Origin of the sequence: Curtobacterium sp. 18060, from assembly GCF_902706105.1 — a bacterium.
In the GTDB taxonomy this organism is placed as follows: Bacteria; Actinomycetota; Actinomycetes; order Actinomycetales; family Microbacteriaceae; genus Curtobacterium.
Genome location: NZ_CACSJV010000026.1, coordinates 1 through 42,687, shown reverse-complemented (window position 1 = coordinate 42,687; position 42,687 = coordinate 1). Strand labels below are relative to the sequence as shown.

The 42,687-nt window shown below is 66.1% G+C and carries 45 protein-coding genes; 28 read left to right on the top strand and 17 right to left on the bottom strand.

The window, feature by feature from the left end:
* Window positions 1–480: 480 nt before the first annotated feature.
* Both GVL05_RS12780 and GVL05_RS12775 read right to left on the bottom strand, forming a co-directional pair.
* A complete protein-coding gene (locus tag GVL05_RS12780; protein WP_123293716.1) occupies window positions 481–2,310 on the bottom strand; it encodes a hypothetical protein in 1,830 nt (609 codons plus the stop codon).
* A complete protein-coding gene (locus GVL05_RS12775; protein WP_131921212.1) occupies window positions 2,307–3,287 on the bottom strand; it encodes a hypothetical protein in 981 nt (326 codons plus the stop codon). The genes GVL05_RS12780 and GVL05_RS12775 overlap by 4 nt, the downstream gene beginning before the upstream one ends.
* Window positions 3,288–3,660: 373 nt before the next feature.
* Here GVL05_RS12775 and GVL05_RS12770 point away from each other — a divergent pair, with 373 nt between their 5' ends.
* Window positions 3,661–4,230, top strand: a complete 570-nt coding sequence (locus GVL05_RS12770) for a helicase associated domain-containing protein (protein WP_123293718.1) — start codon at window positions 3,661–3,663, stop codon at window positions 4,228–4,230.
* A 5-nt stretch (window positions 4,231–4,235) separates the two neighbouring features.
* Here GVL05_RS12770 and GVL05_RS12765 read toward each other — a convergent pair whose 3' ends face one another.
* Window positions 4,236–5,363 carry a hypothetical protein gene (locus tag GVL05_RS12765; RefSeq protein WP_123654333.1) on the bottom strand — a complete coding sequence of 376 codons (1,128 nt, stop codon included), beginning with the start codon at window positions 5,361–5,363 and terminating at the stop codon, window positions 4,236–4,238.
* Window positions 5,364–5,577: 214 nt separating this feature from the next.
* On the opposite strand from GVL05_RS12765, the gene GVL05_RS12760 reads away from it, so the two are divergent.
* Complete coding sequence (locus GVL05_RS12760; protein WP_123654332.1) at window positions 5,578–6,069, top strand: hypothetical protein; 492 nt, start codon at window positions 5,578–5,580, stop codon at window positions 6,067–6,069.
* A gap of 619 nt (window positions 6,070–6,688) precedes the next feature.
* On the opposite strand, the gene GVL05_RS12755 is transcribed toward GVL05_RS12760, so the two are convergent.
* From GVL05_RS12755 to GVL05_RS12740, 4 genes are all read right to left on the bottom strand, one after another.
* Complete coding sequence (locus GVL05_RS12755; RefSeq protein WP_123293721.1) at window positions 6,689–7,282, bottom strand: substrate-binding domain-containing protein; 594 nt, start codon at window positions 7,280–7,282, stop codon at window positions 6,689–6,691.
* 106 nt (window positions 7,283–7,388) lie between these two features.
* The gene (locus GVL05_RS12750) at window positions 7,389–8,585 is read right to left on the bottom strand and encodes a permease (RefSeq protein ID WP_200849224.1); all 1,197 of its coding nucleotides are present in this window, start codon (window positions 8,583–8,585) and stop codon (window positions 7,389–7,391) included.
* A 52-nt stretch (window positions 8,586–8,637) separates the two neighbouring features.
* Window positions 8,638–9,237 (bottom strand): DUF305 domain-containing protein, encoded by a 600-nt coding sequence (locus GVL05_RS12745; protein WP_123293723.1) that lies wholly within the window; start codon window positions 9,235–9,237, stop codon window positions 8,638–8,640.
* 108 nt (window positions 9,238–9,345) lie between these two features.
* Complete coding sequence (locus GVL05_RS12740) at window positions 9,346–9,789, bottom strand: hypothetical protein (protein ID WP_123340876.1); 444 nt, start codon at window positions 9,787–9,789, stop codon at window positions 9,346–9,348.
* A 358-nt stretch (window positions 9,790–10,147) separates the two neighbouring features.
* On the opposite strand from GVL05_RS12740, the gene GVL05_RS12735 reads away from it, so the two are divergent.
* The 11 genes from GVL05_RS12735 (at window position 10,148) to GVL05_RS12685 (ending at window position 18,682) form a co-directional block, all read left to right on the top strand.
* Window positions 10,148–10,654: a universal stress protein gene (locus GVL05_RS12735; protein WP_123293725.1), complete on the top strand. Its 507-nt coding sequence runs from the start codon at window positions 10,148–10,150 to the stop codon at window positions 10,652–10,654.
* The gene (locus GVL05_RS12730; RefSeq protein WP_123293726.1) at window positions 10,651–11,397 is read left to right on the top strand and encodes a 2,3-diphosphoglycerate-dependent phosphoglycerate mutase; all 747 of its coding nucleotides are present in this window, start codon (window positions 10,651–10,653) and stop codon (window positions 11,395–11,397) included. The genes GVL05_RS12735 and GVL05_RS12730 overlap by 4 nt, the downstream gene beginning before the upstream one ends.
* Complete coding sequence (locus tag GVL05_RS12725; RefSeq protein ID WP_235035968.1) at window positions 11,394–11,897, top strand: CrcB family protein; 504 nt, start codon at window positions 11,394–11,396, stop codon at window positions 11,895–11,897. Before GVL05_RS12730 ends, GVL05_RS12725 begins: the two co-directional genes overlap by 4 nt.
* Entirely contained in the window at window positions 11,894–12,265 is a 372-nt protein-coding gene (locus GVL05_RS12720) for a CrcB family protein (protein ID WP_123293727.1), read from the top strand. Before GVL05_RS12725 ends, GVL05_RS12720 begins: the two co-directional genes overlap by 4 nt.
* Window positions 12,266–12,297: 32 nt before the next feature.
* Entirely contained in the window at window positions 12,298–12,783 is a 486-nt protein-coding gene (locus GVL05_RS12715; protein ID WP_123293728.1) for an inorganic diphosphatase, read from the top strand.
* A gap of 136 nt (window positions 12,784–12,919) precedes the next feature.
* Entirely contained in the window at window positions 12,920–14,263 is a 1,344-nt protein-coding gene (gene eno / locus GVL05_RS12710; protein WP_123340877.1) for a phosphopyruvate hydratase, read from the top strand.
* A 6-nt stretch (window positions 14,264–14,269) separates the two neighbouring features.
* Window positions 14,270–14,548 carry a hypothetical protein gene (locus GVL05_RS12705; RefSeq protein WP_131845087.1) on the top strand — a complete coding sequence of 93 codons (279 nt, stop codon included), beginning with the start codon at window positions 14,270–14,272 and terminating at the stop codon, window positions 14,546–14,548.
* A 166-nt stretch (window positions 14,549–14,714) separates the two neighbouring features.
* Entirely contained in the window at window positions 14,715–15,464 is a 750-nt protein-coding gene (locus GVL05_RS12700; protein WP_235035967.1) for an ABC transporter permease, read from the top strand.
* 618 nt (window positions 15,465–16,082) lie between these two features.
* Window positions 16,083–17,840, top strand: coding sequence for a cytochrome c oxidase subunit I (ctaD, locus tag GVL05_RS12695; protein ID WP_123293731.1), 1,758 nt, complete (start codon window positions 16,083–16,085; stop codon window positions 17,838–17,840).
* Between the two features lie 71 nt (window positions 17,841–17,911).
* Window positions 17,912–18,160 carry a hypothetical protein gene (locus GVL05_RS12690; RefSeq protein ID WP_123293732.1) on the top strand — a complete coding sequence of 83 codons (249 nt, stop codon included), beginning with the start codon at window positions 17,912–17,914 and terminating at the stop codon, window positions 18,158–18,160.
* A gap of 63 nt (window positions 18,161–18,223) precedes the next feature.
* The gene (locus tag GVL05_RS12685; RefSeq protein WP_159573343.1) at window positions 18,224–18,682 is read left to right on the top strand and encodes a hypothetical protein; all 459 of its coding nucleotides are present in this window, start codon (window positions 18,224–18,226) and stop codon (window positions 18,680–18,682) included.
* Between the two features lie 47 nt (window positions 18,683–18,729).
* Here GVL05_RS12685 and GVL05_RS12680 read toward each other — a convergent pair whose 3' ends face one another.
* The gene (locus GVL05_RS12680) at window positions 18,730–19,650 is read right to left on the bottom strand and encodes a LysR family transcriptional regulator (protein WP_235035966.1); all 921 of its coding nucleotides are present in this window, start codon (window positions 19,648–19,650) and stop codon (window positions 18,730–18,732) included.
* A gap of 152 nt (window positions 19,651–19,802) precedes the next feature.
* Between GVL05_RS12680 and GVL05_RS12675 the strand changes: the two genes are divergently transcribed.
* From GVL05_RS12675 to GVL05_RS12655, 5 genes are read left to right on the top strand one after another with little or no spacing between them, the layout of a single operon-like run.
* Window positions 19,803–20,867, top strand: a complete 1,065-nt coding sequence (locus GVL05_RS12675; protein ID WP_235035965.1) for a TDT family transporter — start codon at window positions 19,803–19,805, stop codon at window positions 20,865–20,867.
* Window positions 20,868–20,899: 32 nt separating this feature from the next.
* Window positions 20,900–21,496: a uracil-DNA glycosylase family protein gene (locus GVL05_RS12670; protein ID WP_159573342.1), complete on the top strand. Its 597-nt coding sequence runs from the start codon at window positions 20,900–20,902 to the stop codon at window positions 21,494–21,496.
* Window positions 21,493–22,584 carry a thiamine pyrophosphate-dependent enzyme gene (locus GVL05_RS12665; RefSeq protein WP_200849223.1) on the top strand — a complete coding sequence of 364 codons (1,092 nt, stop codon included), beginning with the start codon at window positions 21,493–21,495 and terminating at the stop codon, window positions 22,582–22,584. Before GVL05_RS12670 ends, GVL05_RS12665 begins: the two co-directional genes overlap by 4 nt.
* Window positions 22,581–23,597 carry an alpha-ketoacid dehydrogenase subunit beta gene (locus GVL05_RS12660; protein WP_123293737.1) on the top strand — a complete coding sequence of 339 codons (1,017 nt, stop codon included), beginning with the start codon at window positions 22,581–22,583 and terminating at the stop codon, window positions 23,595–23,597. The genes GVL05_RS12665 and GVL05_RS12660 overlap by 4 nt, the downstream gene beginning before the upstream one ends.
* Window positions 23,594–24,955, top strand: coding sequence for a dihydrolipoamide acetyltransferase family protein (locus tag GVL05_RS12655; RefSeq protein WP_123293738.1), 1,362 nt, complete (start codon window positions 23,594–23,596; stop codon window positions 24,953–24,955). Before GVL05_RS12660 ends, GVL05_RS12655 begins: the two co-directional genes overlap by 4 nt.
* 34 nt (window positions 24,956–24,989) lie before the next feature.
* Here GVL05_RS12655 and GVL05_RS12650 read toward each other — a convergent pair whose 3' ends face one another.
* Complete coding sequence (locus tag GVL05_RS12650; RefSeq protein WP_159573341.1) at window positions 24,990–25,685, bottom strand: potassium channel family protein; 696 nt, start codon at window positions 25,683–25,685, stop codon at window positions 24,990–24,992.
* Between the two features lie 577 nt (window positions 25,686–26,262).
* Here GVL05_RS12650 and GVL05_RS12645 point away from each other — a divergent pair.
* Genes GVL05_RS12645 through GVL05_RS12635 form a run of 3 tightly spaced genes read left to right on the top strand, consistent with a single transcriptional unit; the run spans window position 26,263 to window position 29,077 of the window.
* Complete coding sequence (locus GVL05_RS12645) at window positions 26,263–26,865, top strand: recombinase family protein (RefSeq protein WP_123293853.1); 603 nt, start codon at window positions 26,263–26,265, stop codon at window positions 26,863–26,865.
* Between the two features lie 5 nt (window positions 26,866–26,870).
* The gene (locus GVL05_RS12640; protein ID WP_123293740.1) at window positions 26,871–28,265 is read left to right on the top strand and encodes a Mu transposase C-terminal domain-containing protein; all 1,395 of its coding nucleotides are present in this window, start codon (window positions 26,871–26,873) and stop codon (window positions 28,263–28,265) included.
* Window positions 28,265–29,077, top strand: a complete 813-nt coding sequence (locus tag GVL05_RS12635; protein WP_123293741.1) for an AAA family ATPase — start codon at window positions 28,265–28,267, stop codon at window positions 29,075–29,077. Before GVL05_RS12640 ends, GVL05_RS12635 begins: the two co-directional genes overlap by 1 nt.
* 260 nt (window positions 29,078–29,337) lie before the next feature.
* On the opposite strand, the gene GVL05_RS12630 is transcribed toward GVL05_RS12635, so the two are convergent.
* The gene (locus GVL05_RS12630) at window positions 29,338–29,565 is read right to left on the bottom strand and encodes a hypothetical protein (RefSeq protein ID WP_123293742.1); all 228 of its coding nucleotides are present in this window, start codon (window positions 29,563–29,565) and stop codon (window positions 29,338–29,340) included.
* Between the two features lie 624 nt (window positions 29,566–30,189).
* Here GVL05_RS12630 and GVL05_RS12625 point away from each other — a divergent pair.
* Complete coding sequence (locus GVL05_RS12625; protein WP_123293743.1) at window positions 30,190–31,542, top strand: DUF1254 domain-containing protein; 1,353 nt, start codon at window positions 30,190–30,192, stop codon at window positions 31,540–31,542.
* 479 nt (window positions 31,543–32,021) lie between these two features.
* On the opposite strand, the gene GVL05_RS12620 is transcribed toward GVL05_RS12625, so the two are convergent.
* Window positions 32,022–32,270 (bottom strand): hypothetical protein, encoded by a 249-nt coding sequence (locus GVL05_RS12620; RefSeq protein ID WP_123293744.1) that lies wholly within the window; start codon window positions 32,268–32,270, stop codon window positions 32,022–32,024.
* Window positions 32,271–32,356: 86 nt separating this feature from the next.
* Window positions 32,357–32,710 carry a metalloregulator ArsR/SmtB family transcription factor gene (locus tag GVL05_RS12615; RefSeq protein WP_123293745.1) on the bottom strand — a complete coding sequence of 118 codons (354 nt, stop codon included), beginning with the start codon at window positions 32,708–32,710 and terminating at the stop codon, window positions 32,357–32,359.
* A gap of 116 nt (window positions 32,711–32,826) precedes the next feature.
* On the opposite strand from GVL05_RS12615, the gene GVL05_RS12610 reads away from it, so the two are divergent.
* The 6 genes from GVL05_RS12610 (at window position 32,827) to GVL05_RS12585 (ending at window position 38,443) form a co-directional block, all read left to right on the top strand.
* Complete coding sequence (locus GVL05_RS12610; RefSeq protein WP_123654329.1) at window positions 32,827–34,215, top strand: FAD-dependent oxidoreductase; 1,389 nt, start codon at window positions 32,827–32,829, stop codon at window positions 34,213–34,215.
* 5 nt (window positions 34,216–34,220) lie between these two features.
* Complete coding sequence (locus tag GVL05_RS12605) at window positions 34,221–35,618, top strand: arsenic transporter (protein ID WP_123293747.1); 1,398 nt, start codon at window positions 34,221–34,223, stop codon at window positions 35,616–35,618.
* A gap of 20 nt (window positions 35,619–35,638) precedes the next feature.
* Window positions 35,639–36,055, top strand: coding sequence for an arsenate reductase ArsC (locus GVL05_RS12600; protein ID WP_123293748.1), 417 nt, complete (start codon window positions 35,639–35,641; stop codon window positions 36,053–36,055).
* Between the two features lie 21 nt (window positions 36,056–36,076).
* Window positions 36,077–37,474 carry an FAD-dependent oxidoreductase gene (locus GVL05_RS12595; RefSeq protein ID WP_123293749.1) on the top strand — a complete coding sequence of 466 codons (1,398 nt, stop codon included), beginning with the start codon at window positions 36,077–36,079 and terminating at the stop codon, window positions 37,472–37,474.
* Window positions 37,475–37,488: 14 nt separating this feature from the next.
* Complete coding sequence (locus GVL05_RS12590; RefSeq protein WP_123293750.1) at window positions 37,489–37,884, top strand: low molecular weight phosphatase family protein; 396 nt, start codon at window positions 37,489–37,491, stop codon at window positions 37,882–37,884.
* Window positions 37,885–38,170: 286 nt separating this feature from the next.
* Window positions 38,171–38,443 (top strand): hypothetical protein, encoded by a 273-nt coding sequence (locus GVL05_RS12585; RefSeq protein ID WP_123654327.1) that lies wholly within the window; start codon window positions 38,171–38,173, stop codon window positions 38,441–38,443.
* A 658-nt stretch (window positions 38,444–39,101) separates the two neighbouring features.
* Here the strand turns inward: GVL05_RS12585 and GVL05_RS12580 are convergent.
* The 5 genes from GVL05_RS12580 to GVL05_RS12560 form a co-directional block, all read right to left on the bottom strand.
* Window positions 39,102–39,662: an HIRAN domain-containing protein gene (locus GVL05_RS12580; protein WP_159573340.1), complete on the bottom strand. Its 561-nt coding sequence runs from the start codon at window positions 39,660–39,662 to the stop codon at window positions 39,102–39,104.
* Window positions 39,663–39,739: 77 nt separating this feature from the next.
* Complete coding sequence (locus GVL05_RS12575) at window positions 39,740–40,306, bottom strand: hypothetical protein (RefSeq protein WP_159573339.1); 567 nt, start codon at window positions 40,304–40,306, stop codon at window positions 39,740–39,742.
* 16 nt (window positions 40,307–40,322) lie between these two features.
* A complete protein-coding gene (locus GVL05_RS12570) occupies window positions 40,323–41,357 on the bottom strand; it encodes a hypothetical protein (RefSeq protein ID WP_123293752.1) in 1,035 nt (344 codons plus the stop codon).
* Entirely contained in the window at window positions 41,357–41,608 is a 252-nt protein-coding gene (locus GVL05_RS12565) for a hypothetical protein (protein ID WP_123654325.1), read from the bottom strand. Before GVL05_RS12565 ends, GVL05_RS12570 begins: the two co-directional genes overlap by 1 nt.
* The gene (locus tag GVL05_RS12560) at window positions 41,605–42,483 is read right to left on the bottom strand and encodes an antitoxin VbhA family protein (RefSeq protein ID WP_123654324.1); all 879 of its coding nucleotides are present in this window, start codon (window positions 42,481–42,483) and stop codon (window positions 41,605–41,607) included. The genes GVL05_RS12565 and GVL05_RS12560 overlap by 4 nt, the downstream gene beginning before the upstream one ends.
* Window positions 42,484–42,687: the final 204 nt, after the last annotated feature.

The following is a 42,687-nucleotide window of genomic DNA, read 5'->3' as shown; positions in this document are numbered from 1 at the left end:
TCTTTTTAAACCAACATATTATAATCTTTAATATATTATTATTTTTTTTTTTCAAGCAGAAGACGGCATACGAGATTCCTCTACGTCTCGTGGGCTCGGAGATGGGTATAAGAGACAGGGATAGACCCAGCGCACGAGAGGAAGCCCGCGAGCCGAGCTGTCGATCAAGGTTGCCACAGTCGATCCAAGCCACGGCTCAACACCGTGAGATCCAGGTTCGAATCCATATTGAGCGTTATCGGGGTGATCCGAGTTTTCGGCGTTCGGTTTGAGACTTTTCGCGGCTGGGGGAGCTTGGTGCCGTGAAAACCGGATTGAGCACCCCGGGGACGAACTGCGAGACGTCGAATGCGACTGCACCCCTTGGCCCAAGGTGCTCTGTGCCAACGACAGCACCCCCTGCCCGACAAACGGGCAGGGGGTACCGCGGCCGGGGCGGCCGTCAGGAGGGTCGATGTTCAGTTCGGAGCGAGCAGTGCGCTACGCGATGAGTCTGAGTTGCTCTATCTCTGCAAGTCGGTTGAACGGGTTGCGACGATCGTGCTCTTCGACCGTGAGGCTTTCGAGGCCGGGCTCGAAGAGCGCGGCGCTCGAGCGGTTCATGCGGTTCATCCCACGGAGAGCGAGGCGGGCCTTGAGCCAGTCGATGATGCGGGAGATGTTGGCGCTCGCTGCTGCCATGGCGCCGGCCATCTCGACGATCCAGGGGCCACGCATGCGTCGCTTCATCGGAACCCCGAGCGCCTCGCGGTCCGCGTCCTTGAGACACGAATTGCCGTTCTCGACGTTGTTACGCTTGCCGAACCAGGCGCGCCACACATCGGACTTGTACTCGTACTCCTGACCGTACTTGAGGTGGTTCTGGTTCTTGTCGCCGTTCTTGTCGCTGAGAACCCCAGGGACTTTCACGGTCTTGCCCGGGATGACAACGTCGATCCAGGTGTCGGACTCTGCGTCGTAGACCTTCGGGTCGGTGAACTCCGGGTAGGAGTACTGGCGCGCGCCGGTGGCGTCGTAACCGCTACGGGGGATGAGCCGGTAGCGGGAGCGCTCCTTGCGGCGCTGACGGAGAAGCGCATGGGCTTCGTCTCGAAGTATGGAACGCTCGGCCTCGGGCTTGCTCGTGATGGTCTTGAGGTAGTCGAGGTAGGTCTTCTCGGCGTCGATGAGGGCGGCTGGCATGAACCGCAGGTGCCAGCTACCCGTGACCATGACCAGGTTGTGCCGGCCATCGGCGCTTGCGTAGAACGCTTGCTGACCGAGCTCTTCTTCCTCGTTCTTGTAGTCCATGACGACCTTGACGCCTGCTTGCGCGAGAGGGCGCTGCAAGTCCTCGGGCTTCGCTCCTGGGAAGTAGGCGCGGTCGCCGACAACGGTCTTGATGGGGTGACCGCGTTCGACGGCAGACTGGTAGAGGAACAAGCCGTGCCCTGTGAGAGCGCCAGGCTTGTGACCGCTGGTCGAGAGAAAGAGCAGGGGATAGCTCGCCTCAGTCTCGTTCGGGTCGCGGGTCATGACCGCGTACTCGAGCTCCCATCCGAACGCGTACTTATCGCCACCGTCATGGTCAGGGTCGTGGCTGCCCTGGCGGCCGTACCAACCGCAGTCGTAGTTCGTGGAGACCTTGTCGCCCGGCTTGATGTTTTTGGCACTCTTCTGCTTGCCCGAGACTTCCGCGAATGTGGCATCGATGGCAATCGCGCCCTTGAATCGCCGGCGAACTTCACGGTTGAGGAACTGGACAGATCCTTCGATCAGCTGGTTCGTGAGTTCGAGCATGCGGGCTGCGCGCTTCGCCATCTCCACCGGGTCGCGCAGCTCCGCAATGGCCGCCGCGCGTTCTGCGTCGGTCATAGTGTTGCGGCGAGGGCCGGGGTGTCGGTCGATGAGCTTCCGGAGCCGCTTGATTGCCTCCCAGATGCGGCGGTAGAGGGTGTCCTGGTGTGGGGTGAACTTCAGGATGCCGATTGCTTCACGCTGTGACGTCGTCAGGGACATCGCGACTTCCGTCATCTGCTGGATGCTGACGCTCCGCCGAGCTCGCATCGTGATGAACATCAGCATGAGCACGGAGGTCTCCGACATCAACGCCTTCCGGCCTCGGTCGGATGTCCGGTCTTCCGCTTTCCAGCGCTCGATGCGCGCTCGAATGCACGCTCTGTCGAACAGGCGGACGGTCTCGAACGTCGCCAGCTCAAGGGGGAAGGCCTGACCGATGCGGATGTATGTCGACATCTTCATGCCGAAGTCGTCCTGCATCCACCGTTCGGCGTCGTCGAAGTCGTGATGCTTCGGCTTCGGCGCGGTCATCGTGCGACCTCCGCACGGAGCTGACGACGGTAGGAAGCAGTGTCGGGCGCGGGAACGTGGGCGACGAGCTGGTCGAGGTGCTCGAACTTCGTGACACCGGCGGCGGTCATCAGGGCACGCATGTTGGTGCCGGCGATGAGGTGGGTGATGAGCCACGTGTTCCGCATGCGGGTGGTGACGGGGTCTGGCTCGTTGCCACGATCGGTGTCGTAGAGAAACGTGGTGAGCGTGCTGATGCCGTGCTTGACGCGCTTCGGGGATCCGAACACCCAGTGCTCCGGCTCGACCTCGGCGATGGAGTTGAGCAGGAGCGTTTCGAAGCGGGCCAGGAGCGGAACGGTCCGGGCTCCCGGGTTGACAGTGACGAGGACACCGCCGGCGTCAGCGAGGATGTCGCGGCGGCGGGTCTGGAGGAGCTCGTTCGCTTTGAGCCCCGCTCCAGTGCAGAGTGCGAGGACGACGCCGGCGCTGCGGCGCCGCGCCGCGGTCGACTGGCCCGTCGCCCAGCTCTCGAGGAGGTGCAGGTCTAGGTCGTCGTAGGGTGCTGCGGTGTTCTGCGGAGTCGTCGGTGCGAACTTCAGCGGCACCTCGCCGACGAGGACCTCGGACATGCGCATCAGAGAGGACCGGTATGTGCGACGCGTGGTGTCCGACCAGGTGACGTCGGTGCGGGTGATGTAGCGCCGGATGATGACGGGGTGGAACACGACGGCGGTCTTCGCCGGGTATCCGTTGACGTTAACGACCCAGTCGACGAACGGTGCCGCAATGACGATGAGTCGGTCGGCGGGCTGAGCAATGGACGCTGCCGCCTCGGCGACTGCGCTGACCACGAATTCCCGGACAACGTCCCATCGGTCCTCCGCGAACGTCGGAACGTACTTCACCGGTGTTCCTCCGCGCGTGAGGAACGACAGGAGGGCGCGCAGCATCGCGGTGATGTACTGACGCGGTGACCGGGGGATCTGGCTAGGCATGCCCGGCCTATGCAGGCGAAGTGGGATGAGCTGTGGGAACGCGTCCCAGATTTTGATCTCGCTGCCGTCCGATCCGCATGCCCGCGCGGATCTGCCGGGGTTGCCGCGCATGCGAACGGTCGCGTCACCCCGGGCGTGTCGCCGCTTGCCAGCGCATGCGGCGTCAGCGTCGGCGTCGTACGCGTGACGCTGGCCATGTGCATGCGATCCGGGCGGCTCTCTGCTTCGGGGACTCAGAAAACGTAGTGATCTTCGCGGCCGGATTGGTCCTGTTTGCGGACCCCGCTCGTCTGCGACCCGCGCGTCCTCCAAGATCACGCCCGTTCCGCGCATACCCCCTCCGAGGCCGACCGCCGGCCTCGGAGAGGACCACATGCCCACCCCGACCACGGCGCTCGCAGCGCTCCACGGCGAGTATGCCGACCACGCAGCGCAGCCAGCCCTGACGCTCACCCTCGACCAGCGGCGCGGCGTTGCGTTCTACCTGGCCGACACCGATGACGCCGTCGAGGTCGAACCTTTCGTGCGACGCTGGATCGACCGAGTGCACGACCTTGACGACTTCGTCGGCAGGCGCGGACGGATGCCCCGCGCCGACTCGACCCGTCCGCGCCCTGCCACCGCCGAGCAGAGCCTCGTCGACGCCCTCACCTACTTCCGGCAGGTCGGCGCTGCGGGTGGCTACTGCTCGTACCAGGTTCGACGACTTGAAGCGGTGCCGGGGTTCGCCTGGAACCCCCGGGACGCGCAGTGGTCCGCGATGCTCGCCGCGCACCAGCAGTTCTGGGCTGATCATCAGCGACCGCCGCGTCGTCGCGCGGCCGACCAGACGGAGGTGACGATCGGACGGTGGGTCGCCCAGCAACGAGCCCAGCACGCCCGCGGCCGCCTGCTGCCGGAACGCGAGCAGCAGCTCCGGGCGGCTCGGTTCCGTGTCCTCTGAAGGCGTTACCGAACTTCGCGGGCCTCGGCGAGGATCCGTCGACGGTGCTCGGAAGCGTTCATCGTCGGAATGTGCCGGAGGGACGTGACCAAGTGCTCGGGCTTGCGCAGTCCGCCGGCAGCCATGAGTTCGGCGGCGTGCGTGCCGGCAGCAAGGTGCGTGGTGATCCAGGTAGCGCGCATTCGCGTCGGGACTGGCTTCGGTTCGTTGCCGAAGTCGGTGTGGTTGATGAACGGTGTGACGAAGTTGTAGGTCGTTTTCTTGTTCGACCCGCCGAGTACCCATGCGTTGTCCGGCACGTCCGTGAGGGAGTCGATGAGGAGCTGCTCCCATCGTTCGAGCACGGGCACCAACCTCGGCGTTCCGCCCTGTACGTTGACGAGCGCTCCGTCACGGTCAACGTGCACGTCGCTGCGTCGAAGGTGCTGCATCTCCCACGGGTCCAGCCCAGCACCTGCACCTAGGGCAAGGACCGCGCCAGCACCTCGACGTCGCAGTGCCGTTGACTGCCCCCGCGCCCAGGACTCGAGCAGGTTCAGTTCGAGGTCGGTGTACGGGGCTGTGACGGACTGCCCGTTCAACGGCGCAAACTCGATCGGACCTTCGTGGGGGAGGACGACCTCCGAGATCCGGAGCAGGAAGGACCGGTAATCGCGGCGTGTCTTGTCCTTGAGGTTGAGGTCGTCGCGGGAGATGTACCGGCGGATCAGCACCGGGTGGAACACGTTGGCGACCTTCTGCATCCCGTTGACGTGCACGACCCAGTCGACGTATGGAGTCACCGCGACCATGAGCCGTTCAGCAAGGTACGCGCACGCGGGCGCGACGAGTGCGACAGCGTCCAGTACGAACGGCTCGATGCTGGCCCACCTGTCGGCGGGAACCGACTGGCTCCGATACTTCCGCATCGCGTGAAGGGGCTCCGGGCGAAGCTGCGCGACAAGAGTCCCCTTGTCTGCGTTCGAGCTTCTGGCCCCGAGCGTTGAGTCCCCGAGGCTGAGCGGCTCGCGTTCCCAACATTGGATGTGCGAGCAGTGCTCGACGGGACCTTGACGTGGGAACGGACGACCGAAGGCGGCGCCCATCGGTCGCCCCAGGGCGGTCGCGGACGCGACAGACTCCTGGTTCGGCATGACAAGGTGCTCGGTTGAACTCGGTGAGCGGAGCGCCGCTCGAACGGCGGCAGGGAGCGAAGGCATGCCACGGCTATGCCTGACGGCCTCACCCTGACGTAAGGAACGCCGAGAAGAAGATCGACCAGGTCTCGAGGGACGGGTGCTCGGCGCCTTTCCCGGCTGGTTCGGGCGTGCCGGCATAGCTCCAGGACTACGACTCCTGGAGGGCCCCTTGGACTACCGCACCGCCACCCGTGAAGAACGAGCCGCCGAGTTCATCGACTTCGCGACGAAGCTGCACAAAGGCCGATACGACTACGCGCACGTCGAACGCAGCTACGTCAACGGCGATACCAAGGTCACCATCATCTGCCCCGACCACGGGCCCTTCGAGCAAACCCCGCGCGAGCACCGCCGAGTCCGCGAAACGCCCTGGGGCCCGCAGCGTGGCCAGGGATGCCGGGACTGCAAGGGCTTCCGCAACGCCAACCAGGAGTTGCGCACGCAGCGTTTCATCCAATGTGCAACCAACCGGCACGGCGACAAGTACGACTACGCGAAGGTCGTCTTCATCGACCAGAAGACTTACGTCACGGTGATCTGCCCGCTCCATGGGGACTTCCAGGAACGCCCCGACAATCATGTGGCGGAGGGCTCGGTCGGCTGCAAAGACTGCCATCGCCTTGCCCGAAGGGCAGGCCGTTCGAAGACGAAGCGGAAGTAGGTCAACGGCGTGCATCCGACTTGTTGCACCACTGACGCGCTAGTCCGTTCTCGGCCGGAGCCACTTCCACCTTGAGTGAGCACGGGAGCTTCGTGGAGCTCAACACCATCACGGTGGCGTTCCACGGGATGTTCTCGCGGTTCGCCGCTACCTCGTTACTCGATCGTGTTGTCGGTCGAGTCCAGATCGTGTCTCCCTGCACCAGATCATGTCGTTTCTTGCCCCGGCGACGAGCTTCGTGACAGTGTTTAATACTCCAGCCGCGATGGTCTTGATTGTCGTCCGCCGAGCAACCGTGATTGTTCGCGGAAACGGTCGCCTGCTCACCGAGGATGTCGCGAGGACCGTTCGGCGACAGGCTCTGCGCGCAACCGCCTCGTTTGAGGGTGGGACTTTCGTCGGCGTCCTCCCCAGTTGGTCTGCCCGCCTAGGGGTCGGTCTGATCGGCGGAGGCCGTTCGTCTCGGCGGAGGGGACCGAGTCGTTCGAGGATCGGAAGTAGCAGCCGAACTGAAGCGTCGGCGAGACCGACGTTGACGGGCCGATGATGATGCGTCAAGGGTCCGAGCGTCGGGCAGCGTGCGACGTGCCGCGGGGCGAGGTCACCGCCGATGCCGCAGCTATGTGGTTGCGCCCTCTACGACCCTGATGTCGAGGTGGAGATCCGATTCCTGCATCGGCTCGCCCGTCAGCGCGGCTAGGAACCCGGCGACCGTGAGGTGGGCGGCCTCGGATGCTGGGTAGTCGATCGTCGTCAGGCGGGGCACGATGACTTGCGAGATCGGCGTGTTATCCATGCCGATCAGAGCGATATCCTGCGGAACCTGGCGGCCCCGAGTGGTTGCCGCCGACAGAAGTGCGGTCGCAACGTCATCGTTGTAACAGGCGATCCCGACGGGAGCCGACGGGAGAGCGTCCAGGGCGACCAACGCCTCATCTCGGTCCACGCCGAGGCGCACGATCGTCGGTTCAGGCAAGCCCTGGTCTCGACACTCGTCGCGAATCCCCGACTCGCGCTCGTCGCCGAAGACGTCCTGGCGTGCGTCGCGGAGGCGGGCGAAGGCGATGGTGCGATGCCCTCTCTCGACAAGGTGACGCACCTGAAGCCTGCCGATCTCTTGATTGGCTCCGCTGTCCGTGTTGATCGGGGAAGATGCGATGAACTGTACCCCTCGCGAACGCATGATCTCCTGCTCCTTGGCGGAGAAGGGCATGAAGGACAGGACGCCGCGGGGGTTCGCATGTGGCTGGGAACGCTTTGTGGCGTGATTCCGACAATGCTGTGTGGCCTAGCTTGCCCTGTCGGCGTGGCCGGTCGGGTCAGGGCTGGCTGTGCTTGGCGTTTGCCTGGTCGTGGGTATCGGGGTGGTCACTCATCATGCGGAGCATGGGCCATGAGCCGCTGCGGGTGAAGACGACGAGCAGGAACGCCGCGACGAGCAGGAACACGATGTTGAGCCAGGTGGTGTAGTTCCAGCTGATCGAGGTCGTCACGATGGTGAGGTGCCGGTTCGTGGGGATAAGGTGCAGCGGGGTGAAGAGCAGTTCGACGGCGTAGCCGGCGAGGACCATGGCGCCGTAGAAGATCCCGGTGATGCGGAGGGCTGCTTTCCAGCCGTAGTACTTCCGGTAGATGATGATGATCGGGATGATGATCAGGTCGGCGAAGATGAAGCTGATCACACCGCCGAAGCTGATCCCACCGTTCCAGAGGACCGCTGCGAGGGGGACGTTGCCGACGGAGCAGACGAAGCTCACCATCGCCAGGATCGGTCCGATGAGCGGGTCGATCAGGAACGCGAGCGTCGGGTGTCCCTCGAGGAACAGTGCTTGCAGCCACGCCTTCGGGACCCAGGCGTCGAAGGCGCCGGCGATGAGTAGGCCGATGACGATGTCGCGGATGACGGATGCCCAGTCCATGACGAAGTACTGCGACACGCTCGTGAGCCCGGGCCTCGAGAACAGTCGCCGCCAGAAGCCCTGGTCGCCCTGCACGGACATGTCCATGGCTGCGTGGCCCTCCATCGCGCCGGCGAGGCCCTTGTCGGCCTGTTCGCGGGCGGCGTCGACGATCTTCCCGCGCATCCAGAGCCGGAACCCGAGGGCGATGAGGATGATCATCAGCGGTCCGCCGACGAACTCCGCTGCGGTGAACTGCCAGCCCATGACGAACGCGAGGATCAGACCGAGCTCGACGACGAGGTTCGTGGAGGCGACCTCGAACGCCATGGCCGACGACAGGCTCGCGCCCTTGCGGAAGAGCGCCCGTGCGAGGGCGACGGCGGCGTAGGAGCAGGACGAGGACAGTGCGCCCAGGCCGGTTGCGACGCTGATCGCTCGGGGGGAGTCGTCGCGCATGAGCTTGGTGATCTGGTCGGTGCGGACGACGGCTTGGATGATGCCGGAGAGGGTGAAGCCGAGGATGAGGGGCCAGAGGATCTCCCACCCCATCGAGCCGGCTGCTACTAGGGCGTCACCGACTGCGTTGATCACGAACATATACACCTGCTTCTTCACGTCGCGGGCATATTCTGCCGCGACAGGGTGGTCACGAACGGGGAAGAACCGGTCACTTGGACGCGAGCATGTCCTTCATCTGCGTGATCTGCTCGGTCTGGCTCGACACGATTGACTTCGCCATCGCGACCGCGTCGGTGTTCTTGCCCTTGTCGACTTCGCTCCTGGCCATATCGACGGCGCCCTCGTGGTGCTGGACCATCTGCTGCAGGAACAGCTTCCCGGCGTCCTTCGCGGATGCCTGGTCAAGGTCGGTCATGTCGGAATCGGACATCATCCCGGACATGGAGTGCCCCGACCCAGGGTGCTCCGACTCCGTGGGCTCACCCCAGCCCTGCAGCCAGCTGGTGAGCTGAGTGATCTCCGGACCCTGCTCGGCCTTGATCTGCTTCGCCAGGGTGGCGACGTTGGGGTCAACACCGTCGCCCTTGGCGAGGAGCACGTCGCTCATCTCGACGGCCTGCTCGTGGTGCGGCAGCATCATCTGCGCGAACATCACGTCCTGGTCGTTGTGCGCCGACGCGGCCGATCTCGACGAGGCGGACGAGCCCGCGTCGGAGCTGCTGTTGTTGGTGGAGCAGCTCGCGAGGGTCAGGCCGAGGGTGAGCGAGGCGGCGATCGCGAGGATGCGCGTGGTCGTGGTGGTGTGCATGGAAGGTCCGTTCCCGTGTATGCGTCAATTGGTCCGGGCAGGCGGATGCCTCCCGGTTCTGGGCATGCGGGAGCCGCCCTGCGGCGGTGTGGTCCCGCAGGGGGAGGATCAGATGCGGATGATCTGCAGTGCCGTCAGTGACGGTGGTTTCGGTGCTGCGATGTGGCGCGGCAGCCGGTCAGCCAGCGCAAGCAGTCGCGACAGCAGCGCGAGGACGCCGCCGGTCCGTGCGCGCACTAGCGCCCATGCGAACAGGGCGATCGTCAGCGCGCACGCCATCCCCATCAGCGAGCACATCAGCGCGCACAGGCCGCTGTCACAGCCGGCGTCGGTGAGGACCGTCAGCACCGCGGCCGCGGGAGCGGCATGCTCCCCGTGGCGGTTTGCGACGGCATGGACGTGCTCGGTGGTGGCGGCGGGAGCTGCCATCGGGTGCTCGTGGCCGGCCATCGTGTGCATCAGGACCGTGAACCCGACCAGCAGCAGCAGCGCCAACGTCGCTACGGCCTGCAACAGCAGCCGGCGACGCGGGGAGGCGGTGGTGGTGAGCATCAGTCTTTCGATCAGGTCGGTGAGTGTCGGAGTGTCGAGCTGCAGCGTTGAGCACGTCACAGTGCAAGGTAGATTTAATGGCACTGTACCCCCTGGGGGTATGTGCTGTCTGTGGCGGCTGGGTGATTGATCAGCACAGGGGTATGCGTCGCGTGGCCGTACCGTTCAGAGGCCGTACCCCTTCCGCAGAAGCCGGAGGGACTTTCCTGTCGTGGTGCGTGGTGCGTGGTGGTGGGTGCATACTGGTGGTGTCTTCGGACCCGGTAGTGGGGCTTGCCGGACCCAACCTCGACACCTGTCGACAACAGTCCCTATCTCAGCACGGCGCGCGTCAGCGTGCCCGAGATAGGGAGAAGACATGGTCGAGGCAGACTCCGCCCGCACGATCGTTGCCGGCGTACAGTCCGGGCAGGTAGAGAGCGTTGTCGGCGTTGCCACGCTGATCGCGAAGCATTTCGGTGCGTCGGTAGTGTGTGTTGCGGTGGATCCGGCGCTGCTGAACGCAGGAACTCGTCGGGACGGTTCGGAGATCATCGAACCGATCGATCCGGACACGGCGGACACCGAACCGCAGCAGCTGCCCGACCGCGACGTCGCCGTCATCCACGATCTCGCTGCAGCACGGTCGGTCCGGGTGGAGATCCTCACTCGGGTTGGAGATCCAAGCCGGGCGTTGGCGGCGGTGGCGGAGCAACGTGACGCGGTAATGATCGTCGTCGGGTCGCAGACGGGCCGACGCCGGGTTGCGGAGTTCTTGAACGGTTCCGTCGCCGCCCGCCTGACGCACCAGCAGCACCGTCCCGTCGTGGTCGTCCCACACGCTCCGGTCGGGTTCGAGAGCGCCCTGCCGTGGGATGCGTCGTGACGGGCCGGCTGGTGCTGCTGCGCCACGGGGAAAGCACCGCGAACCGGGCCGGCACCTTCACCGGCCTCCGCGACGAACCGTTGACCGTCGAGGGTGTCCAGCAAGCCGTGACCGCGGGGCGGCTCCTGCAGGCAGCAGGCATCTTGCCGGACCAGGTGCTCACGTCGACGCTGCAACGCACCGTGCACACTGCGGAACTGGTCCTCGACACCCTCGGCATCGCCATCCCGACGGAGAAGGTCTGGCAGCTCAACGAACGCAACTACGGCGCACTCACCGGGATGACCAAGACCGATGCCCGCCGAACGCTCGGCGACGACGAATACACCCGAATCCGCAGGTCCCGGAACGGCGCACCACCGGCGATGTCCCTGCAAGTGTGGACGGCGCTGCGGTCAAGTTCCGCGCTGCGCGACCTGTCAGACGCTGCCCTCCGACGCACCGAGGCCCTCTCCGATGTCATCGATCGGGTCCGACCCGTGCTGCAGGACCGACTTCTACCGATGGTGCGGTCGGGTCGGAGCGTCCTCGTCGTCGCGCACGGCAACTCGCTCCGCGCCATGTGCGCGTGCATCGACGACCTCACGGAGCCGGAACTGCACGCACTGAACCTGCCCACGGGGCAGCCGCTGCAGTATGAGCTTACGCCGACGGGTGCTCTCGTCCCGCGTGGTGGGGCGTTCCTGGATCCGGTAGCAGCGCACCACGCCGCGGCGCTGGTCGCGGCAGAAGGCGGAACATGACCACCCGAACGGACACCCCGATGCCCGATGATCAGCTCCCCTCCGACCCGGATGTGGACGTCTCCGACCCCGCAACGGCCATGCGGCCCGTGCACCTGCGGTGGCGGTACGTCGGCCTCGTCGCGGTCGGTGGCACGGTCGGCACACTCCTGCGCGACGTGATCAGTGCGCTGCTCCCAGCAGACGGCGGGGTGAGCTGGTCGATCTTCTGGATCAACATCAGCGGAGCGCTGCTGCTCGGGGTGCTCCTGGAAGCGTTGGCGCATCGCGGTCCCGACGCGGGCCGCCGCCGTGTCCTGCGTCTGCTGCTCGGCACGGGAGTGCTCGGCGGCTTCACCACCTACAGCACCCTCGCTGAGTCCACCGCCGCACTGTTCCTCACCGGCCACGGTCTCGCCGGCACCGGGTACGCGCTACTGACCGTCATAGCCGGTGCGATCGCGACCGCGGTCGGACTGGTGGTCGCCGGCTGGTTCCGCCCCCGGACGGTGTCCGCATGAACGCCGGCATCCTCCTCGCGGTCGCGGCCGGTGGCGGCGTGGGCGCTGCCGGCCGGTTCCTCCTCGACGGGCTGATCAACACCGGCCGGGAGTTCCGGCTCCCCGTCGGCACGTTGACGATCAACATCACCGGGTCGCTGCTGCTCGGGCTCATCGTCGGCGCCGCCAGTCACCTCGGCGCAGCCCCCGTGGCGGTGCTCGGCACCGGGGTGATGGGCGGCTACACCACGTTCAGTACCGCCAACTTCGAAACGGTCCGCCTCGCCCGCAGCGGCCGGATCACCGCCGCAGCCGTCAACGGTCTCGGGATGCTCGTCCTCTCGGTCGCGGCAGCCATCGCCGGCATCCTCCTTGGCGGTCTGCTGTGACCGCCACCCCACATCCTGGAACGGGCCTTCCCATGCTGTTCGACGTCACGATCGAGGTTCCCCGCGGCAGCGGCAACAAGTACGAAGTCGACCACACCACCGGCCGGATCCGGCTCGACCGGGCCGTGTTCACCAGCATGGTGTTCCCCCAGGACTACGGCTCCATCGATGACACGCTCGGCGATGACGGCGACCCCCTCGACGCGCTCGTGCTGCTGCCCCGACCGACGTTCCCGGGCGTCGTCATCACGGTCCGGCCGATCGGGATGCTCCGCATGGTCGACGAGAACGGCGGCGACGACAAGATCCTCGCCGTCCCCGCCGGCGACGACCGGTTCGAAGACCTGCAGGACATCAGCGACGTCCCGGAGCACACCCTCATCGAGATCGAGCACTTCTTCTCCCACTACAAGGAGATCGAACACGGCAAGCACGTCACCACCAACGGGTGGGCCAACCGTCCTGCTGCCGAAGCCGTCATCCGCACCGCACAGGAAGCCCACACCCGACACCCGTGATCCACGGGCCCCTTGACCGCCGCGGGGAGGCACTGGCGCTGAGTGATCGCCAGCAGGTCGTCCCCTCCGCCTCCCCGCGGCTTTCCCTTCCATCCGCACGACCACGACGCATGACCCGACCAGAAGGAGCGTCACCATGAACGACTACATCAGCGGCATCCACCACCACGGAGCCCACCAGGGCGAGTACGTCACCCACCGCGACCACCCCGTCACCATCGACGCCGTCCACGGCACCCGCATCCTCGACTCCCGCGGCTACCCGACCGTCCGCGTCCTGCTCGAACTCGACGACGGCCGCACCGTCACCGGCGACGCCCCCGCGGGCGCATCCACCGGCGCCCACGAAGCCGTCGAGCTCCGCGACGGCGGAACAGCGTTCGGTGGCCGCGACATCACCCAGGCGCTCCACCTGATCAACACCGACATCGCGGGCCTGCTCACCGGCCGGTCCTGGTCCGCGATCGGACAGGTCGACGCCGCCCTCGCCGAACTCGACGGCACCACCGGGTACCGCCGGCTCGGCGCGAACAGCGTCGTCGCAACCTCCATCGCCGCCTCCCGGGCCCTCGCACACGCCGCGGACCTCCCACTCTGGCAGTGGATCGCCGAGATCACCGGCTCGACGCCGCGGATGCCGGTCCCGCACTTCAACGTCCTCAACGGCGGCGCGCACGCAGCGAACAAGCTGGACTTCCAGGAGTTCATGATCGCCCCCGTCAACGCCTCAACGATGGCCGACGCTGTCCGCATCGGCGCGGACGTCTACCACGCCCTCGCGGGCCTGGTACGGGACCGGTTCGGTAGCCTCGGCCTCGGCGACGAGGGCGGCTTCGCACCATCGATCGCTGCACCCGAGGAAGCGCTCGACCTGCTGGTCACCGCGATCCGCGCCGCAGGCTACGAGCCGGGCGTCGACCAGGTGGCGATCGCCCTCGATCCGGCCGCGAACGAGTTCTCCCTCGGAGACGGCTCGTACCGGATGCTCGACGACAGCCTCGACCGGGACGGGCTGGTCGACTACTACCGGCAGCTCATCGACACGTACCCGATCCGCAGCATCGAAGACGGGTTCGCTGAGGACGACCATGAGGGGTTCCGCCGCATGCAAGCGGCGCTCGGTGACCGGATCCAGACCGTCGGCGACGACCTCTACGTCACCGACCCCCAGCGCATCCGCGACGGCGGCGAGCAACACCTGACGAACGCGGCACTGATCAAGCCGAACCAGATCGGTACGGTCTCCCAGACCCTCGGTGCGATCGCCACCGCCACCAGCATCGGGATGGCCAGCATGGTCTCCCACCGTTCCGGGGAGACCACGGACACGTTCATCGCCGACCTCGTCGTCGGAACCGGTACTGGGCAGATCAAGTCGGGCGCACCCGCCCGCGGGGAACGGGTCGCAAAGTACAACCGGCTCACCGAAATCGCCGAGCAGCACCCGGGACTGCCCTACGGCTTGATCGGGCAGCGGTGAGCGACAATGCAGCGCATCGTGAAATGGTCTCCAGTGGAGACGCATCAGTACGGGTGGGACCGAAGCGCACCAGCAGATGACTGGATGGCATCCGATGTTGACGCGCACCATGTGGAGTGGTTCGACGTAGACGTGAACCATCTTGTGCAGGTCCCGGCGCTGCAGCAGGCGCTCACGCGCGATGGTCAGATCGGTACGATCCGGGAGATGACGCACGAGATGCGTGATGGGCAACGCATCTTCATCTTTCTCGTCGACTTTGGCAGACAGGGCGGTGACCAATAGTCGGCATGCTCCCGGCGATCCGGCGGACCGAATCAACGATGCTCAGGCGGGCGGTCCTGCCCGAGGGCAAGGGGACGCGCGCCTTGGCCGGACACACCTTCTTTTCTTCCCGATCTGGGTACGCCTGCAACCTGAGCGCGTGGCGGCCGCCGGTGGAAGGAGCGAGTTGATCAATTCCGATGAAGCCGTCCGCACTCTCGTCGGCGTGGTCACTCTCGTCGGTGTTACGGCGGCGGTGTTGCTGGCAGTGCGCGCACCCTCACCGTGGGCTCCAGCATTCGCAGTTGGGCGGGGGGTGTTGCAGTTGGCTGCGATCAGCGTGCTGCTGACAGGGATCATCCGCTCGCCGGCGCTGATCACCATCGCGCTCTTGGTGATGTTCACGGTCGCGGCCATTACCTCAGCTCGACGGCTCGGCACGCTCCGCGCTCGCATTGTCCCAGTCGCGACGTGCATGGCTGCAGGAATCATGGTCGCCGGCGTACTCGTCTTCGGAACCGGGGCCATCGCGCTCACCCCGCGATACGTTCTCGCGATCGGAGGCATCGTGATCGGGAACACAATGACGATCTCGACCTTATCCGGAAGGCGATTCGTCGAACTCGTCGATGACCGATGGGACGAAGTCGAAGGGTGGCTCGCCCTTGGAGCGCAGCCACGGCAGGCCACCGTCGACCAGGTCCGCCGAGCGATCGGCGCAGCATTGGTGCCAACAGTGGACCAGACGAAAACGACCGGGCTGGTCACGCTTCCCGGAGCGTTCGTCGGCGCGGTCTTCGGTGGGGTTTCGCCCATCGAGGCCGGACGATTCCAGATCGTCGTCCTCGCCGTCATCATCGGCGCTGGCAGCATCGTGGCCACCGCACTCACCGCCTGGCTCGCTCCCGTTGCAACCCGCCCCACGCGACCACGCTGACACCCGGAAATCCCGCGCGGCACCGGCAGCCGGCACAGAGGAAACTCAGTCCGCCGCCGCCCCTTCCTCCCGACGCAGGTTCGCTCGAGTGAACCCCGGCCCGGTTCCGCCGAGCTGACACCACGACACGGACCAGTGCACCGTGCCGACCAGTGCACCGTGCCGATGATGCTCGGTGGCATGGAAGTCGCCCGCTGCGCGTCGCAACCGCCGCCGCACACAACACGCCGTTGTGTGGTCACAACCGAATCTCCGTTGCCGACCGCCCGAGCGGCGAGGAAGATCGGCAGGAACGCTTCCACGAACAGGAGAGCCATGCTGATGCGCCCCAATCAACGTTCGGGTGGACCGCTCAACGGAACGGCTCGCAGCCGGTGTTACGTCGCGACGGATGCATTCGACATGCACGACCAGGCAGTCGCCGACGTCGTCACCGAAGCTGAGCAGGTGGTGCAGTCACATGCCACGACCCGGGTGCGTCACCGCCAGCCTGCTAGCGCTGCTGGGCTCATGCCAGCCCCAGTGCGTGCCTGATCGCTGCCGTCCTATTCGTGTGACCCCAGCGAGCCGGCAGAATTCGCCCAACCAGTCTCTGCACTGCATGTCGAAAGGCAGCTCATGACCGCCACAACCCCGCGCACCACCGACACCGGGGTGCCCGTGTTCGATGCGCCCCGGACCGGCGCAAAAGGAAACATCATTGTCCGGTGGATCACCTCCACCGACCACAAAGTCATCGGCTACCTATACATGATGACCTCATTCATGTTCTTCCTCCTCGCCGGCGTCATGGCCCTCGTGATCCGCGCGCAACTGTTCGAACCGGGCCTCCAAATCGTGGCGACAAAGGAGCAGTACAACCAACTGTTCACCATGCACGGCACGATCATGCTGCTGCTGTTCGCGACACCGTTGTTCTCGGGTTTTGCGAACGCGATCATGCCGCTGCACCTCGGCGCGCCGGATGTCGCGTTTCCCCGACTGAACGCCTTTTCGTACTGGATCTACCTGTTCGGCGGCCTCATCACTGTGGGCGGTTTCCTGACTCCGCAGGGTGCAGCATCGTTCGGGTGGACCGCGTACGCGCCACTGTCGGACACGACCTTCACGCCAGGCCTCGGTGGCACCCTGTGGGTGTTCGGGCTCATCCTCGTCGGATTCGCATCAATCCTCGGGTCGGTCAACTTCATCACCACCATCATCTGCATGCGTGCCCCCGGCATGACGATGTTCCGCATGTCGATCTTCTCCTGGACCGTCCTGGTAACTGCGCTGCTGGTACTGATCGCGTTCCCGGTATTGGCCGCTGCCCTCTTCGGCCTCGGCCTCGACCGTGTCTTCGACGCGCAGATCTTCAATCCCGCCAACGGTGGAGCGCTGCTGTGGCAGCACATGTTCTGGTTCTTCGGGCACCCCGAGGTGTACATCATCGCGTTGCCGTTCTTCGGCATCATCTCCGAGATCATGCCCGTGTTCAGCCGAAAGCCGATTTTCGGCTACAAGACACTGATTTACGCCACCATCTCTATCGGAGCCTTGTCGGTGACCGTGTGGGCACACCACATGTACGTCACCGGCAGCGTCCTGCTGCCGTTCTTCTCACTGATGACGATGCTGATCGCAGTCCCGACCGGGGTGAAGATCTTCAACTGGATCGGCACCATGTGGCGCGGCTCGGTGACATTCGAAACACCGATGCTCTGGGCTGTCGGGTTTCTCATTACCTTCACCTTTGGTGGCCTTACCGGCGTGATCCTGTCGTCTCCGCCGTTGGACTTCCACCTCTCCGACAGCTACTTCGTCGTCGCCCACTTCCACTACGTCGTGTTCGGCACCGTCGTGTTTGCAATGTTCGGCGGTTTCTACTTCTGGTGGCCGAAGTGGACCGGGAAGATGCTCAACGAACGGCTCGGCAAGATCCACTTCTGGTTACTGTTCCTCGGGTTCCACACCACGTTCCTCGTGCAGCACTGGCTCGGCGTGATCGGCATGCCCCGCCGTTACGCGACCTACTTGCCGCAGGACGGGTTCACCTGGCTGAACCAGGTCTCCACGATCGGGTCGATACTGCTCGGGATCTCATTCCTGCCATTCCTGTTCAATATCTACATCACGGCTCGGAAGGCACCCAAGGTGCAGGTCAATGACCCATGGGGGTACGGTCGCTCCCTCGAGTGGGCAACCCAGTGTCCGGTGCCGCGACACAACTTCACCTCGATCCCCAGGATCCGGTCGGAGTCCCCGGCGTTCGACCTGAATCACCCTGAGGCTGGCATCCCGATCGGGCGCGGCCCATTCACAGATGCTCCGGATGGCCCCGTGGTGCATGGCAATTCTGTCAAGCAGGTTGGCGACGAGAACGGGCAGACGTTCTGATGCAACGGACGAGTCGGTCTCGCAGACGATTCAGTGCCAACGACGCGGAACGTGATCGGAGCGTGTCGCGGATGTCGATGAGCATGCGGGAAGCTGCGCAGATCTCGGCCAATGCCCGCAACGGACTGTTGGACCTGTCCGATCCGACGATCCGCCGTCTGGTCGGCGATGCGCACCAGATCACCGTCCGGGCGAGCGTGTGGGGCGACGCACCAGATGGGCAACCCCGCCGGCAGAAGCGGCTGCTGCTCACCGGCGTCTCCCTCGTCGTCTTGATCGCTGCCGCAGCACTGTTCGTTCCGCTGCTGCATGCCGTTTGATCCGTCCCCGACACCCGCCGCCACATAAGGGAGCACCAATGACCCCCCCACACCATCGCCAGCGTGTACCGCGACGTGGTGCATCAGTGGAGCACGCAGTACGCCGGCCGGCGATCGATCATCGCGGTCGATGGTGATTCCGTCGACGCCGTGCACGCGGTTGCGACGGCGCTCGGTGACGCGGTCACTGCAGCTGGCTACGCCGTGCAACACGAGACGATCACTTCGGTCATCACCGCGATGGGAGCACGAGCGGATGTGGCGATTCCCTTCCGCAGCGACCCGGTAGGAGCGGACGTGCTCATCGTGACCGGATGGGGACTGTTGCAAGTGCCCGCTCGAGGGCTCTGGGACTGGACGATCTGGGCCAGTACCGGCATTGTCCGCGCGCCCATCCGTGATGTCGGAGCCGCGCAGGCGTTCACGCAACGAGACGAACCGCGATCCGCAGCGAACGCCATCATCGACGTTTCCAACCCCAACACACCATTCCGTGAATGGAACGACGCGTGCGCAATATGACAACCCCGCGAAGCCGTGGCCGCCAGCTCCGGTTCGCCAGCAGACGACTACACCGGGTGGGTTGCGGTGTGCAGGAACGCCGCGGTCGCGGCTGATGGCGGCGTCGACCAGATCGCGGTAAACCGCCGAAGCGGTGATGGGCCATCGACCGGGACCCGCACGAGGACCCCAGCGTCGACATCCGCACGTACCGAACGGACACTCATCACCGCCGGCGCCACGCCTGAGCGAACGTTCGCGCGAATCACCGCGGTGGTATCAAGCTGCGCCGCCGGTTCCACCATCGTCAACCCCTGGTCACGCAACCACCCTTCCACGACAGCGCGCGTGCCCGATCCCTGCTCGCGCACCAGCAGCGGTGTCGCGGCGACATCCGCCGCCGTCACAGACGCCGCTGACGCCCATGGATGCTCTGCCGCAACGACCACCGTGAGCTCATCGTCCGCAACCGGCATCGCATGAAGATCCACCGGCGTGTGTGGCCCCTCAACGAACCCGATGTCAGCGGCGCCGGTGCGGACGTACCCGATCACGTCGGTGCTGTTCCCCGCCAACATGCGCACACTGATCTCCGGCGCCGCACGACGGGAGCGCAACAACCACTCCGGCAACATCAACTCCGCGATCGTTTGCGACGCGGCAACCGTGATCGTGCCCGATGGCAGCCGCAGTGCATGCACACCTGCCTCCAATCGTGCTGCCGCATCCAACACCGGTGCGGCAAGCTCCATCACCGTCGCCCCAGCATCGGTGAGCCACGAACCCGACGAGGAACGCACCACCAGCTGCACCCCGACCATCCGCTCCGCCGCCGCAATCCGCGCTGACACCGCCTGTTGAGTGATGCCCAACTGGCTCGCAGCCATCGACAACGAGCCCGACTCCGAGACACGCTGCAGCACGTCCAACGTGTCGAGATCCAGCTTCCGGTCCGTCACACGACGTTTCACAAACCATGATTGTGCCACCCCGAAACAGTTCGTGGTTCCACCCCGCCCGAGGTCGGGGTCAGACTGCCTGCATGACCACCCAGACCGCACCGGCACCCAGCACGACCAAGCGGCACGGTGCCCCAAAGCGGCGCACGGTGTTCCGAGAGCTCGATCGGCCAGGGCATATCGTGTCGAACCTGACTCCGAACTGGTTCGCATCCATCATGGGCACCGGCATCGTCGCCGTCGCCGCTGCATCACTCCCGCTGCAGTTCCCAGGGCTGCGCACTGGCGCGACGGTGGTGTGGGCAATCGCTGCGATCCTGCTCATCGCCCTCACCATCGCGACGGTCCTGCATTGGGTGCGCTACCGGGACACCGCGGCGAAGCACCACCTGCACCCGGTCATCTCGCACTTCTACGGCGCCCCGCCAATGGCGTTTCTCACCGTCGGTGCAGGCACGATCCTGCTCGGCAAGGACTGGATCGGCCTCCCCGCCGCCGTCACCATCGACTGGGTCCTCTGGACCATCGGCACCATCGGAGGACTGCTCACGGCAGTGCTCGTGCCGTACCTGGCGTTCACCCGCCACGAGAACAAACCCGACTCCGCGTTCGGCGGTTGGCTGATGCCGATCGTCCCGCCGATGGTGTCCGCCTCCACCGGAGCGCTCCTCCTGTCCTACGCCCCCGCCGGACAGGCACGGGAGACGCTGCTGTGGGCCTGCTACGGCTTCTTCGGCCTCAGCCTCATCACGTCCCTGGTCGTGATCACCCTGATCTGGAACCGTCTCGCGCAGCACAAGGTCGGCGCCGCCGGCATGGTCCCGACTCTGTGGATCGTCCTCGGGCCGGTCGGGCAGTCGATCACCGCCGTGAACCTCCTCGCCTCGAACGCCCCCACCGTTGTCGATGCGAGTACCGCGCATGCCCTGCTGGTCGTGGCGCTGGTGTACGGGTTCGCGATGCTCGGCTTCGCGCTGCTGTGGACCGTCATCGCCCTCGCCATCACCATCCGCACCGCGAAGCAGCACCTCCCGTTCAGCCTGACCTGGTGGTCGTTCACGTTCCCCGTCGGCACCTGCGTCACCGGCCTGAACGGCCTGGCCCTGCACTCCGGACTCACCGTCGTCGCTGGCCTCGCCGTCCTGTACTACGCCGGCCTCGTCGCCGCGTGGATCACTGTTGCCGTCCGCACCTTCCACGGCTCCGTCATCCGCGGCACCCTCCTCGCGCCCCCGAAGCCAGCTTGATGCGGCGATCACCACGTGATGCTGCCGCCGCTGTGCGCGACACCGGTCGGACGTTCGCACCGGCGGATGTTCGGTCGCTGAACGGGTTGGCGGAGATGTGGCGGCTCGCACCGGATGGGACCAGGCGATTCGTGCCGGGCTTCGACGCTCACTCCGGTGGGGTCGAATCCCAGGTCCTGGTGCTGATGGAATCGCCCGGTCCCGCCACGATCGCGGTCGGCGCGGGTGCGATCTGCAGCGAGGACAATCCCGGCCCGACAGTGGCTGCGTTCAGGCGCGCGCGTGCGGAATCTGGGCTGCCGCGTACGGCGTACCTGCGGTGGAATATCGTGCCGTGGGAACTCGCGAGAAGACCCACGCGAGCAGATCTGGTGGAAAGCATCCCCGCGCTGTCGACGCTCCTTGCCTCGCTTCCGCAACTGGCCGCGATCGTCACCTTCGGAGCCACGGCGCTGGACGGCGTCATGCGGTACCTCACCATGACAGACGCCCCGACTGTGCTACCGGTGATCGCCGCGCCACACCCCTCACCGGCCAACGGTCGGCACCGGGCCGAACAACACCTCCGCGCCGTGAATGCGTTACGGGTCGGATGGGCAATTGCGCAAAGGAGCAGCAGACCGTTATGACCTCCCGCACAACGCCGACGCAAGAGCCCGACAACATCCCCGAAGAGCAACAAGCTGAGCTGCTGTCCTTGATGCTCCGAGTGCGGCGGTTCGAGGAACGCGCCGCCCGCGCCTACACGCAAGCCCTGATCGGTGGATACTGCCACCTGAATCTCGGCGAGGAGGCTGCGGTCGCCGGGATCACGACCGCGATGCAGCCGATGGATTACCTGTTCACCAACTACCGGGAGCACGGGTACGCGATCGGCCGCGGAATCGACCCGAACCGGGTGATGGCGGAGTTGTACGGCCGCGTCGACGGGGTTTCCAGTGGTTGGGGCGGCTCCATGCACATGTTCGACCTCACCGCGAGGCTCCTCGGCGGCTATGGGATCGTCGGCGGGCAAATCCCGCTCGCCACCGGGGCAGCCCTCGCGATCGACTACCGCGGCGGCGACGAGGTCGTGGTGTGCACGCTCGGAGACGGGACGACGAACATCGGCGCGTTCCACGAGTCGTTGAACCTCGCCGCGCTGTGGCATCTGCCGATCGTGTACGTCATCATCAACAACCAGCTCGGGATGGGCACGACCGTCGAACACGCCTCCGCGGAACCGAAACTGTACAAGCGCGCTGCCTCCTACCGGATGGCCGCCGAACGCGCCGACGGGCTGCACCCGGTCACCGTGCAGCAAGCGATGACCCGCGCACTCGCGTCAGCGCGTCGAAATGAGCCGTTCCTGCTGGAACTCACCACCGAACGCTTGAAAGGCCATTCGGTGGTGGACCCGGCGAAGTACCGCACCGACAGCGAAACGGAAGCGCTCCGCGAGCACGACCCGGTCGCCGCCTACCGGGCGGCGCTGATCGCCGCAGAGATCATCGACGACGATGCCGCCGCCGCCATGGACGCCGCCGCCATCGCTGCAGCCACCGCGGCAGCGGACTACGCCGCGAACAGCGCCCACCCGGACCCCAGCACCCTGTTCGACTACACCTACGCCACACCGGTCCCGAACGACACGCGCCGGCTCCCTGCACAGCCGCTGTTCCCACCGCCCACTGACACGAACTATCCCGCCACGACAAGTCAGGAGCAGACCCGATGACTGTGATGAGCTACCGGGACGCGCTCCGGATGACGCTCCGCGAGGAACTCCTCGCGGACGAGAACGTGCTCCTGCTCGGCGAAGAGATCGGGATATTCGAAGGGTCGTACAAAATCACTCAGGGGCTGCTCGAGGAGTTCGGGCCACGCCGTGTCCGCGACACCCCAATCGCGGAAGAAGGGTTCACCGGTGCCGCGATCGGTGCCGCGATGCTCGGACTGCGACCGGTGGTGGAGATCATGACCATCAACTTCTCCCTCCTCGCACTCGATCAGATCGTCAACCACGCCGCGAAGATCTACGGCATGTTCGGCGGGCAGAGCCGCGTACCGCTAGTGATCCGCACACCAGGTGGCGGCGGTCAACAGCTCGGTGCAACGCACTCGCAGAACGTGGAGCTGTACTACGCGTTCGTACCCGGTATGAAAGTCGTCGCACCGTCCACCCCAGCGGACGCACGTACGCTCCTGCGTGCGTCGATCCGGGACGACGACCCGGTGCTGTTCCTCGAGAACCTCGCCCTCTACAACATCAAGGACGACGTACCCGATGACGTCGACGACGTCGAAATTGGTCGCGCCGCTGTCAGCCGCGTCGGGTCTGACGTCACGCTCATCGGCTACTCACGCACCGCGCACCTGGCGCGGCAAGCAGCAACACGGCTCGCCGAGGACGGCATCGACGCCGAAGTCATCGACCTGCGAAGCCTCCGCCCACTCGATCGCGAGACCGTGATCCGTTCCGTGCGGAAGACCCACGCCGCGGTCGTCCTTGAAGACGACTGGCTCACTTACGGCATCGGCGCGGAGCTTGCCGCGTCGATCTCCGACGGCGCCTTCGACGACCTCGACGCACCAGTCCGCCGCGTCGCGATGGCCGAAGTTCCCCTGCCATACGCCAAGCCCCTCGAAACGGTGGCCCTTCCCGCGCTCGAGGACGCGATTACCGCCGTCCACGAAACCCTCCACGCGGTCGGCTGGCGCGCCTCCGACCGGAACGGAACGTCCCGATGATCCAGATCACCATGCCGCGGCTGTCGGACACGATGGAAGAAGGCGCCATCTCCGCCTGGCACAAGCACCCCGGCGACATCGTCGAAGTCGGCGACATCCTCGTCGAGATCGAAACCGACAAAGCCACCATGGAATACGAAGCCTACGACGCTGGCACCTTGACGGAGATCCTCGTTCCCGAAGGAGAGAACGTTGCGATAGGGACTCCCATCGCGACGCTCGACGACGGTTCCGGCCCCGCGCTCAGCCCGGCGGATGGCCAACGCGCGGACTCGCCCGCCGATGAGCACACATCGCCGACCACTCCAACGTTCGTCCCCGCTCCCGCGTTCGACACATCATCCGAGCACGACCACCCCGCACGCACATCGGAAGATCCCCCCGTGGAGCCGCAACAGCGTGAACGCTCCGAAGGCATACCCGCGCCGGCAGAGCACATCGCGTTCGCGTCCCCACTGGCACGCAAACTCGCTCGCGAACACCACGTCGACATCGCCACCGTTCACGGATCGGGCCCCGGCGGCCGCCTTGTCAGGGCTGATGTCGAAGCCATCATCGACGCGGACCAGAGTGCTGCAGCTTTAGAGCACGATGTCCCGTCGACGGCAACGCTCCCCGTGCCTGGCAGCGCCTCCACACACCATCAGCAAGACACCGACGCGGACGTGACGACGCCGATGACCGGGACGCGGAAGGTGATCGCTCGCCGACTCACCGAGAGCGCCCGCACCATTCCGCACTTCACCGTCACCGCCGTCGCCGACGCTGACGCCCTCATTGATCTGCGCACCATGGTGAACGCATCACGGATCAGACAAGACACCGCGAAAGTCAGCCTCAACGACTTCATCGTCAAGGCCGCAGCCCTCGCCCTGGCCGCGCACCCGGCCATCAACGTCTCCTACCAAGACGACCCGGATCCTGCGATCACGCAGCACACTGCAGTGAACATCGGGATCGCGATGGCCGCGCCGGCCGGCCTCGTTGTCCCGGTCATGACACATGCCGACACCAGAAGCGTCAGCAGCATCAGCGCCGCCAGCCGATCCTTCAGCGCCCGTGCGGCGGATCGGAAACTGCAACCCGCCGACATGACCGGCGGCACGTTCACCGTCAGTAACCTCGGCATGTTCGGCGCGGAGTCCTTCACCGCCATCATCAACCCGCCCGAAAGCGCAATCCTCGCCGTTGGAGCAGCGACGGCGGACGCTGCCGTACACGACGGCAACCTCGTCGTCCGCCACAGGATCCGCCTCACGCTCTCCGCAGACCATCGCGTCATCGACGGCGCCCTCGCCGCTCAATACCTACAGACGCTCACCAGCCTCCTTGAAGACCCGATCTCACTCTTACTATGACGCCACGGAACGATCTGGACACCGTGGCAGGGAATCATTCACCCGACGGCGGTCGACGTTGCTGCAGCTCCTCCGGCAGCGACCGGATCTCGGCAGACAGTTCACGTAGTTCACGCCGGGTCGCGATCTGTGCTTCGTCGTCACGTCGACCGACCTGATCAATGATCCAGCTCGCGATTGTCGCGGTAACTACACCCAGCAGCGCGATGCCACTGATCATCACTCCCGCGGCGATCAACCGACCTGTCTCGGTCACCGGGGTCAGATCACCGTACCCAACGGTCGTGATCGTGACCAACGCCCACCACAGCGCATCCCCGAATGACACAATCGTCGCGCCGTCGGCATGCCGTTCCACATCGAGGATCGCTAACGCGGACACGAACACCAGCAAAGCTGTCGTCACAATCACGTACACGATCACTCGCCCGCGAACGGCAGCCCCGGTGCTCCGCTGCAGGACTCGGAACAGCTGCGCGAGCCGCAACAGCCGTAAAGGCCTCAGGAACGGCAACGCAAGAGCGGCCAGGTCCACCAGATGGTGCACGAACCACCGACCACGATGACGCGCCAACAGGAGCGTCAGGAGGTAGTCCACCACGAACATCGCCCACGTGACGTTGATCACAACATCCGACACGAACGCGCTGCGGCCGTGATGATCGGCGAGCACCTCCACCGCATACGCAGCAAGAAACGCTCCCGCCGCGATCGCAAGCGGCCACCGCATTACCCGTTCCCACCGCTGCTGTGTCCACCTCACATGTGCACGATATTGCCCCTCGCCTCAGCCAGCACCTACCGAAGACCTCCCCGCGACCACGTCGACCCCCGCTCCGAGCGGGCCGCCCGAAACCGGACTCCTGGGACGCCAGATCCTGCGCCTAACCCTCACCTCGCGGGAACCACCGATTCCCGTCCGACCCGACGACATCGGGCGCGGCCGTCGCTCACTTGCCGGACTGCTCGAGATGCTCCCCGAACTCCGCGCCGTGGTCGCCAGCGGCGGTATGGCCATCGACAGCGTCATGCGACACCTCACCCTCCACGCTTGCGCCCGCGTCATCCCCGTCCTGGCAACGCCACACCCGTCACCGGCAAACGGACGCCATCGTTGAGAGCACCACCCGCAGCGGCTCCCTGCAAAGCCCGGATCTAGCTATGTGCCGATAACGAACCATTCCGCTACAACTGTCCGAACCGACGCTCCGGCAATATGCGAGACGGCGTGTCTTGTAGCGGAACTCAGTCCCGGAATCTACGTGTCGCCTCTACCCCTCCTGGTCGAGTTTCGCTACGTTCTCTTCATGGGGCACCTCCTCGGGTACGCGCGTGTATCCACCACCGACCAGGACGCGTCATTGCAGGTCGATGCGCTGAACGCTGCCGGCTGCTTCCGCGTATTCGTCGACACCATGTCTGGGTCACTCGAGCACCGACCAGAACTCGACAAGCTCCTCGACCAGATCCGCCCCGGCGACACACTCGTCGTCTGGCGTCTCGACCGACTCGGGCGCTCGATCCGGCACCTCATCGACCAGCTGCACGGCCTCGCGGACCGTGGTGTCGGATTCCGGTCGCTGCAGGAGACCATTGACACCACCTCGCCCGGCGGCCGCCTCGTCTTCCACGTGTTCGCGGCCCTGGCGGAGTTCGAACGGGACCTCATCAAGGAGCGCACCAATGCCGGCCTTGCTGCGGCTCGCGCCCGTGGCCGCACCGGCGGGCGTCCACCGCGGCTGTCCTCTGACCAAGTCCGAACGGCGCGCCGGTTGTACGAGCAGCAGGACATGACCGTCGCGCAGATCGGAGACGTCCTCGGAGTCAGCAGGACGACCATTTACCGCACGCTCGCGAAGCACACCGAGGTCATGACCGCTCGACGCACCAAGCCCTCCCCGTCGATGTAGCGACCGTGGACGCGGACGAGCGGTGGCGAATCCTTCGACTGCATGTCGATGACGCGATTCCGCTTGCCGAGCTCGTCCGCACAACGGGTGTGCCGCGTCGGACCCTGACGCGGTGGCTCGCCCGCTACCGAACAGGCGGCTACGACGCGCTCTCCGACAGTGTTCGCCTGGATCGTGGGGTCAGGCGCACATCGCCGGATCTCGTGGCTCTGGTTGAGGCACTGGCCCTGACCCGGCCACGACCTTCGATCGCCACCATCCACCGGCGCCTGGTCGAGCGCTGCGCTGGCCGCGACGCCGATGCACCGTCGTACTCGACCGTGCAGAACATCGTGCGCGCTCTCGACCCAGGGATGGTGACCCTGGCGCTCGACGGGCCTGCATCGTACCGGGATAAACACGAGCTGCTCCTCCGGCGTCGAGCGGACCAGCCGAACGCGGTCTGGCAGGCCGATCACACGATGCTCGACATCCTGATTGTCGGCCCGGACGGGAGGCCGGCTCGTCCTTGGCTGACCGTCATCCTCGACGACTACTCCCGAGCGGTGTGCGGGTATCTGGTGTTCCTCGGTGCGCCATCGGCGGCGAACACCGCGCTCGCTCTCCGGCAGGCGATCTGGCACAAGGTCCAACCCGATTGGCCCATCTGCGGCATCCCCAACGTGCTCTACGTCGACCACGGGTCCGACTTCACCAGCCACCGACTCAGTGCAACCGCCGGATCACTGCACCTTCGGATCGTGCACTCCGCAGTCGGTCGACCGCAAGGCCGCGGAAAGATTGAGCGGTTCTTTGGCACCGTCAACACGGAACTGCTCACCGGCCTGCCCGGCCACCTGACGACGAAGACGCCCGCTCCGTCACCAGTCCTCGACCTCGCTGGCCTCGATGCGGCTGTCGTGGCGTTCATCGGCCGCTACAACACTCGCATTCACCGGGAAACGAAACAGTCCCCGGTGGACGCATGGATCGCTGGCGGCTGGCTGGCCCGCATGCCCGACTCCCTCGAACAGCTCGACGGATTTCTCCTGACCGTGCCGGCGTCCCGGATCGTGCAACGCGACGGCATCCGCTTCCAGGGCCTTCGCTACACGTCACCAACACTGGCACCGTTCGTCGGGGCGACAGTGACGATCCGCTACGACCCACGAGACATCACCGAGATCCGCGTGTTCCACCGCAACATCTACCTCTGCACCGCAGTCAACCCGGAACACCAGAGCGAAACCGTCTCCCTCAAACAGATCCAGGCCGCGAGAAACGCGCACCGCCGAGCGCTCCGCGGACAGATCCAAGAACGCATCGCTGTCGTCGAACATCCGCCAGCGCAGGAGCCACCGTCCGAGCCCGTATCTCAGCAGCGCCGACGGAGGCTCCGTACCTACGAGGAGGACCAGTGATGCCCAACCAGTTCGTCGTCACCAAGGAACACCGTCGATTCACGGAGTTCGCCGACGCCGTTCGCAAGCAACAGACCATCGGAATCTGTTTCGGCGCCGCCGGCGTCGGCAAGACGCTCTCGGCCCGCCGCTACGCACACTGGGACCTCATCGGACCCTTCATCAAGCAATGGGGTCCTCGATCCGAAAGCGACCTCAAGGTCTACGCCGCTGCCCACCGAGCGCGCACCGTCTTCTACACGCCGCAGGTCGCTGCTTCCCTGCGGTCCCTTCGCGACCAGCTCGACTACGACCTACGCCACACGAACATCCTCGTCGAGGAACACCTCCGACTCATCGGTCACACCGTCAGCTACCGCCACGGTCAACCACCGTCCCAGCTCGAGCTCGTCATCGTCGACGAAGCGGAACGGCTTACCGCCACCGCGATCGAGTGGCTCCGCGATCAGTACGACCGCACAGGCACAGCGCTGATCTTGATCGGGATGCCCGGCATCGAGAAGCAATTCGCGCACTACCCGCAGCTCTACAGCCGTCTCGGCTTCGCACACCAGTACCGCCCACTCGGCCACGACGAGCTGCTGTTCGTCCTCGAACGCCAGTGGCGAAAGCTCGGCCACACCCTCGACCCTGACGACTTCACCGACGCCCAAGCCGTCGCCGCCATCGAACGGATCACCCGCGGTAACTTCCGCCTCCTTGAACGACTCCTCCCGCAGATCCAACGCGTGCTCCGCATCAACGAACTCGACGTCATCACCAACGACGTCATCGAAGCCGCCCGCAGCACTCTTGTCATTGGCGTCAGCTAACAAGCCAAAGAACGATGCCCGAACCGGGCCATGAGGCGCTGCCGCTCACAACGAGGACCCATGAAGAGAACGTAGCGAAACTCGTTGGACGGGGTAGTAGCGGGACGTAGATTCCGGGACTGGGTTTCGCTACAAGACACGCCGCTGTCGCCGATGTCTCACCGCGACCTCGGCCCGCTGTAGCGGAATCGGAGGTTTTTGATACGTCCGGCAGACAGAGCTCTCCTGACCGAATGAGGGACGGCTTTTTGAGCCGGCGGTTACTTCTGCCCTCGGCGTGCTCGACGCAGGTCTGCGACGATGCGAGCGCGCTCGGGATCCTTGGCCAGCGTGCGGTCGTCGATGACATCGATGACGTGCTGGATCAGTGCGACGACCTGCTTGGGCAGGACGACACTGAGCACGCCACCGACGACGGCGATGACGCCGGTCAGGGCAGCGGTACCACCGGAGGCCGTCAGCATGTCCACCGTGTCGGTGATGGGCATGATGCCTCCTTCGGGGTTGGCCAGATGTGGCCAGAACCCACCCGGCTTCGGGTGGGGGCATGAGGGCGCCGACGCGCAGCGAGGTGCGGCGGCGGATAGCAGGAGCGTCGAGCGCTTCCCACGGATGCCCTACTCAGATCAGGGCATGAAAAAAGCCGGTCCCGAGAGGGCCGGCCAGAGGCAGGGTCGTGCTGTCTTCAGTGTCAGCGTACAGAGCGGATGCGACACCCGGGAGATTCCGGGCAGACGCGTGCCGAGCGGGTCTCACAGTAGCGGAGCGGCCGGGCATGAAAAAAGCCGATCCAGAGGACCGGCTGTGGGCGCGCACTATGAACGCACGACGATGCTGACACATCTGACGGGCATTCGGCAAGAACTTCGTGGACAGTCGCCGCGCTTACCGCGGTCTCCGCCTACTGTCGCTGTCACGGTGGCGGTCAGGTGCCGCGCCGAGGGGGTGGGGCTTCTAAAGGCGAGCTTCGCCCCCGCCTTCTGCGCTGGCCGGCGCCCCAGGAGAGTGGTGATCTGCACCGCACTCCCTGCGACCAGCTGGGCGGCCGCCGCACGGAAGACCACCTGTTTCGGGTGGCGACCTCGGCGGGCTCGGCGGATGGACTCAGCGGCATGGCCGAATCGAACGATCCCCTGACAGGCGACATCGACGTGCAGCTCGTCACGAACGCGTACATCTACGGGTTCCCCTTGGTGTTCAACCTGCTCCAGGTGCTGCGGTTCACGACGGACGGCATCGGCGCAGTACCGGCCGCTGCGTTCAACACATTCAGTCACGGACGCACCCTTGCCGGCCCCGATGACACCTTCGTGACGATCAACAACGACACGCTCTACTCGATGGCTCAAGTCGACCTCAGCAGCGGGCCGGTGACGTTGCACGTGCCCGACACGGCAGGGCGGTACTACGTGCTGCAGTTCGTCGATGCCTGGACGAACAACTTCGCCTACGTCGGACACCGCGCCACCGGCACCGCCGCAGGCGACTACCTGCTCGTGCCACCGGACTGGGACGGCGAACCTGACGATGACGACACGGTCATCAGGTTCCCGACCACGGTTGCCTCCATCGTCGGACGGTGGGCAGTCGACGGCGACACCGACCTCCCGACGGTGCACGCGCTCCAAGACGCGACGACGTTGACTCCCCGCACGCCTGATGCTGCACCACACGGGCTGGCCGTTCCCGACCCGGAAGTGCCGGACGCGCTGGCGTTCCTCGAGCGCTTCCGCGTCTGGTCGCAGCAGTTCCCGCCGGCGCCGCGTGACGCCGCAGTGCAACGGTCCTTCGCAGGGCTCGGCGTGAATTCGGCGGCGTCGCCGTACGTTGGTTTGCCCGACGACGCCGTGGCGGCCCTGACGTCCGCACTCGAGGGGGCCTCAGCCCGACTGCGGCAGATCCTCGAGTCCGGCTCCAGCCCGCAGGTGAACGGCTGGAAGATGACGCTGCACGTGTTCGACTACAACCTCGACTTCTTCGAGGTCGGCGCGCTCGACGACGAGCGGTTCCGCATCGAGGATCCGACCGTTCGCTACGCCGAGCGTGCCGGTGCGGCGCTCGGCGGGTTGTGGGGTAACCACGCCTACGAAGCGGCCTACGTGATGACGTTCGTCGACGATCACGGCGACCAGCTCGACGGCACGCACGAGTACACCTTCCGCCTCGCACCACCGCCGCCGGTGGGTGCGTTCTGGTCACTCACGATGTACGGAGTGCCGGACTTCTTCCTCGTCGCGAACCCCATCAACCGCTACTCGATCGGCGACCGCACGCCGGACGTCGCCCAAGACGCCGACGGTGCACTCACGGTCACCATCGCGCACCAGCAGCCCGAGTCGCCCGATGCGAACTGGTTGCCGAGCCCCGCGGGACGATTCCGTCCGGTCCTGCGCATGTACGAGCCAGGTGACGAGGTCCTCGACGGGCGCTGGACCCCGCCCGCAATCGTGCGCACCGAACGGTAAGTCCCGTCGACGTCGCGAGCTACGCGACGAATCTGACAGCTAGAGCTACGACACAGAACAAACCGGCCACAGGCTTTCCTCCCTGAGGGCGTGGCCAAGTCCGCCAGGCCCGCGCGAGGTGCGCGGGGTTCGAGGTGCCGATGAGGACCGACAGCGCCGCTAATGCCGCTGGTGGACTTGGCGGCTCACGGCATCCGTGCGTAGGAGCGGAGAAGCTGCGCCAGACCGAGGGGCGATTCACCCTCATTCTGGGCATGAAAAAAGCCGGCCCCAAGTGGGTCCGGCTGATGAGGCAGTTCTGCTGCGTGGTAGCGCGCGTCGCGGGTGACCGCAACTCCGGAAGGAGATGCACTTCACCCGAGCGTCTCGATGGTACGGCCAGAAGCTGGCATGAAGAAAGCCGACCCAGTGGGGATCGGCTTTTGGGCGCACACGCTCGACGCGGGTTCAGCGTACTGCCGAAACGGACAGGCCTGCAACTACGCGGATCCGAGCGGCTGGCTATCGTCGGGCTCTTCGGGCGGCTGGCTCTTGAAGCGCGAGTCTCGGCGGGCGACAAGTCGTCGTCGGTACTCGGCCAGGAACGGGCCTCTCTGCACGTACACGGTTCCGTTCACCTTGACGGCGAGCACCCCTGCGTCGATGTAGCGGTTGAACGTGCGCGCGGTGATGCCGATGTGGCGGCAAGCGCGTTCCTTGGTCCACCACTCTTCGTCGTCTGGGAGCACGGGGGGTTCCAGTCCTACGCGCCGGCGTCGACCGCGCCGTCATTCACGGGCACCACTGACGGCACCCGTGGCGATGCCATGTCGGGCTACTTCGTCGGGGCGGTGATCAGCCCGGCGAGGGTGTCCAAGGCGCCGGGGACTAGGGAGAAGTACGCCCAGGTGCCGCGCTTCTCGCGGTGGAGGATCCCGGCGTCGACGAGGACCTTGAGATGGTGTGACACGGTCGGCTGGGACAGGCCGAGCGGTTCCTGCAGGTCGCACACGCACGCCTCGGCGCCGTCGTGCGCGGCGACCATCGAGATCAGCCGGAGCCGCGCCGGGTCGGCGATCGCCTTGAGCGACTTCGCCAGGACCTCAGCGGACGCCTGGTCCATCGGCTCGGTGGTGACTGGCGAGCAGCACGCGGTGACGTCCTGGATGGGAAGCAGCTCGATCGTCATGGGCTCATCCTCCCACGGACTTCGACACGCGTCTATATTTGCGTTCATCGATATCGACGTGCTTCGATGTACGCGCCGTCTTTCGGCTCCCGCTCGATCCTTGAAGGACCAGCCTGATGACTCACCTCCTCGCCGTCGGTGGCAGTGACGCCGGCATTGCCGCGGCGCTCCGCGCCCGTGAACTCGACCCGTCGACGGATGTGACGGTGGTGCTCGCGGATGAGTTCCCGAACTTCTCGATCTGCGGTATCCCGTACTGGGTGTCCGGGGATGTCGCCACGGAAGCGTCGCTCGCGCACCGCTCCCGCGCCGACCTCGAGGCCGCCGGTATGACCGTCCGCTCCTCCACGTGGGCTTCCGCCGTCGACGTCGACCGTCGCTTGCTGACCGTCATCGGTCCCGCCGGCGAGGATGAGATCTCCTACGACGAGCTGCTGATCGGCACCGGCGCCGAGCCGGTGCGTCCGGCTGGGGTCCCGTTCGGGGAGCCGGGCATTCACCTGCTGCACTCCATGACTGATGCCGAGCAGGTCGTCGCTGCCCTCGAGCTGCTGCCGGCGGGGAGCCGGGTCGCGGTCGTCGGTGCCGGCTACATCGGCCTGGAGATGACCGAAGGGCTCGTCGCCCGTGGGTTCGACACCACGCTGATCCAGCGCGGCCCGGAAGTGCTCTCCACCCTCGACCCAGAACTCGGCTCCCTTGTCACCGCCGAGGTCCGCCGCCACGGCGCGACCGTCCTGACTGGTTCCACCGTCACCGGGATCACACCAACCGCCGGCGGTGAGTGGCGCGTCGCCACCAGCTCGACGTCCGGTGATGCGGAGGGCACGTTTGCGCTCGTCGTGGTCTGTGTCGGTGTCCGCCCGGTCACGGACCTCGCTGTCGCTGCCGGCGTGCAGCTGGGTCAGGCCGGCGCGATCGTCGTCGACGCGTCCATGCGGACTGGGGTGCCGCATGTGTGGGCTGCGGGTGACTGCGTCGTGACGCACCACCGCCTCCTCGGCACGACCTGGTTGCCGCTCGGTACGACGGCGCACAAGCAGGGTCGCGTCGCCGGGGAGAACATGCTCGGTGGTAGCAAGGTCTTCGCAGGTTCCGTGGGGACGCAGGTGGTGAAGGTGTTCGACCTCGTCGCCGCCCGCACCGGCCTCCGCCAGCACGAGACCGGCCCACTGGACGTGTCGCCGCTGACGCGGGTGACGGTGGCGGATGACCACAAGCGGTACTACCCGGGTGCGGTGCCGCTGACGATCAGCGTCACCGGCGACCAGTCCACGGGCCGGCTCCTCGGTGCGCAGATCGTCGGTCAGCGGACTGCGGAGATCAGCAAGCGGATCGACACGTTCGCCACTGCCCTTTACGCGGAGCTCACCGTGGACGACGTCATCGATCTCGACCTCTCCTACACGCCGCCGCTCGGATCCCCGTGGGACGCCGTGCAGGTCGCCGCGCAGGGCTGGGAACGCGCCGCCGCAGCGGCGAACCAGGCCGGGGTGACCGCCTGATGGTGATGGCTGTGGTCGCGGCGGCGATCTTCGTCGCGACGCTCGTGGTGGTGATCTGGCAGCCCAAGGGCTTCCCGATCGGCTACACCGCGCTCATCGGCGCCGTCGTCGCCCTCGCCACCACTGTCGTTGGCCTCTCCGACGTCCCGACAGTGGTCGGGATCGTGTGGAACGCGACGCTGACGTTCGTCGCGGTGGTGCTGATCTCGTTGATCCTCGACGAGGCCGGGTTCTTCGAGTGGGCGGCCCTCCACGTCGCCCGTTGGGGCCGCGGCAACGGACGGCTGCTGTTCGTCCTCATCGTGGGCCTCGGCGCCGTCATCGCCGCGGTGTTCGCCAACGACGGTGCCGCGTTGATCCTCACCCCGATCGTCGTCGGGATGCTCCGAGCCCTGAACATGCCGCAGAAGGCAGCGCTGGGGTTCATCCTCGCCACCGGGTTCATCGCCGACACCGGCAGTCTGCCGTTTGTGGTGTCGAACCTGGTCAACATCGTCTCCGCCGACTACTTCCACCTCGGCTTCGCCGAGTACGCCGCCGTCATGATCCCCGTCGGCATCGTCTCGGTCCTGGCGTCCCTCGGCATGCTGCTGGCCTACTTCGGCAGGAGCATCCCGAAGCGGTATGACGTCCTCGCCCTCACTAACCCCGCCGCCGCGGTGAAGGACCGAGCGACGTTCCGCGCCGGCTGGGTCGTCCTGGCACTGCTGCTCGTCGGCTACTTCGCCGCCGACCCACTCGGCGTCCCCCTCGCAGCCGTCGCCGGTGTCGGTGCCGTCGTGATCGTGCTCGTTGCCGCCCGGCAGCCTGCATTCCTCTTCGCCCGCACTGCGTCTGCACCGGTCCTCGTTACCACCGGCGGCACCGCCACCGTCCGTGCCGCTGGTGGCGGAGCAGGGGCGCCGTCGGGGCGGGTGATTCCGGTGTGGAAGACGATCCGGGAGGCGCCGTGGCAGATCGTGCTGTTCTCCATCGGCATGTACCTCGTCGTCTACGGCCTCCAGAACCAGGGCCTCACCGACCACCTCGCGACGCTGTTCGACGTGTTCGGTGACCACGGGGTCCTCGTCACCGCGCTCGGCGTCGGGTTCACCATCGCGATCCTCGCGTCCCTGATGAACAACATGCCCACCGTCCTCATCGCCGCTCTCGCCATCAGCGGTGCCGGAGCGACCGGGCTGACGCACGACGTGATGGTCTACGCCAACGTGATCGGCTCCGACCTCGGCCCGAAGATCACCCCCATCGGCTCCCTCGCAACGCTGCTGTGGCTGCACGTGCTGGAGAAGAAGGGCATCCACATCGGGTGGGGGCAGTACTTCCGCACCGGCATCGTCCTCACCATCCCCGTCCTCGCCATCACCCTCGCCGCCCTCGCCGGCTGGCTCACCCTCATCCACTGAACCCGGAAAGACACACACCCATGAGTGACAAGCCCACGATCCTGTTCGTCTGCGTCCACAACGCCGGCCGCTCCCAGATGGCCGCCGGCTACGCCCAGGCCCTCGGCGGCGACCGCGTCGAGGTCCTCTCCGCAGGCAGTGAGCCGAAGGACCAGATCAACCCGATCGCGATCCAAGCGATGGCCGAAGACGGCATCGACATCGCCGGCAACCAGCCGAAGATCCTCACCACCGACGCCGTCCGCGACTCCGACGCCGTCATCACGATGGGCTGCGGCGACGCGTGCCCGATCTTCCCCGGAAAGCGGTACGAGGACTGGGACCTCACCGACCCCGCCGGCCGCGGCATCGACGACGTCCGACCCATCCGCGACGACATCAAGCACCGCGTCCAGACGCTCCTCGCCGAGCTGCTGCCCACCGAAGCAACCGCGTAACCGACAAGGAAGCCGCAGACCATGACGCTCACCCTCACCGTCCCACTCCGCACCGACGCGGACCGCCTCGCCGGGCTCCCCGTTGCCGTCATCGGTGCCGGCCCCGTCGGCCTCGCTGCCGCCGCGCACCTCCTCGAGCAGGGGCTCGACGTCGTCGTCTACGAAGCTGGCCCGACGGTTGGGACCAGCGTCCGCGCCTGGGGGCACACTCGCCTGTTCTCCCCGTGGCAATACGTCATCGACCCTGCCGCTCAGCGTCTCCTGGAAGCCACCGGCTGGGAAACGCCCCGGGCGTCATCGCTGCCCACAGGTCACGACCTTGTCGACACGTACCTGGCACCCCTAGCTGCGACCCCGCAGCTCGCACCGGTGATCCAGTACGGCACCCGCGTGGAAGCCGTGTCACGGCACGGCATGGACCGAACCCGCTCCACCGGCCGCGCCGACACCCCATTCCTGCTCCGCCTCCACACCGCCCACGGGACACACGACGTCACCGCGCGTGCGGTCGTCGACACCTCCGGCACCTACACGTCCCCGAACCCCCTCACCGCCGCTGGGCTTGCACCTGCCGCGGACCTCGGCGACCGGGTCGTCCACGCGCTGCCTGACGTCCTCGGCGCAGACCGGGACCGGTTCGCCGGTCGTCGGGTGCTCGTCGTCGGTGCCGGCCACTCCGCGGCAAACACACTCATCAAGCTCGCCAGCCTCGCCAAGACCGCGCCGGGTACCGACGTGCTCTGGGCGATTCGTAACCCGGGCACCGCCCGGCTCGGAGCGGACGCCGCCGACGGGCTCGCTGCCCGCGGGCAGCTCGGCTCCACCGTCCACGGGCTCGTCGAGTCCGGTCAGGTGCAGCAGATCGCGTCGTTCGAGATCGACGACGTCCGACCCGATGGCGACCAGGTCACCGTCACCGGCCGACGTGCCGGAGAGCCGTTCGAGGTGAGGGTCGACGTGATCGTGAACGCGACCGGGTTCCGACCCGACCTCGACATGCTCCGCGAGATCCGCCTCGGCCTCGACGACATCGTCGAAGCACCACGAGCCCTCGCACCACTGATCGACCCGAACCTGCACTCCTGCGGCTCTGTTCCCCCGCACGGTGTCGCGGAGCTTGCGCACCCTGAGCCGAACTTCTTCATCGCCGGCATGAAGTCCTACGGCCGCGCACCCACGTTCCTGCTCCTCACCGGCTACGAGCAGGTCCGCTCCATCGCCGCCGAACTCGCCGGAGACCACACCGGAGCCCGACAGCTCGAACTCGTCCTCCCCGAAACGGGTGTCTGCTCCACCGACATCGGTGGCAGCTCCTGCTGCACCACCCCGGCCGCCACTGCCACTCCCGCAGCTGAGGACGCTGCCTGCTGCACTCCGCCTGACTCGGCTACCGGCAACACCTCGTGCTGCACCAACTGACCGAACCTGCGTCCATGACCACGAAGCCCACTGTCCTGTTCATCTGCAAGCACAACGCCGGCCGCTCCCAGCTCGGCGCAGCACTCCTCGAACTCGCCGCACCCGACCGGTACACGGCCACCTCCGCCGGCATCAGCCCAGCCGACGAGTTGAACCCCTCGATCGCCGCGACCGTGGACGAGCTCGGCCTCGACATCACCGGACGCATACCCCGGCGCGTGACGCCCGACCTACTCGAACAGGCGGACATCGTCGTCCTTATGAAGCCCGGCCTTGAGCTGCCTGCAGAACCACGCGGCACGGTCCTGGAGTGGTCGTTCCCTGACCCGACCTCCTGGTCGCCAGACGACGTGCGACCGATGCGGGACGCCGTCGCGGAACGCATCGAGCGAGAGCTCCTGCAGCCGTAGCAACCGGCCAACCCGACACGGAGCGAAGTCCGACTCACGACACGGAGCAAAGCTGCTCACACCATAGGTCATCCACGTTTGCAGACTGACGAGGTGCGGTGACGTTCACTCCGTCCCGACAGCCGGTCGTTGGCTGGGCACTTCGCTGACTCGGGGCGGTGAGCCGTTCCGTCCTACGTGGCGCCGGGCAGCTCCGTCGCACATAGGTGGTCCGGAACGAATCTCAGTAAGGGCGCGTCATACGGTCGCATTCCAAGCGTCGGTGCCTGTTCGTACGATCCGTGTCGTGGGTCGTCGTCGTTCGAATCGTTGGGTGCCGCCGCAGCCGTTCTCGCTTGAGGAAGAGGCGCGAGGCGAGGACGTGCGGGAGCTTGAGCAGCCGATGCCGGTGTACGCCTGGTTCCAGCTGCCGGACAGGCTTATTCGCCGAGATGATGCGGTCGCTCGAAGCATGACTCGTGATGCGGTCTGGGTGGAAGCGGGTCGCGGCGAGACGAAGCTGACGGCATGGGTGTTGCGGAGTGCGGTGCGGCATCGAGCCGAGGAGCGGTCGAGCTGATCCGCACTGTCAAACGCTGAATAGCGTGCAGCGACGTCCCACAAGTACTTGCCGCGCCTCGTCGGTGAGCAGGGAGGTCGAACCCTCCGAGGCGACGCTCCACGTGTTTCGCCCCGGTTCAACGACGGCGAAGGGTTGCGCGTCGGCGTAGATGGCGAGGACCGTTCTATCTGGCGCTGTGCGGCCGAGATCGAGAAGCAGCTCACCGCGCCAGGTGGGTACTCGGGCGGTGTAGCTGTATGGACCGTCGGGTGCGTTGTCGGGTAGATCGAACAAGCGGTCAGAGCCTGTCCCCACGAGCACCGCGTGGGCGGCGGAGCGTCCGAGGAGATCGGCGATGTCGAACAGTGCGTCGCTGACGAAGGGGGCGGTTTAGAAAGGCACTCCACCAGTGCGGACGTCCATGGTGCTCCGTGCGGAGGAGGACGAAGCGAGCGTTGTCGCGAGTCTCGCTGACCACGAGGACGCTACCGACGGTCATCTGTGCGAGGAGTTCTGCGGCGCCGGTCAGCGTGAGGGGCTTGGCTGCGGTCTCCGCGTTGAAGCGCGAGTTCTCAAGCGAGTTGTCAGTCACATGGGGAGCTATGCGGCGAAGTCCGATGCCCGTCAAGCGGCCCCTTACGGAGTGTGGCGGATCGCGTTCGCAGGGCGCCCCTGGTCAGGGGGATTCCCGTTTGACGGGTGGGTGGCCGCGGACGCCGGCGATGTTCGGCAGGTGAACGAAGAGCGAGATCCGGTCGGTTGGTGGTTCGCCGCGAACGCGGAACGCTGCCGCGCCGATGCGGTCAAGCTCTGGTGCGAACAGGCGTGCCTTGGCTGCGGAGATGTGGCCGACTTTTCGTGTGGCGTCCCAGACGGCGACGGCGTTGTTGTCATGTCGGTTCCGTGGTTCGCGCACGAGCCAGTACTCGTGCCCGCCGACGGAGTGGCGGTGCCGGTCCGGCACGTAGGCGAAGGTGCCCTTGACTCGGAACCGGGAAGCGGCCAGCGACGTGAGGTCCTCGGCGTCGCTGAAGTCGGGGTGACGCTCCCGACGTTCTTGTGCTGCCGCTTGCAGCGTTGCAGCGGGCGCCCCGGTCGCTACCTTCGGCTTCGCTGGCTGCGAGGTCGTGTCCGGCGGGGTGGATGAAAGCGGAGCCCGTTTCGATTGGTGCCGGAGCGCGCGGACGGCGAAGTACGCGATCACCAATGCGCATAGGACGACGAGCAAGGCAGCCACGATCGAAGCGTACGGACGCTTTCGACTCGGCTGCAATGCCCCACTCGAGGGCACGTCTCCCCGGTTGCCCCAATCGGCTACCCGTCGATCGGTGTCCGCAAGTGTTGATTCAACGCCGCGTCCAGTTCTCGCGGCAGCCACAGGAACCCGGGCGCCTGATTCGGGGCCTCGGGGACCGCATGCAGTGCTGGAACGAGCTGAGTGATGGCGTCGTTGACCGTGACGACCTGCGCCTCGTATACGTCGGCCTGGTACCAGCGCGGCCCGACTCGGGTCCGGGCGCCACCGTCTGGTCGTGCGGTGACGGGCCAGCACGACCACCGCCACTGGTAACCGACTCTGGAGACATCGCCGCAGACGTACACGCGGTCGGCCCAGCCGAGGACTTCGAAGGTGTTGACGCTGCCGAACGTGCCGGCGTCGTCGAGGTCGAAGGTGCGCATGATCGCCGCCCACGGGTTCTGCGGGGTGCGTGCACGGACGATGTCCTTCGCCTGCTGCAGGTTGTTGAGCGGCTCCCATGCTGTGCGGGTGTCGTTGTCGCGGTACCAGAACTCCTCCTCGGCCTCCGCGTCCGGGGCCAGCAGTAGGGAGGGCAGGAGCTCGAGGGCTCCTGACGCTGCCAGCGTGTTGTCGATCCTCATCTCGGTTTGGTGTTGGTCACGATGGAAGATTCCAGCGGAGGTCGTAGACAGTGTCGGCGAGGAACTGGAGCCGGTTGCGGATGTCGTGGAGGGCTTTGTTGTCGTCGTCGTTGCGGGTGTCGGCGCGGAGGAGTGTGTTGGCGGTGATGAAGTCGTCCGTGTGGTTGCTGTACCCGGCTGCTTTCGCGGTGGGGAAGATGGTGGGGTCGGCGGGGATGATGAGTTCGGTGCCGGCGTAGTCGTGGTCTTCGGGTTCGAAGCCGAGTCCGGGCATGTCGATCTCGGCCGGGGCGTAGGCGACGAGGCGGAACGGCGGCGGAACGTGGTCGGGCCGGAACCGGGATGCGTCGCGTTCGGTCGCCCACCTGCCCGACATCAGGCAGCCCGCACCGATCAGAACTTCTGCTTGATGCTGAATCGGCAACGCTGACCGCCACCTCGCGCGGATTCCACCCACCCCGGGATAGCACGCGATCGAAAAGTCCACGAGGCCGCCGACCTGACGGGATTCCCATCCGATGCTGGTCCTGTGCACGCGTTTGCCAAGTCGTGCGAGTGCGTCATCCACCTGCCCCGGCATGAATCCTCCACGTTCGACAAGTTCGTCGAAGGTGGCCCCGTTCACGGCGAGCATCCGTGCCACAGCGAACGTGATGTAGATCGGGGCGGCGTCCTTCCACCGATCCCTGCTACCCAACCGCTGCTTCCCGTCTGCCCAAACGCGCCGTCGCTCGACGTCAACGAGGAGGACGTTCGCGTTCTGTTCCGCGAGCGCGATCAGCGACGGTGACAGCACCCGCGGCACCAGCAGGATCAGTTCAGAGTCGTCGTGCTGTTCGGTGCGGGGGTTCTTAGTGGCGGTGTGAAGGCGCGCTCGGCGTCCGTCGGCGAGGCGGAGCATGTCGTACGACTCCACGACCGCGTGCAGGCGGGCGAGGGCGAGGACTCCGAGGGCGTCGGTGAGGTCCGCGGTCTCGCCGAGCCCGTACGGGAGGGTGATCTGCGGTCGTCCGGCCCAGGCGTCGGCGACCCATTGCAGTGCTGGGCCCATCAGCGGCGCTCTTCTGGGGTGTCGGGTCGGATGAGGGCGATGAGCCAGCGGGCTTCGGTGAGGAACGGCTCCCACCCGTCGCGGGTGTCACCGTGTGCGGGTTCACAGCGGTAGCCGCCGTCGCTGTCGGTGCTACTGACGAGGACCTGCCGGAGCTCGGAGTCCGGTGGGTCCCGGAAGTACATGTGTCCGTGGGTGCCGGCCATGTCGAACGCGACGGTGAGCAGGAACAGCTCCGGTCGGGTGGTCACCACCGCCACCGCCGTCCGCGGAACAAGGCGATGACGGTGGCGACGGGCCGTCCTTGCTGCATCCAGGCCAACGGTGTCAGGGGCACGTCGTCGACGCTGAGGAACTGCCGGGGTGTGGTCATGAACTCGGTCATCGCGGCCGCGTCGAGTAGCCGCTGCGGCGCTGCCGCGAAGAGGACGTCAAGCCCCGGCAGGAGACTGGCCGGGTCGCCGAACTCGGGGAGGGCGGGTTGGACGATCTGCCAGGTGGGGATTCGTTCTTCGCCGTCGAGGTCGAAGCTGGTCAGCAGGTTCGACCCGAACAATTCACCGACCTCATCAACGCTGATCTGCAGCGCGGCGGCGGCTTCCGCTTCCGTGAGAGTCGCTTCCAGCAGGTGCCGACGGATGCGCGCCTGCGTCGCCCGCCACCACTCCTCGGGCACGTCAGCACCATCAGCAGGAGCGGCACCGGGTGCGCCTGCGATCTGTCGGCCTTGGTCGGTGTAGGCCTGGAGCTGGTCGATGCTGATCTCACCGCGGGCGTACATCCACAACTGGCCTTGCCAGGGCATGTCGTCCGGGAACCCTTCGAGGTAGCCGGAGTGGATGACTTCCCGGACCGCTTTTTCCCGCTTCGCGATCTCGGAGGCGGGGATGAGCAGGGTTTGGACGATGCGGTTCGCTTCGCGTGTTGCGGGGATGGTCAGGTCGGTGAGATGCCGCCGGTTCCGGTCAACGAGCTCGTAACCGGGCTCTTTGTCGCTGTGTTCAATCATGATCCGCGCCATCGACGCTGCCGGGTCGTCGGTGTCCTCGAGGAGGACATGCCCCCAGAGGATCCGGTCGTTCGAGAGGTGTAGGGAAACCAGACGCATCATCAGCAGTACCTCCAAGAAATCGTCAACAGGCGAGCGGGACCGGGGCAGGTCAGCTGGCCGGTGGGTTGGGTCGGGTTTGTTGACGCCGAAGTAGAACGGACCCCTTTGTGCCGAACTGGGGCGGACCCCTTCTGGGGTTGTTGAGCTTAGTTGTTCTCGGTCTGGTTGATGAGGTCGCGGCGGCCGTGGGTGCGGTAGGAATCGCCGGAGAGGGTGAGG

Excerpts from the sequence above, each read along its gene's own strand:
- GVL05_RS12780 (WP_123293716.1), bottom strand. The coding sequence starts at position 2,310 with ATGACCGCGCCGAAGCCGAAGCATCACGACTTCGACGACGCCGAACGG.
- GVL05_RS12775 (WP_131921212.1), bottom strand. The coding sequence starts at position 3,287 with ATGCCTAGCCAGATCCCCCGGTCACCGCGTCAGTACATCACCGCGATG.
- GVL05_RS12770 (WP_123293718.1), top strand. The coding sequence starts at position 3,661 with ATGCCCACCCCGACCACGGCGCTCGCAGCGCTCCACGGCGAGTATGCC.
- GVL05_RS12765 (WP_123654333.1), bottom strand. The coding sequence starts at position 5,363 with ATGCCGAACCAGGAGTCTGTCGCGTCCGCGACCGCCCTGGGGCGACCG.
- GVL05_RS12755 (WP_123293721.1), bottom strand. The coding sequence starts at position 7,282 with ATGCCCTTCTCCGCCAAGGAGCAGGAGATCATGCGTTCGCGAGGGGTA.
- GVL05_RS12745 (WP_123293723.1), bottom strand. The coding sequence starts at position 9,237 with ATGCACACCACCACGACCACGCGCATCCTCGCGATCGCCGCCTCGCTC.
- GVL05_RS12740 (WP_123340876.1), bottom strand. The coding sequence starts at position 9,789 with ATGCTCACCACCACCGCCTCCCCGCGTCGCCGGCTGCTGTTGCAGGCC.
- GVL05_RS12735 (WP_123293725.1), top strand. The coding sequence starts at position 10,148 with ATGGTCGAGGCAGACTCCGCCCGCACGATCGTTGCCGGCGTACAGTCC.
- GVL05_RS12725 (WP_235035968.1), top strand. The coding sequence starts at position 11,394 with ATGACCACCCGAACGGACACCCCGATGCCCGATGATCAGCTCCCCTCC.
- GVL05_RS12720 (WP_123293727.1), top strand. The coding sequence starts at position 11,894 with ATGAACGCCGGCATCCTCCTCGCGGTCGCGGCCGGTGGCGGCGTGGGC.
- GVL05_RS12715 (WP_123293728.1), top strand. The coding sequence starts at position 12,298 with ATGCTGTTCGACGTCACGATCGAGGTTCCCCGCGGCAGCGGCAACAAG.
- eno (WP_123340877.1), top strand. The coding sequence starts at position 12,920 with ATGAACGACTACATCAGCGGCATCCACCACCACGGAGCCCACCAGGGC.
- GVL05_RS12705 (WP_131845087.1), top strand. The coding sequence starts at position 14,270 with ATGCAGCGCATCGTGAAATGGTCTCCAGTGGAGACGCATCAGTACGGG.
- ctaD (WP_123293731.1), top strand. The coding sequence starts at position 16,083 with ATGACCGCCACAACCCCGCGCACCACCGACACCGGGGTGCCCGTGTTC.
- GVL05_RS12690 (WP_123293732.1), top strand. The coding sequence starts at position 17,912 with ATGTCGATGAGCATGCGGGAAGCTGCGCAGATCTCGGCCAATGCCCGC.
- GVL05_RS12665 (WP_200849223.1), top strand. The coding sequence starts at position 21,493 with ATGACCTCCCGCACAACGCCGACGCAAGAGCCCGACAACATCCCCGAA.
- GVL05_RS12660 (WP_123293737.1), top strand. The coding sequence starts at position 22,581 with ATGACTGTGATGAGCTACCGGGACGCGCTCCGGATGACGCTCCGCGAG.
- GVL05_RS12655 (WP_123293738.1), top strand. The coding sequence starts at position 23,594 with ATGATCCAGATCACCATGCCGCGGCTGTCGGACACGATGGAAGAAGGC.
- GVL05_RS12650 (WP_159573341.1), bottom strand. The coding sequence starts at position 25,685 with ATGCGGTGGCCGCTTGCGATCGCGGCGGGAGCGTTTCTTGCTGCGTAT.
- GVL05_RS12645 (WP_123293853.1), top strand. The coding sequence starts at position 26,263 with ATGGGGCACCTCCTCGGGTACGCGCGTGTATCCACCACCGACCAGGAC.
- GVL05_RS12635 (WP_123293741.1), top strand. The coding sequence starts at position 28,265 with ATGCCCAACCAGTTCGTCGTCACCAAGGAACACCGTCGATTCACGGAG.
- GVL05_RS12630 (WP_123293742.1), bottom strand. The coding sequence starts at position 29,565 with ATGCCCATCACCGACACGGTGGACATGCTGACGGCCTCCGGTGGTACC.
- GVL05_RS12625 (WP_123293743.1), top strand. The coding sequence starts at position 30,190 with ATGGCCGAATCGAACGATCCCCTGACAGGCGACATCGACGTGCAGCTC.
- GVL05_RS12615 (WP_123293745.1), bottom strand. The coding sequence starts at position 32,710 with ATGACGATCGAGCTGCTTCCCATCCAGGACGTCACCGCGTGCTGCTCG.
- GVL05_RS12610 (WP_123654329.1), top strand. The coding sequence starts at position 32,827 with ATGACTCACCTCCTCGCCGTCGGTGGCAGTGACGCCGGCATTGCCGCG.
- GVL05_RS12605 (WP_123293747.1), top strand. The coding sequence starts at position 34,221 with ATGGCTGTGGTCGCGGCGGCGATCTTCGTCGCGACGCTCGTGGTGGTG.
- GVL05_RS12600 (WP_123293748.1), top strand. The coding sequence starts at position 35,639 with ATGAGTGACAAGCCCACGATCCTGTTCGTCTGCGTCCACAACGCCGGC.
- GVL05_RS12595 (WP_123293749.1), top strand. The coding sequence starts at position 36,077 with ATGACGCTCACCCTCACCGTCCCACTCCGCACCGACGCGGACCGCCTC.
- GVL05_RS12590 (WP_123293750.1), top strand. The coding sequence starts at position 37,489 with ATGACCACGAAGCCCACTGTCCTGTTCATCTGCAAGCACAACGCCGGC.
- GVL05_RS12575 (WP_159573339.1), bottom strand. The coding sequence starts at position 40,306 with ATGAGGATCGACAACACGCTGGCAGCGTCAGGAGCCCTCGAGCTCCTG.
- GVL05_RS12570 (WP_123293752.1), bottom strand. The coding sequence starts at position 41,357 with ATGGGCCCAGCACTGCAATGGGTCGCCGACGCCTGGGCCGGACGACCG.